48 protein-coding genes and 3 tRNA genes (2 of these 51 running past the window's edge) are annotated in these 57,671 nt (G+C 32.7%); 21 read left to right on the forward strand and 30 right to left on the reverse strand.

All coding sequences use genetic code 11. The features are described from left to right. The 5 genes from ACM55K_RS07315 to ACM55K_RS07335 all read left to right on the forward strand — a co-directional run. Positions 1-135 carry the 3' end of an aspartate aminotransferase family protein gene (locus ACM55K_RS07315; RefSeq protein ID WP_416849576.1) on the forward strand. It extends 1,167 nt beyond the left edge of the window, so 135 of the gene's 1,302 nt are visible here — the last part of the coding sequence; its start codon lies beyond the left edge, outside the window; the stop codon is at positions 133-135. Beyond that, complete coding sequence (locus ACM55K_RS07320) at positions 132-1,553, forward strand: aldehyde dehydrogenase family protein (protein ID WP_416849577.1); 1,422 nt, start codon at positions 132-134, stop codon at positions 1,551-1,553. Before ACM55K_RS07315 ends, ACM55K_RS07320 begins: the two co-directional genes overlap by 4 nt. A gap of 45 nt (positions 1,554-1,598) precedes the next feature. After that, positions 1,599-2,249, forward strand: a complete 651-nt coding sequence (locus ACM55K_RS07325) for a GNAT family N-acetyltransferase (RefSeq protein ID WP_416849579.1) — start codon at positions 1,599-1,601, stop codon at positions 2,247-2,249. 122 nt (positions 2,250-2,371) lie between these two features. After that, positions 2,372-3,724 carry an NAD-dependent succinate-semialdehyde dehydrogenase gene (locus tag ACM55K_RS07330; RefSeq protein WP_416849581.1) on the forward strand — a complete coding sequence of 451 codons (1,353 nt, stop codon included), beginning with the start codon at positions 2,372-2,374 and terminating at the stop codon, positions 3,722-3,724. Positions 3,725-3,780: 56 nt separating this feature from the next. Beyond that, complete coding sequence (locus tag ACM55K_RS07335) at positions 3,781-4,623, forward strand: TorF family putative porin (RefSeq protein ID WP_416849582.1); 843 nt, start codon at positions 3,781-3,783, stop codon at positions 4,621-4,623. Between the two features lie 90 nt (positions 4,624-4,713). On the opposite strand, the gene can is transcribed toward ACM55K_RS07335, so the two are convergent. The 3 genes from can to ACM55K_RS07350 all read right to left on the reverse strand — a co-directional run bounded on the left by can (position 4,714) and on the right by ACM55K_RS07350 (position 7,438). Continuing rightward, positions 4,714-5,349, reverse strand: coding sequence for a carbonate dehydratase (gene can, locus ACM55K_RS07340; RefSeq protein ID WP_416849583.1), 636 nt, complete (start codon positions 5,347-5,349; stop codon positions 4,714-4,716). Between the two features lie 62 nt (positions 5,350-5,411). Next, entirely contained in the window at positions 5,412-7,067 is a 1,656-nt protein-coding gene (locus ACM55K_RS07345) for a SulP family inorganic anion transporter (RefSeq protein ID WP_416849584.1), read from the reverse strand. 89 nt (positions 7,068-7,156) lie between these two features. Then, positions 7,157-7,438, reverse strand: a complete 282-nt coding sequence (locus ACM55K_RS07350; protein WP_416849585.1) for a hypothetical protein — start codon at positions 7,436-7,438, stop codon at positions 7,157-7,159. 755 nt (positions 7,439-8,193) lie between these two features. Between ACM55K_RS07350 and ACM55K_RS07355 the strand changes: the two genes are divergently transcribed. After that, a complete protein-coding gene (locus ACM55K_RS07355) occupies positions 8,194-9,243 on the forward strand; it encodes an outer membrane beta-barrel protein (RefSeq protein WP_416849586.1) in 1,050 nt (349 codons plus the stop codon). Positions 9,244-9,611: 368 nt separating this feature from the next. Here ACM55K_RS07355 and ACM55K_RS07360 read toward each other — a convergent pair whose 3' ends face one another. The 5 genes from ACM55K_RS07360 to ACM55K_RS07380 all read right to left on the reverse strand — a co-directional run bounded on the left by ACM55K_RS07360 (position 9,612) and on the right by ACM55K_RS07380 (position 15,137). Further along, the gene (locus ACM55K_RS07360) at positions 9,612-10,514 is read right to left on the reverse strand and encodes an N-acetylmuramoyl-L-alanine amidase (protein WP_416849587.1); all 903 of its coding nucleotides are present in this window, start codon (positions 10,512-10,514) and stop codon (positions 9,612-9,614) included. A gap of 39 nt (positions 10,515-10,553) precedes the next feature. Then, on the reverse strand, positions 10,554-11,027 hold the full coding sequence (locus ACM55K_RS07365) for a hypothetical protein (RefSeq protein ID WP_416849588.1): 474 nt from the start codon (positions 11,025-11,027) through the stop codon (positions 10,554-10,556). A 42-nt stretch (positions 11,028-11,069) separates the two neighbouring features. Further along, positions 11,070-12,383, reverse strand: coding sequence for a 30S ribosomal protein S12 methylthiotransferase RimO (gene rimO, locus ACM55K_RS07370; protein WP_416849589.1), 1,314 nt, complete (start codon positions 12,381-12,383; stop codon positions 11,070-11,072). Between the two features lie 215 nt (positions 12,384-12,598). Further along, a complete protein-coding gene (locus ACM55K_RS07375) occupies positions 12,599-14,101 on the reverse strand; it encodes an OmpP1/FadL family transporter (protein ID WP_416849590.1) in 1,503 nt (500 codons plus the stop codon). Between the two features lie 52 nt (positions 14,102-14,153). Further along, positions 14,154-15,137: a hypothetical protein gene (locus ACM55K_RS07380; RefSeq protein ID WP_416849591.1), complete on the reverse strand. Its 984-nt coding sequence runs from the start codon at positions 15,135-15,137 to the stop codon at positions 14,154-14,156. A 101-nt stretch (positions 15,138-15,238) separates the two neighbouring features. On the opposite strand from ACM55K_RS07380, the gene proS reads away from it, so the two are divergent. The 5 genes from proS to rpsT all read left to right on the forward strand — a co-directional run bounded on the left by proS (position 15,239) and on the right by rpsT (position 17,380). Then, on the forward strand, positions 15,239-16,717 hold the full coding sequence (proS, locus tag ACM55K_RS07385) for a proline--tRNA ligase (RefSeq protein ID WP_416849592.1): 1,479 nt from the start codon (positions 15,239-15,241) through the stop codon (positions 16,715-16,717). Between the two features lie 78 nt (positions 16,718-16,795). Then, positions 16,796-16,867: transfer RNA gene (locus ACM55K_RS07390), tRNA-Glu, on the forward strand. A 47-nt stretch (positions 16,868-16,914) separates the two neighbouring features. After that, a tRNA-Glu gene (locus tag ACM55K_RS07395) sits at positions 16,915-16,986 on the forward strand. A 38-nt stretch (positions 16,987-17,024) separates the two neighbouring features. Then, positions 17,025-17,096: transfer RNA gene (locus tag ACM55K_RS07400), tRNA-Glu, on the forward strand. A gap of 32 nt (positions 17,097-17,128) precedes the next feature. Continuing rightward, on the forward strand, positions 17,129-17,380 hold the full coding sequence (gene rpsT / locus ACM55K_RS07405; RefSeq protein WP_039109573.1) for a 30S ribosomal protein S20: 252 nt from the start codon (positions 17,129-17,131) through the stop codon (positions 17,378-17,380). A gap of 72 nt (positions 17,381-17,452) precedes the next feature. On the opposite strand, the gene ACM55K_RS07410 is transcribed toward rpsT, so the two are convergent. Both ACM55K_RS07410 and ACM55K_RS07415 read right to left on the reverse strand, forming a co-directional pair. Beyond that, on the reverse strand, positions 17,453-17,860 hold the full coding sequence (locus ACM55K_RS07410) for a response regulator (RefSeq protein ID WP_416849593.1): 408 nt from the start codon (positions 17,858-17,860) through the stop codon (positions 17,453-17,455). Continuing rightward, complete coding sequence (locus ACM55K_RS07415) at positions 17,860-19,575, reverse strand: PAS domain-containing sensor histidine kinase (protein WP_416849594.1); 1,716 nt, start codon at positions 19,573-19,575, stop codon at positions 17,860-17,862. The genes ACM55K_RS07410 and ACM55K_RS07415 overlap by 1 nt, the downstream gene beginning before the upstream one ends. Positions 19,576-19,745: 170 nt before the next feature. Between ACM55K_RS07415 and typA the strand changes: the two genes are divergently transcribed. Next, positions 19,746-21,542: a translational GTPase TypA gene (gene typA / locus ACM55K_RS07420; RefSeq protein ID WP_416849595.1), complete on the forward strand. Its 1,797-nt coding sequence runs from the start codon at positions 19,746-19,748 to the stop codon at positions 21,540-21,542. Positions 21,543-21,707: 165 nt separating this feature from the next. Here the strand turns inward: typA and ACM55K_RS07425 are convergent, their stop codons facing one another. The 6 genes from ACM55K_RS07425 to ACM55K_RS07450 form a co-directional block, all read right to left on the reverse strand. Further along, complete coding sequence (locus tag ACM55K_RS07425; RefSeq protein ID WP_416849596.1) at positions 21,708-26,060, reverse strand: T9SS type B sorting domain-containing protein; 4,353 nt, start codon at positions 26,058-26,060, stop codon at positions 21,708-21,710. A 24-nt stretch (positions 26,061-26,084) separates the two neighbouring features. After that, a complete protein-coding gene (locus tag ACM55K_RS07430) occupies positions 26,085-28,400 on the reverse strand; it encodes a choice-of-anchor L domain-containing protein (RefSeq protein WP_416849597.1) in 2,316 nt (771 codons plus the stop codon). A gap of 15 nt (positions 28,401-28,415) precedes the next feature. Continuing rightward, positions 28,416-29,252, reverse strand: coding sequence for an ABC transporter permease (locus tag ACM55K_RS07435; protein WP_416849598.1), 837 nt, complete (start codon positions 29,250-29,252; stop codon positions 28,416-28,418). Positions 29,253-29,256: 4 nt separating this feature from the next. After that, entirely contained in the window at positions 29,257-30,171 is a 915-nt protein-coding gene (locus tag ACM55K_RS07440; RefSeq protein ID WP_416849599.1) for an ABC transporter ATP-binding protein, read from the reverse strand. A 65-nt stretch (positions 30,172-30,236) separates the two neighbouring features. After that, positions 30,237-30,638 carry a response regulator gene (locus ACM55K_RS07445; protein ID WP_416849600.1) on the reverse strand — a complete coding sequence of 134 codons (402 nt, stop codon included), beginning with the start codon at positions 30,636-30,638 and terminating at the stop codon, positions 30,237-30,239. Then, positions 30,628-32,457, reverse strand: a complete 1,830-nt coding sequence (locus tag ACM55K_RS07450) for a sensor histidine kinase (RefSeq protein ID WP_416849601.1) — start codon at positions 32,455-32,457, stop codon at positions 30,628-30,630. Before ACM55K_RS07450 ends, ACM55K_RS07445 begins: the two co-directional genes overlap by 11 nt. Before the next feature lie 336 nt (positions 32,458-32,793). Between ACM55K_RS07450 and ACM55K_RS07455 the strand changes: the two genes are divergently transcribed. Both ACM55K_RS07455 and ACM55K_RS07460 read left to right on the forward strand, forming a co-directional pair. Further along, positions 32,794-33,858: a hypothetical protein gene (locus ACM55K_RS07455; RefSeq protein WP_416849602.1), complete on the forward strand. Its 1,065-nt coding sequence runs from the start codon at positions 32,794-32,796 to the stop codon at positions 33,856-33,858. A gap of 29 nt (positions 33,859-33,887) precedes the next feature. Beyond that, a complete protein-coding gene (locus ACM55K_RS07460; protein WP_416849603.1) occupies positions 33,888-34,772 on the forward strand; it encodes a hypothetical protein in 885 nt (294 codons plus the stop codon). Here ACM55K_RS07460 and ACM55K_RS07465 read toward each other — a convergent pair. After that, positions 34,755-38,489: a metallophosphoesterase gene (locus ACM55K_RS07465; RefSeq protein ID WP_416849605.1), complete on the reverse strand. Its 3,735-nt coding sequence runs from the start codon at positions 38,487-38,489 to the stop codon at positions 34,755-34,757. The genes ACM55K_RS07460 and ACM55K_RS07465 overlap by 18 nt on opposite strands. A 24-nt stretch (positions 38,490-38,513) precedes the next feature. Here ACM55K_RS07465 and ACM55K_RS07470 point away from each other — a divergent pair, with 24 nt between their 5' ends. Further along, positions 38,514-39,698: a Pycsar system effector family protein gene (locus ACM55K_RS07470; protein ID WP_416849606.1), complete on the forward strand. Its 1,185-nt coding sequence runs from the start codon at positions 38,514-38,516 to the stop codon at positions 39,696-39,698. Here ACM55K_RS07470 and ACM55K_RS07475 read toward each other — a convergent pair. From ACM55K_RS07475 to ACM55K_RS07515, 9 genes are all read right to left on the reverse strand, one after another. Further along, positions 39,695-42,064, reverse strand: coding sequence for a GAF domain-containing protein (locus ACM55K_RS07475; RefSeq protein ID WP_416849608.1), 2,370 nt, complete (start codon positions 42,062-42,064; stop codon positions 39,695-39,697). The two genes, ACM55K_RS07470 and ACM55K_RS07475, sit on opposite strands and share 4 nt — an antisense overlap. Positions 42,065-42,443: 379 nt before the next feature. Continuing rightward, on the reverse strand, positions 42,444-42,683 hold the full coding sequence (locus ACM55K_RS07480; RefSeq protein WP_416849609.1) for a hypothetical protein: 240 nt from the start codon (positions 42,681-42,683) through the stop codon (positions 42,444-42,446). A gap of 231 nt (positions 42,684-42,914) precedes the next feature. Continuing rightward, a complete protein-coding gene (locus ACM55K_RS07485) occupies positions 42,915-43,973 on the reverse strand; it encodes a nucleoid-associated protein (protein ID WP_416849610.1) in 1,059 nt (352 codons plus the stop codon). Between the two features lie 93 nt (positions 43,974-44,066). Beyond that, the gene (locus ACM55K_RS07490; RefSeq protein WP_416846440.1) at positions 44,067-44,606 is read right to left on the reverse strand and encodes an IS1096 element passenger TnpR family protein; all 540 of its coding nucleotides are present in this window, start codon (positions 44,604-44,606) and stop codon (positions 44,067-44,069) included. Between the two features lie 155 nt (positions 44,607-44,761). Beyond that, complete coding sequence (locus ACM55K_RS07495) at positions 44,762-45,367, reverse strand: HPP family protein (protein WP_416849611.1); 606 nt, start codon at positions 45,365-45,367, stop codon at positions 44,762-44,764. A gap of 6 nt (positions 45,368-45,373) precedes the next feature. After that, positions 45,374-46,654, reverse strand: coding sequence for a chloride channel protein (locus tag ACM55K_RS07500; RefSeq protein ID WP_416849612.1), 1,281 nt, complete (start codon positions 46,652-46,654; stop codon positions 45,374-45,376). A gap of 182 nt (positions 46,655-46,836) precedes the next feature. Then, positions 46,837-47,226 carry an SMU1112c/YaeR family gloxylase I-like metalloprotein gene (gloA2, locus tag ACM55K_RS07505; RefSeq protein WP_416849613.1) on the reverse strand — a complete coding sequence of 130 codons (390 nt, stop codon included), beginning with the start codon at positions 47,224-47,226 and terminating at the stop codon, positions 46,837-46,839. A 6-nt stretch (positions 47,227-47,232) separates the two neighbouring features. Further along, positions 47,233-47,499, reverse strand: coding sequence for a hypothetical protein (locus ACM55K_RS07510; protein ID WP_416849614.1), 267 nt, complete (start codon positions 47,497-47,499; stop codon positions 47,233-47,235). A gap of 9 nt (positions 47,500-47,508) precedes the next feature. Further along, positions 47,509-48,066 (reverse strand): sugar O-acetyltransferase, encoded by a 558-nt coding sequence (locus ACM55K_RS07515; protein ID WP_416849615.1) that lies wholly within the window; start codon positions 48,064-48,066, stop codon positions 47,509-47,511. A gap of 138 nt (positions 48,067-48,204) precedes the next feature. On the opposite strand from ACM55K_RS07515, the gene ACM55K_RS07520 reads away from it, so the two are divergent. The 6 genes from ACM55K_RS07520 (at position 48,205) to ACM55K_RS07545 (ending at position 54,061) form a co-directional block, all read left to right on the forward strand. Next, positions 48,205-50,364 carry a TonB-dependent receptor gene (locus ACM55K_RS07520; RefSeq protein ID WP_416849617.1) on the forward strand — a complete coding sequence of 720 codons (2,160 nt, stop codon included), beginning with the start codon at positions 48,205-48,207 and terminating at the stop codon, positions 50,362-50,364. 142 nt (positions 50,365-50,506) lie between these two features. Then, on the forward strand, positions 50,507-51,127 hold the full coding sequence (locus tag ACM55K_RS07525; RefSeq protein WP_416849618.1) for a hypothetical protein: 621 nt from the start codon (positions 50,507-50,509) through the stop codon (positions 51,125-51,127). Positions 51,128-51,158: 31 nt separating this feature from the next. Beyond that, complete coding sequence (locus ACM55K_RS07530; protein WP_416849619.1) at positions 51,159-52,514, forward strand: histidine kinase; 1,356 nt, start codon at positions 51,159-51,161, stop codon at positions 52,512-52,514. A gap of 52 nt (positions 52,515-52,566) precedes the next feature. Further along, positions 52,567-52,872, forward strand: coding sequence for a 2TM domain-containing protein (locus ACM55K_RS07535; RefSeq protein WP_416849620.1), 306 nt, complete (start codon positions 52,567-52,569; stop codon positions 52,870-52,872). A 17-nt stretch (positions 52,873-52,889) separates the two neighbouring features. Then, positions 52,890-53,243, forward strand: coding sequence for a 2TM domain-containing protein (locus ACM55K_RS07540; RefSeq protein ID WP_416849621.1), 354 nt, complete (start codon positions 52,890-52,892; stop codon positions 53,241-53,243). A 62-nt stretch (positions 53,244-53,305) separates the two neighbouring features. Further along, positions 53,306-54,061: a LytR/AlgR family response regulator transcription factor gene (locus ACM55K_RS07545; RefSeq protein ID WP_416849622.1), complete on the forward strand. Its 756-nt coding sequence runs from the start codon at positions 53,306-53,308 to the stop codon at positions 54,059-54,061. A 104-nt stretch (positions 54,062-54,165) separates the two neighbouring features. On the opposite strand, the gene ACM55K_RS07550 is transcribed toward ACM55K_RS07545, so the two are convergent. The 4 genes from ACM55K_RS07550 to ACM55K_RS07565 all read right to left on the reverse strand — a co-directional run. After that, positions 54,166-54,348: a CsbD family protein gene (locus ACM55K_RS07550; protein ID WP_416835302.1), complete on the reverse strand. Its 183-nt coding sequence runs from the start codon at positions 54,346-54,348 to the stop codon at positions 54,166-54,168. A gap of 241 nt (positions 54,349-54,589) precedes the next feature. Further along, positions 54,590-55,363 carry a CDP-alcohol phosphatidyltransferase family protein gene (locus ACM55K_RS07555; protein WP_416849623.1) on the reverse strand — a complete coding sequence of 258 codons (774 nt, stop codon included), beginning with the start codon at positions 55,361-55,363 and terminating at the stop codon, positions 54,590-54,592. Positions 55,364-55,419: 56 nt separating this feature from the next. Then, on the reverse strand, positions 55,420-56,442 hold the full coding sequence (locus tag ACM55K_RS07560) for a COX15/CtaA family protein (RefSeq protein ID WP_416849624.1): 1,023 nt from the start codon (positions 56,440-56,442) through the stop codon (positions 55,420-55,422). A gap of 51 nt (positions 56,443-56,493) precedes the next feature. Continuing rightward, on the reverse strand, positions 56,494-57,671 hold the 3' portion of the coding sequence (locus ACM55K_RS07565) for a CCA tRNA nucleotidyltransferase (protein ID WP_416849625.1). 256 nt of this gene lie beyond the right edge of the window; the window shows 1,178 of its 1,434 coding nt (coding positions 257-1,434); its start codon lies beyond the right edge, outside the window; the stop codon is at positions 56,494-56,496.

Below are 57,671 nucleotides of genomic sequence, written 5' to 3' on the forward strand. Positions count from 1 at the left end.
AAAGGATTGATTGTAATCACTTCTGGAACCTACGGAAATTGCATCCGAATTTTAAGTCCATTATTTATAGAAGATGAAATTTTAGAAAAAGGCTTATCTATTTTGAAACAAACAATAGAAGAAATACTATCATGAGAAAGCAATATATAAATGGAGCATGGTGCGAGGCAATTGATGGCGCAACTTGGGATTTACAAAGCCCGGCTACCGAAGAAATAATTGATAAAGTCCCTTTTGGAAACACTGCCGATTGTACGTTAGCTATTGCAGCCGCTGATGCTTCTTTCAAAGAATGGAAAAGTACAACACCTTATTTTAGAGCTGAAATATTAAAAAAAGCAGCTAATTATATTCGGACAAACGTAGAAGCTTTTGCAAAGGAAACTTCATTGGAAACTGGAAAACCAATGCTGGAATCAAGAGGAGAATGGCAGGTTTCTGCTAATCTTTTCGAATGGTTTGCTGAGGAAGGAAAAAGAAATTATGGTCGAGTAGTTCCTACGAACAGAGCCGATAAAAGAGCGATGGTTATTTATCAGCCGGTAGGAGTTGTGGGAGTGATTACAGCTTGGAATTTTCCGGCTTACAATCCGGCACGAGCTGTTGCAGCTGCTTTAGCCGCTGGTTGTTCTGTAGTCATGAGAGGTTCAGAATTTACGCCATTATCGAGTTTTAATTTGGCTACAGCCATACACGAAGCAGGAATTCCTAAAGGAGTTTTCAATTTAATCAACACAGAACCGGTTTCCACGGGAACTGAAATGATTAATAATCCTTTATTGAAAAAAATAAGTTTCACTGGAAGTACCCGAGTGGGGAAAATATTAATGGATGGAGCTTCAAAAACGTCAACTAAATTGTCTTTGGAACTAGGCGGAAATGCGCCAGTAATTATAGATAAAGATGTAGATGTTGCCGTAATTGCTCATCAAGCCTTGGTTGCAAAATTGAGAAATTGCGGTCAGGTTTGTGTTTCGCCACAACGGTTTTATGTTCATACAGACATTCTTGAGCAATTCATTGCTATTATAAAGGATGATATTTCAAAATTGAAAACAGGAATTAACGGCGGTGACATCGATTTTCTGGGTCCGCTTATCAATAAAAAACAGCAGGAACATTCCTTGGCTATGCTTGAAAAAGCGAAAAGCGAAGGAGCAATCATTCATATTGGCGGTGAACCTGCTGAAAAAGGTTTTTTTGTACATCCAGCTTTGATTGAAGCGCGACAAAGTCAATCTTTTATCAAAACGGAAATGTTTGGACCATTACTGATTGTGATTCCTTTTGAATCCAAAGAACAAGTTATCGAATGGGCAAATGATACCGAATACGGCTTGGCTTCCTATGCGTTTACCAATCATATAAAAACGGCTAATTTCTATGCCGAAAATCTTGAATTTGGAATGGTAGGAATTAATGAATGGGCTCCTCAAGGAACTGAATTGCCATTTTCAGGTTGGAAAAGCAGCGGAATAGGTCATGAATCCGGTTCTGAAGGATTAAAAGAATACATGGAATTGAAACTAATCAGTTACGGCAATATGTCATAAAATTTTTAAACTAATAACCAAAAAGGAACACCCAAAAACCAGCACATGAAAAAAGAAATTTTAGGTAAATACACGTTGCAAACGCCTTTGCCGGAACATGCCAAACAGCAAGCGGAATTACAGGAAATTGTTTTTCCTACTTTGTCTGCTGAAGAATTAATTACGGAAGAAAAATATAAAAGACATTTGGAGATTTTTCCAGAGGGACAATTTATTGTTTTGGACGGTGATAATGTAATCGCTTCTTGTACGACTTTGCTTCAAAATTACCACAAAGGACATCATACTTTTTTAGAGATTTCTGATGATTTATGGTTGGGAACTCACGACCCTAAAGCCGATTGGATTTATGGGTTGGATGTTTCTGTTCATCCTGATTACCAAGGAAAAGGAATTGGAAGAGAAATTTATAATGCGCGTCAGGATGTGGCCAAAGCATTAGGTTGCAAAGGACAAATGACGGCTGGGATGCCTATTGGTTATGACAAAGTAAAAGATCAAATGACTATTACGGAATATTGTGATAAATTGATAAAAGGTGAAATTATTGACCCAACTGTTACGGCTCAAACCAAATGCGGATTCATTCTGGTAGAACCATTATTTGATTATTTAGATGATCCTAGAAGCGGAAATTGTTCGGTTTTAATGTATTGGCCTTTGAATCCAAGCACTAAATTAAGCGAGAACCATTAAAAGAGTGTTCAGTTCGCAGTATTCAGTCGCAGTTAACAGCTAAACAAATTTCGATTTATTATTGAACTTAATAAGGGTACTATCTTAATGGTTCAAAAGTGAAAACTTAAAAAAAAAACAAAATGATATTCAAATCAATAAATCCATTTTCAAGAGAAATTATTGCGGAACACGAAGTGTTGACAAACGCACAATTGAATCAGAAATTGGAATTGTCAGAAAGTGCTTTTAAAAATTGGCGAAATACGTCTTTTCAGGAAAGAGCTGATAAAATGAAAAAACTAGCTAATATTCTGAGAGCAAAAAAGGATGAGTTAGGGTTATTAATTACTAATGAAATGGGTAAAATTTTGCCTGAAGGAATTAGTGAAGTCGAAAAATCAGCTGGAAATTGTGACTTCTATGCGGAGAATGCAGAGAAAATGTTGAAAGATAAAAAGTACGATACGCCTTTTACCAGCCTATCTGTCTATGACCCAATGGGTGCTGTTTTTGCTATTATGCCTTGGAATTATCCTTTTTGGCAAGTATTGCGTTATGCTGCACCGGCAATTATGGCGGGGAATGTGACGTTATTAAAACATGCTCCAAACGTTATTGGCTGTGCCAAAGCTATCGAAAATGCATTTCTGGAAGCCGGTTTTCCAGAAGGTGTTTTCCAACAAATAACCATTGATATTGCGCAAGTCGAAAGTGTAATTGCTTCGGATATTGTTCATGGAATAACGTTGACTGGTAGTGAAATGGCAGGTTCTTCTGTGGCTTCATTGGCTGGAAAGCATATCAAAAAATCAGTTATGGAGTTGGGAGGTTCAGATGCATTTATTGTTTTGAATGATGCCGATATTGAAAAAGCTGCTACTGTTGCTACCCAATCCAGAATGCTAAATGCAGGTCAGGCTTGCATTTGTGCCAAACGTTTTATCGTTACCGAAAAAGTAGCAGATGAATTTGCTGCCCTTTTTGCCCAAAAAGTAAATGCTTTACATCAAGGAAATCCGTTACAGGATGGAATTAATATGGGACCTTTGGCCCGATTGGATTTGGCCGAAAAACTAAGCCATCAATTAGAAAAATCATTGCAGCAAGGAGCCAAATTAGTACTGGGAGGAGAGCGTGAAAATTGCAATTTCCAACCGACATTAATTGATTTTGTGGATATCAATAATATTGCTTTTCAAGAGGAAATTTTTGGTCCATTGGCTACAATTATAAGAGCCAAAGATGAAAATGATGCCATCGGTATTGCGAATAACCACAGATACGGTTTAGCATCGGCAATTTGGACGGAAGATCGTGAAAACGCATACAGATTAGCTAGAAAAATTGAAGCTGGAAATGTTTTTATAAACTCATTGGTACGTTCTGATTCCAGAATTCCTTTTGGTGGAACAAAAAAATCGGGCTACGGAAGAGAATTATCTGAAATTGGCATCAAAGAATTTATGAATATGAAATCAGTAATTATCGAATAATTATAATTTAAGAATAGAAAATGGATTTTAAAATTAACGACCAAAACCAACCAAAAATGAAAAAAGCAGTATTAATTTTAGCATTAATGTTAACAAGCGGTTTGGCATTTGCACAAGATGCACCTGTTTCCGAACCAGAAGCTCCAGAGCCTAAATTTACAGCTGCAGTAGATGTTGTGTATCCTTATTTGTGGAGAGGAATAAAATATTATGGAGATAAAGTAGCTTTTCAGCCTTATATGACATATGCCTTAACGGATAAATTGTCTGTTGGAGTATGGGCAACAACAAATTTTTCTAATGCTGCCGATGCTTACAACGAGTTTGATTGGAATATTGCCTATCAAGTATCTCCTGTTGTGAAAGTAATGTTGAGTGATTACTATTGGCCAGCTACTAAAAATAATCAAGATTGGGAAAGAAGCAGCTATTTTGATTATTCAGAAGGTTCAGCACAGAGTTTAGATCTTTCTGTATTGTTAGATTTTTCTGAAAAAGGAGTACCATTAGACTTTCAATGGAACACGTTTATTGGTGGAGGTGATTATAAATATGATGAAAATGGAAATCCGACTACCAGAGCTTTTTCTAGTTATGCTGAAATAGGATATACGTATTCTTTAGAAAGTGCAGGTTTGGATATTAGACCTTTTGTAGGCGCTGTGGTTATTAATGGAGGGTATTATGGTGTTGATGCGAGTGGCAAGGCAGGATTTACTTTCTCGAATGTAGGAGTAAATGTTGCTAAAGAGTTAAAAATTACGGAGAAATTTAGTTTGCCGGTTTTTGTTAGATATACGAACAATGACTACGGAATTCAAGAATTTGATGCTAATGATAATTTGGCTAAAACGGTTAGAAATTTCTTTTCTGCGGGTGTGACTTTTAATATTAAATAATTTGTTTATCTGTCAAAAAACACTTCTTCTTTTGATAGCCTAGTTTAAGAATTATATAAAAAAAAATCGCCCTAAGGCGATTTTTTTATTTTAGAATCTCAATTGATATACTTCATCTAAATCCTTTTCTGAACTGATATTCACATTTAAATCAGTTACAAAACCTGAATTTAATCCATAGACCCAACCGTGTAGTGTTAAATCTTGTCCGTTTTTCCAAGCTGCTTGAACAATGGATGTTTTGGCTAAATCAAAAACTTGTTCTTTTACATTAACTTCAACGAAAGCATTGAAGCGTTCTGTTTCATCAGTAAATGAATTTAAGTATTGATCGTGTAATCGATAAACATCTTTTATGTGTCTGATCCAATTGTCAATAATACCAATGGAATCATTTCCCATCGCAGCCTTTACACCACCACAACCATAATGGCCACAAACAAGTACATGTTTTACTTTCAAAACATTCACCGCATAGTCTAAAACACTTAGCATATTCATATCTGAGTGTACGACCATATTGGCAATATTTCTATGGACAAATACTTCGCCAGGTTTAGCTCCAATTATTTCATTAGCAGGAACTCTACTGTCTGAACAGCCAATCCATAATAAGGGTGGAGTTTGGCCTTTAGCCAAATCTTGAAAATAATTTGGATCTTTAGCTAAAGAAGTTTCGACCCATTCTTTATTATTGTCTAATATTTTTTTATAAAAATCTTTCATTTTTTTTGTAATTAAAATTTAACGTTCTATCTATTTTTAAAATAAATATTTTTTTTCAATTGTTATTTTATTAAATCTTCTGAGGTGATTTCTCTTTTAACCATTTTTCTTTTCGCAACATCGTAATAATGTTCAAAAGTAACTTTGTTAGGGATTTCGTCGCTATTTTCTAATTGATACGCTTTTTTAAACCCCCTAAGTTTCACTTTAATATGATCCTCTTTTGCTCTGACAGTTTTAAATTCATGGATTAAATCCAAGATATCATGGGCTATATAAACAGTGTCTGTTGCATCTATAATTACTTTTGAGTTTTCCGGAATATCATTCAAAGTAGATTTAATTGCCGCTTTATTTAAAAAAGATACTTCTTGGGCTAAATCGATATGAATGACATCGCCATCTGCATATTCTTCTTTTCTAAAATGATACGCTCGTTTCAAGTTTCCTCTCAAAACAAATATAATACTGATGATAATTCCTAGCGCAACACCTTTTAATAAATCGGTAAATACAACTGCTAATAAAGTAGCAATGAAAGGGACAAACTGATATTTTCCTTTTTCCCAAAAATGCATAAATGTTGATGGTTTAGCCAATTTATATCCTACTAACAGTAATATAGCCGCTAATGTTGCCAAAGGAATTTTATTCAAAATAAATGGGATAGTTACAACACTTACCAATAAAAACACACCATGAATGATAGTTGACATTTTAGATTTGGCTCCCGAATTACTATTTGCAGACGTACGTACAATTACAGATGTTAATGGTAAACCACCTAAAAGAGCGCTCACCATATTACCAATCCCTTGAGCTTTAAGCTCCACATTGGTATCGGTATAACGTTTTTGAACATCCATTCTGTCTGCCGCTTCAATACTTAATAACGTTTCTATCGAAGCAACAATAGCAATGGTAAAGGCAACAACCCAAACTTTAGAATTTGTAATTCCAGAAAAATTAGGGGTCACAATTATTTGTTTGAATTCTTCTAAAGACGTTGGAACTGGTAACGAAACTAAATGTTCTTTGGCTATAGCCAATGAGCTTCCAGCTGAAATGAAAATTTCATTCAAAACTACACCAATAACTACGGCTACAAGTGCGCCAGGTACTAATTTTAATTTTTTCAAAAAAGGAACTTTATCCCAAGCGATCAATATTGCTAATGAAAGTATTGTAATAATGATGGAACCCAATTGAATGTAATTAATAACGGCCAGTAATGCAGAAAATGTATTGCTTCCTCCCAATTCTGAGAAGGCTTGATCCCCTTCAAAATCATTATCATAACCAAAAGCATGGGGTAGTTGTTTTAGAATAATAATAATTCCAATTCCGGCCAGCATTCCCTCAATCACATTGGTTGGGAAATAATTTGAAATAGTTCCTGCTTTGATAAATCCCAATGCTAATTGAATTAAACCGGCAATAAAAACTGCAGTTAGAAAAACGTCAAAAGCTCCTAAATCAGTAATAGCAGTAAGAACTATAGCAGTTAGTCCAGCGGCTGGACCAGAGACGCTTAAATTAGATGTACTTAAATAACCCACAACGATACCACCTATAATACCTGAAATTATTCCCGAAAATAGCGGTGCACCAGAAGCCATTGCAATACCTAAGCACAATGGAAGCGCCACCAAAAAAACCACTAAACCAGATGCAAAATCGGATTTAAGGTTAGCAAAAAGATTGATTTTTTTTGTCATAATACCTTACTGAAAATTGAATACAAAGAACTTGTTCACATTGTTATAATGCGAGAATTAGATTTTAAAATTTTAAAATCAACGTTGTATTAAACTTGGTCGGGTGGGGGGATAAATATAGAAGAAGCAATTATATCGTGCTTAGACAAATTCTCTGATAGAATAAGAGTTGAAGTTAATTCTGATAAATTGATTATTTCATAACCCATATCAAAATGGCAAATTGCTTTAATCTGTTTGTGTAATTGTTCTTCCTCAGAAAAACTATAGGTAATAGAAGTGTCAGCACTTTTCTGTATAGCACTAACAATTGTTGGTGTTAAAAGAAAAGCAATAAAAACAAACAATAATATTTGTGCGATCAGCTTCATAGCTGCAAAAATAGAATTTAACAAATGAAATCAATACTACTTTGTGAAATTTAAAATAAAATTAACATCTGTATAGCTAATAAAAGGAGAAAAAGGTTTTCATGATGGTATTTCTGTTGCAATTGAAATTTTGATTTACGGGTAATTAATTATTTGATAATCCATAAAATGAATTTCTGTAAAATTTTGGCTTTTGAATCTTTAGATGTTTTTTATTTCTTGCACATTGGATTGGATATTGGGAAAGTGTTTTTTATTTATAGTTTGGATTTTATAATGAAGAATTGGACAATAATAGTTGCTTTTTATTTTTTTAATATAAAAATAATGATTTGAGTCACATGGGTTAAAAACATAGGGTATAAAATAATTTAAAGTATAAACACATGTGAAAAATCATTTTTTATATGTTTTTTTAATGACGATATGTAAAAAAAATGGGGGTTTTGAGAATATTATTATTATGGATTTTTTAAAATATTACAATAATAATATGGAATGTCTATTATTCTCCAATGATTTTTTGTTATCAATAATTCTTCTCAAAAAGAGCTAAAAAAGTAATTATTAATTATTCATCTTAAAATAAAAGTTAATAAATTCGCCAAAAGAAAAAGGTGTTTTACTCATAAAAAAGAATAATTATGACTACTTTTTTTTATTTTGTATTAATAAAAAGAATTTGATTTGAATACTTTATAAGCATTAAACTAAAACAATAACCAACCAGATTAATAATTAAAACTAAATTAAACATGAAAAAAGCAGGACTAATTTTAGCATTAATGCTAACGACGAGTATGACATTTGCACAAGAAACACCAGCACCAGCAACTACTTTTGGAGGATCAGCAGATATGTATTACAAATATGATTTTGCTAATTTAGCGGGAAACGGTAAAACTAGTTTTACTAATTCTCATAACTCATTTGAGTTAGGGATGGCTTCTATTGAGGCATCTCATAAAATGGGAAAAGGATCTGTATTTGTTGATTTAGGCTTTGGAAATAGAGCAAAGGAATTTACATATAATGATAATGCAAGTTCATTTATGATTAAACAATTAAATTTCACTTATGAATTTTCAGATAAATTCAAAGTTACTGCAGGTAGCTTTGGTACTCATATAGGATATGAGTTATTGGATGCTGTGGATAATAAAAACTACAGTATGTCTTATGCTTTTACAAACGGACCGTTTTTTAATACAGGTGTAAAAGCGCAATATACCTCAGGTAAAGTTAGTTTTATGGCAGGGGTAACTAATCCAACGGATTTTAAAACGGCTATTGAAGCAGGTTCTACTCAAAAAACATTCATAGGACAAGTTGCTTATGTTGGAGATTCAGGAAGTGTTTATTTTAATGCAACTTCTGGAAGCGCAAATCCTGCAACTACTGTAAATAAAACGCAATTTGATATAGTAGCTTCTAAAAAGATTTCTGATAAATTTTCTCTAGGATTTAACGGAACGTACGCTTTAATAAATGATGATATGACTAGTGCAAATGATGAAAAATGGTTTGCTTTGATTGGATATGCTAGTTATGCTGCAAAAGACAATCTTAGTTTAGCATACAGATTAGAATATTTTGATGCAACGGATGCTGCTGTAACTCTTTCTGCTTTAGGCGGGTCTAGTATTGTAGGGAACACGCTTTCATTGAACTACAAAGTTGGTAATTTAACAATTATTCCTGAGGTTAGAATTGACCTTTCATCAGAAGATGTGTTTATGGATAGCGATGCACTTCCAACAAGTTCTAATGCATATCTTTTACTTGGAACAACTTATAGTTTCTAATTAATTAGAGAAAAATATTTTTTTTTTGCTGTCAAGATACTTTTTAAGTATTTTGGCAGCTTTTTTTATCTGAACTAGAACTGAATATTTTTACTGATGAATATCTTGGATGAGTGATGCTTTATCTTTGAAAATACAGTGTCTTTATAATGTCAACTAGAGTTTTTTTATCAAAATTTCAGACAGAATATAGTTGAAGGATTTGTTGTTGTTTAATAGTATTAATAAGGGTTTAGACTTTGTTAAATCTGACAATGATCAACTATCAATTTATTCACGCAAATTATTGAGGAATAGTATCAAACAAAAAAATCGGTTTTTGAAAGATTCAAAAACCGATTTACTATAATTTATTTGGAACTAATGAATTATTGTTTTTTATAAATAGAGTAGATGGTATTCTTAGTATTTTCATCTACTGTATCATCAACCTGAGATTGAATATAATGTAATTTGAATGCGATTACAGCCGCCGAAAGATTTTTAGTGTCATAACCTATAATTCGCAATCCTTGTTCTACATTAAAATCTAATGGAGCAGTTTCTGAAAATTCATCAGACCAAATTCCAAAACCCTTTTCTGCTAAGATTTTCCAAGGAAATAAAGCACTGGGATCTTTTTTTCTGGTTGGAGCAATATCAGAATGGCCAATGATATTTTGAGCAGGAATATTATAGTCTTTTTTTAATTTAGTCAAAAGCGCCAGTAAACTGTTTATTTGTAATTCAGTAAAAGGTTCTGTACCATTGTTGTCTAATTCAATTCCTATAGAGGATGAGTTGATATCAGTGTTTTTTCCCCATGAACCCGTCCCGGCGTGCCAGGCTCTTAAATAATCATTTAACATTTGAACTACTTTTCCATTATCTGAAATTACATAGTGGGAGCTTACCTGTGTTTCAGTTTTTGTAAATGTTTTTACGGTTTGCTGTAAGGAATCCTGAGCAGTATGATGAATAATTATGAAGTTAGGTTTTCGTAAATTAAAATTTACCGTACCTATCCATTCTGTATTAATGCCATTTTGTAAAGGAGTTGATCCCATTTTTGAAATGGAATCTTTAAAAATATGTAATTGTTTCGCGTATAAAGTATCAATGCTTATTGCAGTTTCGGCAACATATGGCAAAGGCTGTGGCTCTTTAGTTGAAATCTGATCTTTTAATGTTTTTAGTTTTGCGTCATATACTTTCTCACTGGCTTTGTATGGATTAGTGGAGCAAGATGTAATTACAACAGCTGAAATCAGGTAGTAAAAGGATTTTCTCATATTTTAAATTTCATTTTTATGTACCAAAATACGAGTTATCTATTTCTTTTTGGATTTTTTTGGGTTTTTACTTTCTTCTTTAAGAACCTTGTATTTTTCTTTTTGATCATCATTCAATAATTCCACGATTTTCCGTTCAGTATTTTCGTTCAGAATTTGAATATCTTTCATTTGATCGCTTTGATTAGTTTCTTGTTTTAGTATTACCCCTTGGCGTTTTATACTTTCAATGAAAATATTTGATATAGCAATTTCTTGAAGCGCATCAAGAGTAAGTGCTGGCTTTATTTTTTCCATTATTTTTCCAACGGTCTCTTCCACAGGAATTTCTTTTGGTTTTTCTTGACTTCTACCTTGGTCCATGCTGCTATTCATGCGGCCGCTTCCATAGCCATTTCCACCATAACCGCCGTAACCACCTCCGCCATACCCATTATTTCCATATTGTGCGGATATTGTGTTAATAGATAATAACATAAATACACCCACTACAAATGACTGAACTATTTTCATATAAAATGTTTTAAAAATGTTTTCAAAAACTATATTATAAATCTAAGCGGGCTCACCATACAAATCAAATTCTGTAGCCTCGATAATTTTTATCATTACAAACTCACCGGTTTTTACATAATGTTTTGAAGCATCAATTAAAACTTCGTTATCTACATCCGGACTGTCAAATTCAGTACGTCCTACAAAATGACCGCCTTCTTTTCTGTCGATGATACATTTAAATGTTTGACCTACTTTCTCTTGGTTTAAATCCCAAGAAATTTGAGATTGTAATTCCATAATTTCATTCGCACGCTCTTGTTTTACTGTATCTGGAACATCATCTTCCAATAAATAAGCATGGGTGTTTTCTTCATGAGAATAAGCAAAACAACCCATTCTGTCAAATTTCATTTCTTGAACAAAATCTTTCAATATGTTGAAATCTTCTTGTGTTTCTCCGGGATATCCTACTATCAAAGTGGTACGAATTGCCATTCCGGGAACTGCTTCACGGAAATCTTTCAATAATTTTGTTGTTTTTGCCTGAGTTGTTCCGCGACGCATCGATTTCAAAATTGAATCTGAAATGTGTTGCAACGGAATATCAATGTAATTACAAATTTTAGGTTCGCGTTTCATGATTTCCAGAACATCCATTGGGAAACCTGTTGGAAAAGCGTAATGCAAACGAATCCATTCGATTCCTTCTACTTTTACTAAAGCTTCTAATAATTCACCAAGATTTCTCTTTTTGTAAAGATCCAGACCATAGTAAGTCAAATCTTGGGCAATTAAAATCAATTCCTTCACGCCGTTTTTAGCTAAGCCTTCCGCTTCTTTTACCAGTTTTTCAATGGTTTGTGAAACGTTTTTTCCTCTCATCAATGGAATAGCACAAAAACTGCAAGGTCTGTCGCAACCTTCGGAAATTTTTAAATACGCATAATTTTTAGGCGTTGTAGTCAAACGTTCTCCTAATAATTCATGCTTATAATCGGCACCCAAAGCTTTTAGTAATTGCGGTAACTCAGTAGTTCCAAAAAACTGATCCACATTAGGAATTTCTTTTTCTAAATCAGGTCGGTAACGTTCAGATAAACATCCGGTAACGAATACTTTATCTACTAATCCTCTTTCTTTTTTATCGGCATATTGTAAAATCATGTTTACTGATTCTGCCTTTGCATTATCAATAAATCCACAAGTATTAATCACAATAATATTTCCTTCTTCGGCTTCCGGTGCTTCGTGTGTGACGTCTTTTCCGCTAGCGCGAAGCTGGCCCATTAACACTTCACTGTCATACACATTTTTCGAACACCCAAGAGTGATTACGTTGATTTTATTCTTTTTTAAAGACTTCGTTCTCATAACATTATAGTCCCGATAATTTGGGAATTTTGCAAAATTACAATTTTTTTATTCAAACTGAACTTATTTCAGTTTCTTTTCAATTTTTTTATAGAGCTATTCCTGCTGTACGTTGCAATCTCCCGAAAAATCGGGAGGATTTACACTGCCATCAGGGCTAAAAAAAATCCGTTCCATAATAACGAAACGGATTTTTAAGAGTATTTTTTTGTGAACTATAATTCAAACAATAAAGTTAAAGAAACATTATTATTGATAGCATTTATTTTAGCGCCATCTGTAAATCCTTGGTTAAAAAAACCTTGTTGAGAATTTCTTTCCGACGATGAATACGATAAATCTACTTTGGTTGAACCAAAATTATAGCCCAAACCTCCTGAATAACCAGTCAAATCACCAACAGTTGTTTTGTTTTTATAGGGACTTTGTTCGTAGCGGTATCCTGCTCTTAAACTTAATTTCTCAATTTTGTATTCAGCGCCCACTCTTACTTCATTGGTTTTATCCAAAACAGAATTCATATAGCTGTTTGTATCACTGAAATAAGGATCGTTTTCTGGTTTGAATTTCGTATTGCTGTAATCTTTCATGGCATAATCAATGCTTATTAATCCTGATTTACCAAAAACATACGCAAAGCTTCCTGTAAGTTTGCTTGGTGTTTGTAATTTGTAAGGTTCGTAATAATTTGTGACTTTAGGATTTACAACGTCATTCGTGTCAGGCAGATTTGTTGCGCTACTCACGGCAACCAATCGTTGTGAAAACTCATCGCTTAAGTGATACCAAGTTGATGATTCATAAGCCATTCCTAAGCGAACTTCATTAGTGACTTTTGCAATCGCACCCACTTGAAATGAAAATCCAGTTCCGTAAGTATACAATTCGTTGTTAAAACTTAAATTTGTTACGGTATAATCCGAAGTTAATGGAGCACTATTCTCTTCATAAAAACTAGAAGATTGTCTATAATCTGTAAAATGAGAATTTAAATTAACTCCTATATATAATTTGTCTTTGTAAGATGTAGCTGCATTAAAAGATAATTTCCCATTGTAGCCATTAGTGCTAATCACATTTTCATGATAATAATTTCCGCCTACAGGAACATTTGAAGTATATTGAGTGTTATTTGAATCGGTGCTTACAGGGTTAATAATATATCCTTGGTATCCTAAAAAAGCTTGTTGTGCCCCGTGATTTAAATTTTCATAGCTTGAGTCTTCCAGTACATCTAATCGAACTCCATCAGCATAACTTAAAAAATAGCCGTCAACTGAATTATTTGGATTGGTTCCTGCAGAAAACAAAGAGTTGTTGAAATTATTGATGTTGTCATAATTCACTCCTAATGAAAACTTTTTCCAATTGCTATTTGAATTTCGGTTATTAAAAACAAAAACACCTCCAGCTTGATTTAAATCAAATGAATTCTCTTTCTCGGTGGTTTCAGTGCCAAAATAGTTGGAATTATTTTTCGTATTGTAACTACTCAAGGTTACACCTATTTGGTTATTTAAAAAAACAGCCGAACCTGCAGGATTTATATTCAAAGAAGATAAATCTCCACCTAGCGCTCCAAAAGCGCCACCCATAGCCCTAAAACGTGCTGTTCCATTCAAATTGTCCTGAGCATATCGCATCGCATCTGTTATTTCTTGTGACTGTGCAACACTAAAAGTGAAGCCAGTTATTAGTAGGAATAAATATTTTTTCATTTTTATTTCAGGTAAGGTTTAGTTTTTTATTTAAATATTATAGATATAAAAGTTATCTTCTTCCACTTCCGCCAGATGATCTTCCGCCTCCGCCACCATTGCTGGAGCCACCTGAACTAGAGCCGCTTGAGCTTGGGTTATATGATCTGGAAGTTGAAGAATTGCTGTCGTTTCTTGAGCTTGGTGTGTAAGATCTTGAAGTGGTATTGTTGCTTTCGTTGCGATAAGTCGGTGTATTTGTACTAGTTCTTCGATTAGTATTACTGAAAGTATTGTTCTGATTTTGATTTCTTGTAAAAGTAGGATTTGTTCTAGTACTATTATAAGTAGAATTTCTATAGTTTGACCCTCTGTAACTATTAGTCTGGTTTTGAGAGTAATCTCCAGAATTTCGGTTGGTATAGTTTCTATTGCCGTTTACTGTGTTTGAATAGGATGAACCTCTTCTACTTGGATTATAAGAATAATTACTGTTGTGATAGCCCTGATTATAGCCATATCCATAATTACCATACCCGTAATTCGAATATCCAAATCCAAACCCAAAACCGTAATATGGGAAGTTCCAGCCAAAACCAGAGTAGCCAAAACCAGAATATCCATATCCATAATATGGATAACCATAGCCGTAATTTGCATAACCATAATTAGGATAGCCCATACCATAGCCTAAAGAAAAATCCCAGTAATTAGGCGATACATTTATTATGGTTTCACGGGAATTACTTCCCCATCCGCCATAGTTTTGGTTCGTGCCTTGGATGCTATCGTCATAAGAATTATAGTTATCCACATCGGTAAAAACCTCAGGCGATTGATTGTTGTTTTGTAATGAACCAAAATAATTTTTGTAGTAATTATTTGGAGTATTTTGATTCTCACTTTCAATGATTTTTCTGTTTGAATTTCCATAAATTCCATCCCCGTCATAGTAAGAGCTATTTTGATAAGAGCCACATGAGGTTAACAGAATGCTCAAAAAACCAACAATATAATAAATTGAGGCGTTTTTGAGGGAAAAAGTACTAGTTTTCATATCTATGGGGTTTTTTATTGTTGGACAATACAAAAATAGTTAGTTTTGCGGAACTATTTAGTTAAAATTATTAAAACAAAATTTGTGCCAAACTATTCAATATGAGTAAGAACTTAACTACAAGATCAGAAGATTATTCAAAATGGTATAACGAGTTGGTTGTAAAAGCCGATTTAGCCGAAAATTCAGGAGTTAGAGGCTGCATGGTTATCAAGCCTTACGGTTATGCAATATGGGAAAAAATGCAAGCGGAGTTGGATCGAATGTTTAAAGAAACAGGTCATCAAAACGCCTATTTTCCTTTATTTGTTCCAAAAAGCATGTTTGAAGCAGAAGAAAAAAATGCGGAAGGATTTGCAAAAGAATGTGCTATTGTAACGCATTATAGATTAAAAAATGATCCCGATAGGCCAGGAAAACTTATGGTAGACCCTAATGCAAAACTGGAAGAAGAATTAATTGTTCGTCCAACAAGTGAAGCTATTATTTGGTCAACCTACAAAGGATGGGTACAATCTTATAGAGATTTACCGTTGTTGATTAATCAATGGGCAAATGTGGTGCGATGGGAAATGAGAACAAGATTGTTTTTACGTACTGCAGAGTTTTTATGGCAAGAAGGGCACACTGCTCATGCTACGAAAGCTGAAGCTATTGAAGAATCTGAAAAAATGATGCATGTATATGCTGAATTTGCAGAGAATTTTATGGCAATTCCGGTAATTAAAGGTTTTAAAACTGAAACAGAACGTTTTGCCGGTGCTGAGGAAACCTATTGCATAGAAGCCTTAATGCAAGACGGAAAAGCATTGCAGGCAGGAACGTCTCACTTTTTAGGACAAAACTTCGCTAAAGCATTTGATGTTAAATTTGCTAATGCTGAAGGAAAGCAAGAACACGTTTGGGGAACTTCATGGGGAGTTTCTACTCGATTAATGGGGGCTTTGGTAATGACACATTCAGATGATAAAGGATTGGTTTTGCCTCCAAATTTAGCGCCTATTCAGGTGGTTATTGTTCCAATTCACAAAACAGATGAACAATTAGCAGAAATATCAACTGTGGTTGCTGATTTAGTTTCCCAATTCAAGAAACTAAAGATTGCGGTTAAATACGATGACAGGACTACGCAAAAACCAGGATTCAAATTCAATGAATATGAATTGAAAGGAGTTCCTATTAGAATTGCTGTTGGTCCTAAAGATTTAGAGAATGGCACTTTTGAAGTTGCACGAAGAGATACATTGACTAAAGAAGTTGTTTCCAAAGACGGAATTGTAACTTATATCAACGATTTATTAGCTCAAATTCAGATTGATTTGTTTGATAAAGCCTTAAATTATCGTGACACGCATATTACTGAAGTAAATAGTTTTGATGAATTTAAGCAAGTTTTAGAGACTAAAGGAGGCTTTGTATCAGCTCATTGGGATGGAACTGCAGCAACTGAAGAGAAGATAAAAGATTTAACCAAAGCTACGATTAGATGCATCCCTTTGGATAGGGTAGAAGAGGCGGGAAGCTGTGTTTTTACTGGGGGTGAGTCATTAGGAAGAGTATTGTTTGCGAAGGCATATTAAAAAAAAATAAATTTTTTTGCATCTACTATTGTACGTTTCAAAAATAGTTGTATTTTTGCATCCGCATTAGAGAAGCAGGGCCCGTTCGTCTATCGGTTAGGACGCATGGTTTTCATCCATGTAAGAGCGGTTCGATTCCGCTACGGGCTACTATTTTTTTTGCAAGTTAAAGTTTTCCTGAACTTAGAGGGAAAAATGGCCCGTTCGTCTATCGGTTAGGACGCATGGTTTTCATCCATGTAAGAGCGGTTCGATTCCGCTACGGGCTACAATTTCAATTTAGATTGATAAAAACTTAGGAGGATAAGGTCCGTTCGTCTAGGGGTTAGGACGCCAAGATTTCGTCTTGGTAACAGGGGTTCGATTCCCTTACGGACTACAAAAAATAGTAAAAGATAAAAAAGCAATAAAATGGCAAATCATAAATCAGCTCTAAAGAGAATTAGAAGTAACGAAAAGAGAAGAGTATTAAATAGATACCAACACAAAACTACTCGTAATGCAATTAAAGCATTAAGAATAGCTACTGATAAAGTAGATGCTACTTCTAAATTATCAAGTGTAATATCTATGATTGATAAATTAGCTAAGAAAAATATCATTCATGATAACAAAGCTTCTAATTTAAAGTCTAAATTAACGAAACATGTTGCTAAATTGTAATTAGTGCAATTTTCATAATAATTATAAAAAAAGCCCTCAATTCATTGAGGGCTTTTTTTATAATTATTATTTTTATATTTTATTTTTTAAGTATTCAAGCATTGATACGGTTATAGGCTTTGATAAAAAATCAATGACCATAGAGTATGATTTTGCTTTTTCTAAGTCTTCAGGGTCTATTGTAGAGGAAAGAACAATTACTTTTATAGTGTTGAATTCCGAATAGTCATCGGTATTGAAAATATCTAGAAACTCCCACCCTCCCATTACTGGCATATTTAAATCTAAAAAGATTAATTGAGGATGTTTTTTTAATTCGCTTTCAGGGTTAGTGCCTTTTAGTTTGTTAAAGAAATTAAGCGCTTCTTCTCCGTTTTGAGAAGTAATTATTTCATTTGAAAAGGATGCTTTAGTGATTACTTTTTTGCATAACATAAGTGTTATGGGGTCGTCATCAACGCATAAAATTTGATCCAACATTATTGTTTGTTTTTAAATGTTAATGTGAATGTAGTTCCTTTGTTTACTTCACTTTCAATGTTAATAGTTCCTCCCATAGTTTCAACCTGAGATTTTACAAGGTATAATCCCAGTCCTTTACTATCAGGATAATTATGAAATCTCTGGTAAAGTCCAAAAACTTTCTCTCTATTTCTTTCTAAATCTATGCCTATTCCATTGTCTGTGAATATTAGATAAACAGTGTCGTCAACTTCATTAGCGTTAATTGTTATTTTAAGCTTTCTATTTTCAGATTTGTATTTTATAGCATTTGTCAATAGATTTAACAATATGCTTTCTATATAGGCCTTGTTTGTATTTAAAACTGAAACTTTTTCGAAATTAAGTTTAATTATAGGTTTGTACAATTCAATTTGAAAACTGAGCTGATTAAAAACGTTTTCAAAGATTTCTTTTAAAAGTACAGCTTCTTTTTGAATTGAAGGATTGTCTTTGATAATAATAACTTTTACTAAGTCGTTAATTGTTTCATTTAATAAATGCGTTGATTTATTAAAACCGTTTAGGATTTCCTTTAATTCTTGATTCTCTATGGGGATATCTTCAATTAAGTTTAAAAGACCTGTCAGGTTAGATAAAGGAGCTCTAAGATTATGAGAAGTAATGTAAGAAAATTGCTTTAAGTCTTTATTGTTTTGTGTTAATTCTCGAATAAGCTGCTCTTTTTCTTTTTCTTGTTTCTTTTCTTCAGAAACGTCTCTTTGTATTGAAATCCAATGCGAAAGTTCATTTTCTGAATTATATATAGGAATCATAGAAAAGCGAACCCAATATTCTTCTTTATTTTTTTTATAACTAATGGTCTCAATTAAGCACTCTTCCTTATTTTTTAAAGCGCTAATTAATTTGTTGTACTCTTGTTTATCGGAATTTGGACCTTTAAAAAGATTTGGAGTTTTTCCAATAATTTCCTCAGAATTGTATCCTGACATAATGGTAAAAGCGGGGTTGACATAAATTATTTTTGGAATCCTGGCGTTGCTGGAATTGGCTTCGGTTATAATTATGGAATCTTTAGATTGTGTAATTACAGTTTCTAATAGTTTAAGTCTTTGTTCCTCTTCTTTTTGTTTTGTTATATCTTGTATTGCTCCAATCATTCTTATGGCTTTTCCGTCTAAGTCTTTAAGAAGGAATCCTCTGTCAAGAACGTATTTATAGGAGTTGTCCGCACATCTAAACCGATACTGGTCTTGCCATTTTTCTGTTTTTTGTTCTATGAATGAATATAATTTAATAGACATTTTAATACTGTCTTCAGGATGGATTTTATCAAACCACCATGTTGAGTTTTCGCCTACCTGATCTTCTTTATAGCCAAAAACACTTTCTATTCCTTTATTCCAAGATAAATTATCTTCTTGTATTTTCCAATCCCAAATAGTGTCACTTGTTGCTTTTGCTACAATGTCATATTTTTCGTTTGATTCTTTAATTTCGTCATTTGTATTCTTTAATTTTTCAAAAACAGCGATATTTCTATTGTCGTTTTTTGATAAAATAAATTTGTAAGTTATACCTGTAAAAGATATAAATAACAAATCTTTTATAAAGTTATAATGTTGGTAATTAGTATTGTGAGTGTAGTTTTGAAATAATTTATGGTAAATAATGGCCATAAATATGGAGATGAGGACGTAGGTTAAGGTTATTTGATTAGTTTTATTTTTCATTACTCAAATATAATTAAATAAAACTTAATTATTAAACATGATATCAAACTATTTTTAAGCTTTATTTACTTACTATTTCTGGCTCTAAATGGTTAACAATAGGTAAACTATTGTATTAATATTTTTTATATCAAAATAAAGTGTACCTTTGCACCCATTAAAAATCACAGATGGAATCTATTAGAAACATTGCAATTATTGCCCACGTCGATCACGGTAAAACAACTTTGGTTGATAAAATTATGTATCACTGTCAGTTATTTCGTGACAACGAAAACACAGGTGACTTAATCCTTGATAACAACGACTTAGAGCGTGAAAGAGGTATTACTATTACTTCTAAAAATGTTTCTGTAGTATACAAAGGAACAAAAATCAACATTATTGATACTCCTGGTCACGCCGATTTCGGTGGGGAAGTAGAACGTGTATTGAACATGGCTGATGGAGTTTGTCTACTAGTAGATGCATTTGAAGGCCCTATGCCTCAAACTCGTTTTGTATTACAAAAAGCACTAGACCTTGGTTTGAAACCATGCGTTGTTATTAATAAAGTTGATAAAGAAAACTGTACTCCTGAAGAAGTTCATGAGAAAGTTTTTGACCTAATGTTTGAATTAGGTGCGGAAGAGTGGCAGTTGGATTTTCCAACAGTTTACGGTTCAGCAAAAAATAACTGGATGTCTGACCATTGGGAAAACGTAACTGATAATGTGGAAGCATTATTAGATATGGTTATTGAAAATGTACCAGCTCCAAAAGTTTCTGAAGGAACTCCACAAATGTTGATTACTTCATTAGATTTCTCCGCTTTTACAGGTCGTATCGCTATCGGTCGTCTTGAAAGAGGTGTTTTGAAAGAAGGAATGCCAATTTCATTATGCAAAAGAGATGGTACTATTATGAAATCTAGAATTAAAGAACTTCATACTTTTGAAGGTCTTGGACGTAAAAAAGTACAAGAAGTTATTGCAGGAGATATTTGTGCAATTATTGGTGTTGAAGGATTTGAAATTGGAGATACTATCGCTGATTTTGAAAACCCGGAAGCGTTACAAACAATTGCTATTGATGAGCCAACAATGAGTATGTTGTTTACAATTAATGACTCTCCATTCTTTGGTAAAGAGGGTAAATTTGTAACTTCTCGCCATATTAGAGACCGTTTACATAAAGAATTAGAGAAAAACTTAGCAATGAAATTAGGTGAAACTGACTCAGCTGATAAGTTCATGGTTTTTGGTCGTGGTGTACTTCACTTGTCTGTTCTTATTGAAACAATGAGAAGAGAAGGATATGAATTACAAATCGGTCAACCACAAGTTATCATCAAAGAAATTGATGGTAAAAAATGTGAGCCAATTGAGGAATTAACAATCGACTTACCAGAAACACTTTCTGGAAGAGCGGTAGAGTTTGTTTCTTTCCGTAAAGGAGAAATGTTGAGTATGGAAACTAAAGGTGAGCGTATGATTATAAAATTTAATATTCCATCACGTGGAATTATTGGATTGCGTAACCAATTGCTTACTGCTACTGCTGGGGAGGCTATTATGGCACACCGTTTCATAGGATATGAGCCTTACAAAGGAGAAATTTCTGGACGTAACAAAGGTTCATTGATTTCTATGGAAAAAGGAAAAGCCATTCCTTATTCTATCGATAAATTGCAAGATCGTGGTAAGTTTTTTGTTGAACCAAATGCCGAAATTTACGAAGGTCAGGTAATTGGAGAAAACTCTCGTGGTGATGATATGTGTGTAAACGTAACTAAAGAGAAAAAACAATCTAACGTTCGTTCTTCTGGAAATGATGAAAAAGCTAGAATTATCCCTCCAATTATTTTCTCATTAGAGGAAGCTTTAGAGTACATCCAAAAAGATGAATATGTTGAGGTTACTCCAAAATCTATTCGTTTGAGAAAAATATATTTGACAGAAACAGATAGAAAAAGATTTAAATTCTAATTTTTATTTTTTTAAATATAAAAGCCATTCGTTTATTCGAATGGCTTTTTTTATGGTTTCGTTTTAGCTGTTTATCTATTTTTTTGATAGAGCTGTTAATAAATTTACAGATTAGAATATTACGGATTATGAATAGCAATAGCTTTAGAAAAGGTATTTTAAATCTTATCTTTTCAAACTAAAATGCCCTTTTACTTCTCTACCGTCTTCTAATTTTAAAGTATACCAATAATCATCTGTGGGTAAGAGGGAACCATTGAAAGTTCCGTCCCAACCTTGACTTGAGGTGTTTATTTGTTTGATGAGTTTTCCGTATCGGTCAAAAATATAGATTGTCGATTTTGAATTGAAATTAGCATTTACTCCTTTTATATTCCAAAAGTCATTATATCCATCATTGTTTGGGGTAAAGAATTTTGGAACGCCAATTATAGCTATTGATTGACTAACGGTTCCGCATCCATTTTTGTCATTAATGAATACTTCATGAATTCCGGCTGATAAATTATCGAAGAAATTAGATTCTTGAAAAGGTCCAAAAGATGCATCCAGACTGTATTCATATTGCCCTTGACCAGTTACATTTATTGTTATAGAATTTGAATCGGATAAATCAACAATGTCAATGCTAATGATTTTCGCAACATCCGAAGCGGTGACTTTTATCGTTCGTATTCTGCTGCAACCGGCAAGAGAGCTAACTTCCACTGTATAATCCCCTTCTTGATTTACATTCAATGTTGTAGCAGTTTCGTTTGTTAGAATAACTCCATCTTTTTTCCAAACATAAGTATAATTACTAGTTGGCGAGCCATCTTGAATTCCAGAATCTAGTTTTACAAAGAAAGTAGGAAGGTTAGAGCATACCAATTCATTTTCTTCAAAATCTTCATTTGTATCAATATTAGGTTTTGGATTTACTTTTAATGTAATTCGGGGACTTAAACCATAACAGGCATTATCAGCGGTACTTTCTACGCGAACCCAAATTTTTTGTTGATTTGGTGAATCTGTATTTCTATAGTTTGTACGATTTAAAATTTCATTGCTTTCTGATAAGGCCTCTGCTTCATTTTTGTAATATTTTATAGAATATGAAGAACTTGTGACAGGAAGAAGTGCTAGTATATCAGTTGTCACACTACTAAAATCAAAAGTTGCGATTCCATCAGTATCGTCATTGGCTATGCCTAAGTCATCACAATTTGAAAAAGTACGACTGAATGATGTTGGAATTTGGGTAGTAGATACTACTAAAGTAATTTGGACTACATTATAACATCCATTTGAGTTTTCTACTCTGCTCCAAATAGGCATACCACCTGCTGTTGTATTTGTAAAGGCTGAAGGATTTGAAATTAATTTTCCAGTATCCGCTGTTTCAGCTCCTGAAAGAGTGGTGTAATAGGTGAAAGTTTCGGAGGCAAAATTAGTAGAGATAACATTATTTTTAACAGTTAAATTAAAATCGGAAAAGCCATCAGTATCATCGTCACATTGTATTATCGTTATATTATTAACAACTGGTAAGGCATAAATTGTCAAAGTAGTTTCGGTAGAAATTAAGCCACAGGAATTGCCTGTTTTTTCGAGTTTTACTCTGTATTTATATCCATTCATTGCATTTGTTACGTTTTTTAAGGATAGGGTATTTGTTGTAACACCGCTGTAAACTGCATTATTTGAAATGGTGCTCCAAGTAGTTCCATCAGTTGAAAGTTGCCATTGGTATGTATTTCCGCCATTATCAAGCACCGTGATTGTTGTGTTTTGTAATTCACATGTTGGCTTTGCTTGTGGTTGTGTAGTGATTTCCATCGGAGCAGTAATGATATAATTTGGATTAGGTGTTGTGTAACCAATGCCGCTTATTACCAACCCATTTGCGTCAACTGTTGGTGGTGCAATACTTCCAAGAATTCCATCTCCATTGGCATCTAAAAAACCAGCTTCAATGACATCTTTACATAAATCTTTGTCACTGTCTAAATCGCGGTAATTTCGAATTCCGTCAGCATCTAAGTCATTTCCGGTTTCTGCTGAGTCTAAAATTCCGTCGTTATCGCTGTCTAAATCCAAATAATCAGGAACTCCATCAGCATCAGTGTCAATGGGAGTAAATCCAGGCTCAAAGGCATTGTCTAAACCATTATTATTTGTATCGGCATTTGATAAAGGCACCGAATTGTTTACCTGGGCTTCTATTATATCCAGAATTCCATCATTGTCGCTATCTGGATCTAATTGGTCGGGAATTCCATCTAAATCAGAGTCTTTTGGAAGACAGAGTGTAAAAAACTTTAAGGAGACTCTGTTTGGAGTAGTGTCAGATAGATTTTTGTGGGTGAAACTTATCGAATTGGCTAAATATGTTAAAAATTGAAAAGTACCAGTTCCAGCCGTTAATGGTAAAGTTCCATTTAATCTAAAGCGTATTTCAAATGATGAATATTGGGTTATTCCAGTTTCGTATATGCCATCATAATTCGTGTCTATCAATAATTGATTGTTAGGATTGAGGACTGTTATGGTTTTATTTATATCTGAATTTACGACATATTCAGCATCGGCATTTAATAAATCAGTTGAATTTGCAGTTGAAACATATTCAATTCCTGCGCTCATTGGACTGGCAAAGTTCATCGTATACGTTATACTATTTGTTTTTCCTGCCGGAATTTCAGTGATAAAACTACCATCGGTATTTCCTGTAAATGTTCCTGATGGTAATCCCGACCCAGTAGTTGTAATGGCTCCCGTAAATGAATTAGAATAACTACCAATAGCAATACTTCCTGCGGCGGAATTTGACATGTTTATATTTTGGCTTCCGTACGATTCTGTACAATTGGTAATTCCATCATTGTCGTTGTCTAAATCAATATTGTCGTTGGCTTTGTCATTGTCATAATTTGTTGCACAGCTACTAACGGGAATTTTATCTGAAAATATAAAGGTACCACAGTTTGAGTTAGTGCCTTTTACTTGATAGTAACCAGGTGCCGTAGGAGTATAGGAATTGGAATTAGAATTTGAAATGGCAACATCATTATAATACCATTCAAAAGCATCATAAGAAGTCAACGCACTAATACTTAAAACTACATCTGGGATGCAATTAGAGCTTGCTCCAATTTTTATATCAGAAATAATTTCAGGTTTCAGGTCAAAACCAGAATAATAACCGCCATAAGTCGCAGCTCCATTAGTTCCAAAGTAAGAAACATAAACTTGTTTAGTTGATTTCACGGCTATATTGCCAAATAAACCATTAACTGTATATCTTACAAAACCTGAATTTCCTGTAATAGCAACTGGTGTGGCTGTTATAGGAATGCCATTTATTTTGACCAAAGCACCTGTTTCAGTAACTATATTTAAACCTCCGTTAAATGTTACGTTTCCTATTGATTCAATAAGAGGGATATTATCCACACTATTGGGTGTGGCACAATTTAAAGGTGGCACAAAAAATAAGTTTTGATTTGCCGAAGAGGCCGATCCTCCAATACTTTGATAAGCAAATACCTTTTCGGAAGTGGTAACATATAAATTTCCATTACTGAATTGACTTCCGTCGATAGCCACATAATCACCTGCTTTGACTAGTGTAGCATAAGGAGTTGCGCTACCATTCAAATAAATTATAGTGTTGGGATTATGTGCAATCAGTAAAACACGCTCTAAATCATCAGTGCCAATGCCTTTTACAAAAATGTATTCCATTCCTGTTTTTTCATAAGAAACTATTTGGTCATATCCCACATCTCTTCCATTTGTACTAGTACTATTGCTTCCTCCAAACGAACCTGAATTGACAACCACTGGTTTGTCAGTTTCAACCAAAGCACCAATCATCTTGGAGCTGTTAGACGGAAAGTTATTACCACTATAGTTTTCCAAAGCTATTACATAGCTTTCATTCTTGTTTAATGTTACTACTATTGGAGCTGTATAAGTTGTTCCATTGGTGAATATTGTTCCTATTGGAATGTTTGAGATGGTTACTTTAGTATTATTCTCTGTAGATAAAATAGAGGTAAAATTTAATAAATTGGGGTCTATATTTGGATTTAGCATGGCGCCCAATCTAAACATTTTGCCGAGAGCACTGTTTCCCTTGGATACAAGGCCACCAGCGTGATTATATGAACCATTGTTGTTTAAGGAAGAATTTCCTCTTACGCTTGCATAAACTAAATTTTCGGCTTCTATTATATATCCTTTGTTTTTTACAATTCCAATATTGGTTTTTGGAGTGAATAATTGAGTTGTATTTCCTGTTCCGATAGTATATACATACGGTGCATTGTTACTTACGACACCTGTTATTATATTTCCTCCAATTTCAATAATTTTAAAATTTACATTATTCGTGTTTGGAGTTGAAATGTATAAATAGTGATCCGAAGCCATGCCATTTTGTGCGGTTATAGGTGGAATATAATGTGTTTTACTAAATTGGGCAAAACACCCTATCGATAAAAAAATAAAGAAAAGGAGTAATTTTTTTTTCATTCGCTAAAAATAGGAAATTAAGTTTTATCTTTTTAATGAAAAATGGCCTTTTATTATTCTTCCATCTTCAAAAGTTAAATTAAACCAATAATCATCTGCGGGCAAATCATATCCATTAAAATTTCCATTCCAACCAAAGCTAGTTGAACTAAGTTCTTTTAATAATTTACCGTAGCGATCAAAAATTGTTATTGTAGATTTAGGCAACAAATCAAGGTTTTTAATTTTCCAAAAATCATTATACCCATCTCCGTTTGGAGTGAAATAACGAGGATAGTCGAGCACATAAATTTTGAATGGATTTGATAGCCCACAACCATTTTTATCTCGAACATAAACTAAATAATCTCCCGAAGCAACTGCGTTGAAAAGTGGCTCGTCTTGAAAGAATGATCCTTCAATAGAAAATTCATAATTTCCTACTCCTGTATATTCAATCAAAACTGAATTTCCGTCTCCATCAAAGTCATTTATTTTCGCTCCGGTAATAGTTGCAATTCCAGATGCTGTTACATCAAAAGTCTTTGTTGCACTGCAACCATTTGGATTAGTAACTTTTACAGAATAATTGCCGGGAGAAGTAACATTAATTGTATTTGTAGTTTCTCCTGTATTCCATAAATAACTTGAAAATCCAGCATTAACAGCTAGGTTTATTGAACTGCCGTTGCATAATGCAGCCTTCTCTTCTTGAAAATTTGTTGGGTTAAAAGTACTAATTACAAGTGTTTCTGGAGTAATTGCGTAACAATCAGAACCATTTACAATTCGGGCATATATAATTTGTTGGTTTGCATCAGTATTATTAAAAATGTTTGGCAAAGGATTTTTTTGAGCAATAGCATCAGTAGTATTCAAATAATATTCAACAACTAATCCGGTTGGCAACCCATTCAGTACTTGCGGTGTTACTTGTGCATTTAAATCAAAATGATACAAACCATCTTGAACGGTATCTGCATCACAGGTTGTAATTGGATTTTGAGGAGTTATGCTATTATTTGAAATTTGGAGGCTAATTTTTGCGTAATTGGCACAACCATAGGTATTTGTAGTTCTTGCAAAGACAATTTGGTTTGTTGTTTTATTTTGATAATTTGTTGTATTCGTAATTGGATTGAGTTGTGCTTGAGCATCCGCTAAAGATTCATAATAGACAAGGTTACTTAAACCAGCAGTATTATTTTTTACTAACGCATCCACTCGGGTTAAATCAAAAATAGTAATTCCATCAGTATTAGCATCGCATTGGGAAAGAGTAGTGTCATTCAAAGCTATTTTTGGAGCATATTCTACTTTTATTTCATCACTGGTCATACAAGTTGCAGGAGTCAAAGTAATTTCAACTTTATACATGCCTGTATCTGTAACTGATAGAGATGGGCTAGTTTCTCCTATTATTTCAATTGAATCTTTAAACCATTTGTAGCTATAACTTGTCGGTAATTTAGTGTCAATAGTATAGCTTTCGCCAAAACAAATAGGGTTATTGGTTGTTAATAATCGATCCGGTCCTAAATCTATTTTTGGAGAAAAGCTACCTGCCTTTAGAAAAACTGCTGAGTCGTAATATTGAAAAGTGTCATCAGCAATTACTAATTTTATATGATAAGTTGTTCCGGCTATAACATTTGTTTGTGCATTCATCACCACAGTTTGGGCACTATAGTTAGTAGGACTAGTGGCAGAACTATAACCCCCAAAATAGTTTTCGTTTTTTGCAGGACATCCACCGAATACGCCAAATGACGGGATCAAAGGATGTATATTTAGTGATGAAACGGGAGTAGTAGTACCAGGAATTACGGCTAAATTTTGATAATTAGCAGGGCTGCCTTTTTCCTTTATTAAAAATGCAAATCCATCAGAAAAACGACATGGAAAATCATCCTGATATTCATTGGAAGCAAATAAATAATCAAAACTTATGAAATTAGTTAGAGGTGTAAAATCGAATTCTAAGATGGTAGCATTTATTGTTTTAAAACCTAATTCCTTATCTAAATCGGCATCTCCTAACCAAGAAGTATCTCCTCCTCCTTGATTTCGTATAAATGGCCCTATAGAATTTTGGCTGCTCCACGTACTTAAAAGTACGCCTTCGGTAAAAGGAAAACTGCCTCCTTGATTATTGAAATATCCATAACTGTTTTTCCCCGCAGTAAATGTATCTCCAGTCGCAATTGGGTTCGAAATATTGGCACAAGAGCTATTTACTAAAATATTTTCAACAAGTTGTTGTGCTGTATAAGAATCATTTACTGAAATAGATTGCCCCGTTACACTACTTGAAGTGCAACAAATGAAGATATAAAATAAGATTGTTTTTACACATTTCATAGCTCTGTAAAGATACTACAAATCTCTATTTTTTAATAAGCGATAGGATAAGAATGTAAAAATGAAAGTCCAACATAAAACGATTAGAATAGATGAAAAATGTACACTGTAATCTTTACTGTTGTCCATTCCAATCTGGTTTCCAATAGACTTAATAATTGATAATCGGGAGAATGGTTCCACGATTAAATTAGACATGGATTCCAAAGGCAAAAATTGTGTAATATAAGATGCTTTATTGCTGTCGGGAAATATTTTAAAAGTTAAGATTCCTTTGGCAATTCCTTCAATAATATTCCAAACTAAAAGAAATCCAAGTGCAAATGCCGAACGTTTTACCAATATTCCTAAAAATAAACAGAAAGAGAAAAATCCGATTAATTTTATGAAATAAGCCAAAATATATTCTAAATCAGAGAAAACGATGCCAATTTCAGTATAAGAAGAAAAGCTGTAGCCGAGAATTAATGACATCATAAACAAAAAAAGAGTTGATACCGCAGCAAATAAAACGATTGTCAGGAATTTAGACAGAATAAATTCTTTTTTACTCATTCCGTCTATCAAATTTTGTTTTAAAGTTCCGTAGCTATATTCATTTGCCATCATTGAAACAATAACAATCGCCAGAAATAACTTTAAAATTGCCGCAATATAGGTGTTGAAATGCCAAATGAAAGGAAAATTAAAAATGCCCATTTCAGCAAGATGAAGCTTAAAAATTCCAAGATCAAATTTGATTGAAGCTATTAAAGCAATAAAGGTTAGGAGAATAAAATAAGTCAGGGTCAAAACGCGACTAGCTTTATTTTTCCATATTTTTTGTAATTCTATTGAGAGAAGTCGTTTCATTGTTTTAGTTTTTGATAGTTGGTTTTGCGTTATTTGTTAATTCTAAAAATTGCTCTTCCAAACTATTTTTGCGTTTAACCAAATGACTTAATACAATGTTTTTTTCAAAAAGAAATAGATTCAACTCCTTTGCATCCCAATCATGTTTTAAATAAACCAAAACTTTTCCTCCTTCATTTACAACACTTTTTACAGCAGGATGTGTTTTTAATACCAATACCAAATTTTCGATATCATCAGCTTCCAGCTCAAAGAATCCTTCATTGGTAGACATACCACCAACTAAACCAGAATATAAAATTTCACCTTTTCTTAAAACCAGTGCATGTGTACATACTTTTTCTACTTCGTCCAATAAATGGGAGGCGAGTAAAATAGTAGTTCCTTTTGAAGCTATTTGTTTGATAATATCACGGATTTGATGGATTCCTTGGGGGTCTAAACCGTTAGTAGGTTCATCAAGAATTAAAATTTCCGGATCATTTAGTAGGGCGGAAGCTATGGCCAATCGCTGTTTCATCCCAAGAGAAAACGTACTGAATTTACTATTTTGTCGGTCTGTTAAACCCACTAATTCCAGCTTTTCGTTTACTTTGGCATAGTTAATTCCTTTGATTTTGCAAACCAATTCTAAGTTCTCTTTTGCCGTCATGTACGGATAGAAATTAGGTCTTTCGATGATAGCTCCCACTTTTTTTAATGCTTCATGAGTTTGCATTGAACCACCAAACCAGCTGTATTCACCTGAGGTCTTATTTACCACATTCAAAACAATTCCTAAAGTTGTCGATTTTCCGCTACCGTTAGGACCAAGAATCCCGTAAACATTACCTTTATATATTTCGAAGGAAACGTCTTTCAAGGCTTGTAAACTGCCATAACGTTTGTTGAGATTTTTGATAGAGAGTATAATTTCCAAAGTGCTTGTTTTTTAAGTTTTATATAGGACGAACAAGGTTAGGATTTGTTACTATTAAACTGTATTTAGTTTGTTTTGCCAATTAATATGCATAGCGCATTTAATTTTTGAGCAGTAATAGGTTTCATAATATAATCTTTTACTACGCTGTATTTTTTTGCCATTTCAATATCAATGGGGTCAATTGAAGAAGTGATAATAAAAATTGAAATTTCTTTTTTTATTGGCAACAGAACAAATTCATCCAGGAATTGCCAGCCATCCATGACAGGCATATTCAAATCAAGTAAAATTGCATCTGGTAGATTTTTATTTTCAATACAATTTTGTTTTAATTTATCTATAGCAAATTGAGCATTATAAAAAGGTTGCACGTCCTCACAAAACTTGTTTTTTGAGATAAGAATACTTATTAATTTAACTGACATCTTATCGTCATCAATAATATAAGTTAATTTATTTTTCATTTAGATATACTTTAAAAATGGAACCCAAACCTACTTCACTTTCTACTTCAATTTTTCCATCCATGGCCTCCAGTTGGTTTTTGGTTATAAATAATCCAATTCCTTTAGCATCTTCATTGCCATGAAAGGTTTTGTACATGCCAAAAATTTTATGTCCGTTTTTCTTTAAATTTAATCCTAAGCCATTATCCTTGAAGGTTATGACGGTAAAATCTTCATTCACTTCATAACCGATTTCTAGAATAGCATTACGTTCAAGAGATCTGTATTTTATCGCATTTGTAAATAAATTAAGTAAAATACTATCTAAATATGCGGGAATTGCATTTACCATTAATTCATCGGGGATAGTATGAGTTATCGTGATCTTACTTTCTTTAATAGCTAGACTTAATGCCTTTTTTGTTTTTTCAATTTCATTCTTTAAATTAATCTTAGTTTTTTCAATATTTGTTTTCTGTTGAATCGTTATAATTTCATTTAAATATTCAATTGTTTCTGATAATTTTTCGGTTCCTTCTTTAAATAAATCAAAATAAGAAAGTTTTTCAGTAATATCTTCTGTATTTTCAATTACATCTACAACCATCGCTAAATTGCTGCTGTGAGAACGAATATTATGGGAGACAATGTGAGCAAAGTTATAAAGCTTATTGTTTTGTTGGCTCGTAACTTCTAATAGATGCTTAAGTTCAATCTCTTTTTCAATTCTGAGTGTAACATCTCGACCGACGCCAACAAAATTTATGAAATTATTTTGATTATCAAAAACGGTAGTAATATTCAATTCAAACCAGTATTTTTCTTTTTTCTTATTGTAATTCAGAATAGTAATTTTGATACTTTCTTTAGCCCTGATTGCTTCCCGCATTGTGGCCGTAGCTTGTAAATCAGTTTCAGGGCCTTTTGATAAATATCCGGGTTTTTGGCCTATAACCTCATTCATATCTAATCCTGTAAGATCTAAATAAGCCTGATTTACCCATATTACCTCTCCCTTTGGATTAGCAATTACAATAGTGTCAGTAGTTTCTGAAGCAGCAAGAGAAAGTAGTTTCATTTTTTCTTCAGTATTTTTCCTTTCGCTAATATCCCTAATGAAACAGACTAAATATGTAATCTGATTGACCTGAAATGTTTTTCCGGAAGCGATTTCTACAGGTATTGACTCGCCAGATTTAGATTTTATATAGGTTTCATTTACACCATAATCATCCCTTGTTAAATTATATGCTAGAAAAATTCGGACTTGTTTTCTGTATTCTAAAGGAAATAATTCTGAATTATGTAAACCCAATAAATCGGAACATTTGTAACCAGTAAGTGATGTAGTTCTTGGATTACAATCTGTTATAATTCCATTAGAAGTATCAATGATAATAATAGCATCATTAGCACTCGAGAAAATGGAAGAAAATTTTTCAACATTTAATTCAAGTTCGTTGACTAAATTATGCTCTTTTGTAATATCTTGAAAAGTACCAATTAATTTATAAGGTTTTTCGTTTTTGTAAACTATTTGTCCTATACTTTCAATATGTTTTATATTACCTTTAGCTGTAGTAATTTGAAAGTTATCATTGAAAGGTATTCCGTCATTAATGGCTCTTTCAATTAAATATTGGATTCGAATTCTATTCTCACCTTCAAGATAAAAAAAAATCCCCTTTTCTATACTTGGAATAAAATAATCAGGAACTTCGTGGATGTCTCTAGTAACAGCATTCCAATAAACTAGACTGGTTTCTAAATTAATTTCCCAAATCCCAATCTTTGCTGATTGTGCAGTTTTAAAATAGAGTTCAAGTTTATTTGTCATGAGAGGTATTCGTTTAATCTAATAGGAATTAATCAAATGTAAAGTAAATATGCTTGTATGGTTTTTTTTTAACATAATATGAGATGCTATTTTAACTTTTTAGATTGTTTTTTTAATATGTTTAAATTTAGGGGATTATATTTTAGCTTTAAAAAAATCTATTTGAATTTTTTTTTCAATAATTAATTATGTTAACGTGTTAGTTTTGTATAGAATTGGCTTTTGAAATTCCTTGAAAGGAATCAAAATCATGATTTAACAGAAGTTGAATAAGTACGTGTTTTTTGATGTTTTTGAGTTCTAATTTGTTGTAATTTTGCATTAAATATTTTTCGAATGAGCGAGCCGATAATGCTTTTTAAGAAACCGTCTTATCCTATAAATAATTCGCTTTTGGATTACTTGGAACGATTTGATAGAATCTCCAAAGTGCCTATTTTTTATGATGATTTGTTGCGTTTTTCCGGTTCCATAAATGTGTATGATAAAAACGATCAAGATACGTTATGGATTCGGGTGTATTATAATGAATTTGAACGAAAAGAGATTGATTTGACTTTGATGAAAATCTATTCTCTGTTACATTCTGATGGTAATTTGGGAATTATTAAATTTCTGAATGTGGATTCAATCGATTATTGCACTTTTGGAAATTCGAAACCGTTCCGAATCAAAGTCAGAAACATCTTGAATGATAATTATACACATTTTTACATCAAGAAAGCAGATGCTTCTCGTGTTTACGGGCTGGAACTGGAACATATTCTGTCACCTGATAAAATAAATTTTTTAGTATACAAAGACACTTTAATCGAAGAGCATATTATGGGAATTGCCGGAGATGTGTTCATTAAAACGCTTTTGGCTGATTGTACCGAAACCGAAAAATCACAAATAGCAAAAGAATTTGTCAAGTTCAATGAACGCTGTATGATTCGCTTGTTAGGAGATATGCGTTCTTATAATTATGTAATTATTCCTATTCACGATTTTGATCAGGTGGTTTATAGAATCCGTGCGATTGATTTTGACCAACAATGCTTCGAAGGAAATTTTAAAGTGTATCGTCCCCAGTTTTTTAAAGAAAATTATCCAATGGTAAAATTGGTTAAAGAAAAATTGCAACATAGTTCTATAGAACAGTATAAAGATGAAGAGCGGGCGGTTCTTGCCAAAAGAATACATTCTGCCGAAAATCGTATCAAAAGATTATTGCAAATCATGGGTTCCGACACAATATCGACCGATGAACATTTGAATCAATTGAAATTAGAACTGTATAGTTATACCAATGATTTAAATTTTAAAAAAGCAAAATCTATGGGGAATGTAATGAGTGCGGCTTTTGAATTTATTACCAGAAACTTTAAAAACACAAATTTATTCAATACTGGATTTTAGCCTTTTTATAAATTTATATTTTCACTACAATGAGTTCTAAAAACTATATTTCTGTCTTATTTTCTTTTGTTTTTTTATCTTGTCAACAAGATTCGAATTCATTAGAAACCCTATATTCTTTACCTAATAAATTAAAAGAAGTTTCTGGAATTACTTATTCGTCAGAAACAAATTTACTTTGGACACTGGAAGACAGCGGTAATGCAAATGCGATTTATGGTTTGAATTTTCAAAATGGTGAAATTGAAAAAACCATACGCATCGAAAATACAGAAAATATTGATTGGGAAGACATTACTAAAGATAAAAATGGGAATCTGTATATTGGAGATTTTGGGAATAATGACAACGAAAGAAAGGATTTGTGTATTTATAAAATAGACAAAAAATCATTAAACAGTGAAAGTGTCGTTCCAGCTTATAAAGTCTCATTTGCTTATCCCGAACAAAAAGATTTTCCGCCAAAAAAATCAGCAATGTTCTATGATGTTGAAGGTTTTTTTGAGTTTAAAAATAATTTCTATCTGTTCACAAAAAATCGAAGCAAAGGATTTGATGGCACTGCTTTTTTATATAAAATTCCGAATACTCCGGGATTTCATCAAGCGGTTTTAATGGGACAATTTATAACTTGCGACGACTATAATCACTGTGCGATTACCAGTGCGACGATAAGTCCGGATGAATCCAAAGTCGCTATTTTAACGCATGATAAAATTTTCTTATTCGAAAATTTTAAAGAGGACAATTTTTTGAATGGAACAAAAACGATACTCAAATTAAATCATTTTTCTCAAAAAGAAGCAGTTTGCTTTAACGATAATGATTATTTATTCATTGCCGATGAAAGAACCAAAAGTATTGGTGGAAATGTTTATAACGTCAGTGTCAAAAAGCTAAAATCCAAATCCTAAACCAAAAGTAATTCGGGCTTCTTCATCAGCACTTTTAAAATAGGCGATTCTGGCCGTTAATGCATTCAGGCTGTTGATCCACAATCCACCTCCAAATGATTGATGCCATTTATCTGAATTTTCGCCTTTTAGCCACACTCTGCCATAATCAAAACCAGTAAAAATTCCGTAAGACATTGGTAAAATACTCCTTTTTATTTTTCCTAAATTCCAGCGGATATCGCTACTTTGATAAAAAGATTGGTTCCCTAGAAAACGTTCATTTCTAAAACCTCTCAAATCATAATCACCACCTAAAGTAGCGCCCTGATAAAAATCGAAATTATTATTCAACAGTACTTTAGCTTTCAGAATGGTCGCCAAAACTATTTTGCCGTTAGCATCAATTTTATGGTTGAAATTTAGTTTGCTTTCTACTGCCGGGAAATTTCTTTTGGTGTCATTTAAGTTCATTTTCCAACTTCCAGCTACTGAGAATCCCATTCCCATGGTAGGAAATGAAGGAATGTCGTAATTATCAAAACTGTATTTTAGTGTTGCTCCTGCAAATTTTTGGCTGTTAAAAACGTCTTGATTTACGATTCCGGGGATATTTATAAAACGATCATTTGTTTCTTCTACACTGATCCTTTCAAAGGAGGTTTGAAATATGATTGCACTGCCGTATTTCCCTGTTTTCTTAATGGACGGCATAACCATTAATGTTCTAAGACGTACCCGATTGTAATCCATTCCAAAAGTCTCGTCATTATTTAAAGATTCATTTCCGTAGCCAAAATAATTAATCGTAAAGTTGGGACTTGTAAATTGGGCTTCCAAATCTAAATCCCATTTGCCAACTGATTTTGGAAAATGAGCATTATAAATGAGTTCATATCCATCGGTGGCGAAAAAGTAATTGGCTTTTAAGATGTGTTTTTGCGTATACGGGTTTTGATTGAATTTATTAACGGTGTAGTTAGTTACAAACCCTAATTTTATACCATTATCAGGATTATAACCAATACTCGGTAATCCTGATAAAGCATTGTATTTTGGTTTTTTATAATCATAAAGATTGGTTTTATAATCATCCGTCAAAACGACTTTAGTTTTAGAATCTAAAGCATAGGTATTCACCTTCGATTTGAAATCATTAATTTTTACCTTTTTTCCATTTTCAACAGTATAAGAATCGTTGTCTTTTCCTCCAATTAATCGAATGTTTATTGCAGAATTTGACGTGCCTTTTACTTCAAAAACATCGTCATCATCTAATCCGTAAACCCAAATATTCTTAGTTTTTCCAGCGATAAAGTCTTTAGTGTAAAGTAATTTTTCCTCATCATTTTTCATTCGATACACTTCAATTTCAAGTTTGTTTTTCGCCTTGTGTTGAATTATAAATTTGTCTTTTTTGTCAGTGCCCACAATTAAAACTGTTTTCTGCAGCACGTTGTAATATTCCGAAGCATAGTGCTGCAATTGCGTTTTTCTGACTTTCAAATTCTGTTTAATACTTTCGATCGTTCCATCCTGAACGGCTGCAGGTAAATTATTAAAAGCAGCATCTATATCAGTATCCAAAAGGTTATTCTGAATGTATTTTGCCTGTTTTAACCATTCGTTTTCATCTGTGGTTTTAAGGAAAGCAAGGTCTAATGGATACGGTTCACGGTTGAGCCATTTCACATTTTTAATTTTCTCTTTAAAAGTTTGCATGTGGCGTAATTGTGGATTATTCATCAAAAGAGTGATTAATGCACCATCATATTTCGTAAAAGCTTGGTCTCTATCACGTGGAATGGGTCTGTAAATTGTTTTTTTACCTTCTTTATATTCGCCCCAACGCCATTGATCCTCATGCCTGTCCCAATCGCCTATAAGCATATCAAACAATCGCGCTTTGATATAAGCACTTTCATCTATTGTGTAGTTGTAATCTTTGTGAAGATTTTTTAATAAATCAGCAGTGCTGATAATTGCAGTTGGTTTTCCAAAGCTTTTCACATCTATTTGACTGTCATTAGGGCGTTCTTCCACCATATACAATTCATCCCCAAAATTGGCATTAAAATCCTTTAAAGCTTTGTGTTTTGGAATATAATACAATACCGGATTGGTATGTGAAACGCCAATTTTTTCAGCTAAATTGCCAACAGCAAAAGGAGTGTAAGGGTGAGAGGTAGTATAAAAATCAGATAAAAGATCATCAGCATACGTATCCTCAAATTCGTTTTGGATAAATTGGTCTTTAAAAGCTACCGATTGTAAAAAGCGTCCGGTACTTTTTTTCATGGCACGTATTACATATTCTTTGCCATTTTTATCAAAAAGTTGCAATGATTTTGATTGATGACCACCTCCGGCACGTTTCGGGTTTAGGCCTCCAAAAAGGGTGTCAATTGTAGCCGTTTTTACTTCTATTAGCAAACTGTAATATTTTCGATAATGGTTTCCAAAAAAGAATTTATAAAATAATGATTTTTTGGTTTTTTTTGGTGAATAGATGGATGCTGTGGTGGTTTTACTAAATGATGTTGGGAAATTTTGAGTGCTATAATCTTCTTTGTTATCTAATATGGATTGTTGAAAAATCAGTTTTTCTTTATTATTTTCCTTACCATAAAAGGAAGCTTTTGCTGCTCCATCAGCATAAATAGATAATGAGGCATACCCATTTCCACCATAAGAGAAATCATTGGAAAAAACAGCTTTAGCCGCTTCTGATTTTGAACCGGCTCCACTGATAATTTGCTTGATGTTGTCTTTATTAATGTATTGTAAATTATGATCATGGCCTGAAACAACAATAACATTATCCTGACTTTGAAGCAGTGTTTTTATACGTTTTATGAAAAGTGTATAGCTTTTATTCTGAATATCTTGCGGACTTATTCCAGATGTTTTTCGGGTTAGATTGATGAGGGAGCCTATGACCGGAAGCGGAATTTTTTGTTCCAATGGAAAAAGCTGTTTCTCCAATGAAAACTGGCCACCGTGCGTTCCATTGCTCATCAACGGATGATGAAGCGCCAGAACTACTGTTTTTTCTTGATTTTTATTCAAAATATTCTCTAGTTCAGCAAAAAAATCTTCCCGTGTTTTGATATCACAATCATCATTTATAGTGGGACTTTGATCCCAATCTTCCAAAAACCATTGGCTGTCAATAGTTATTAGAGTTAAGTTTTTATTTATTTCCAAATCGTCAATGGCACAGCTTTTTCTTGGTAAAAATGATTTTTTGTCATTCAGATAATCAGTTACAAACTTGGCCTGGCGTTGTAATCCTTTAATTCCATTGTACCAATCATGATTTCCAGGAATGAAAATAGTTTGGCCTTTGAATTTTTTAGATAATTTTAGTTGGTTTGTTAACTTATTTTCGGCAATAATTCGTTCATTTGGATTGTCAGTATTGGGTAATCCTTTTGGATAAATATTATCTCCAAGAAATAAAAGAGTCGAGTTTTTAGTTGCTTTTTCTAATTGATTTTCCAAGAGCTCAATGGTTTCTTGTGCGTTTTTTTCATTGGCATTTCCTGCGTCACCAATTAAATAGAAAGTATGCACAATTTTTGAACTGTCTATTGCGTTTTGTGATATCGGATTTTTGATATTTTTACCAAACTGAGCATGATGCGTAGCGCAAGATTGAAGAACCAAAAACAAAAGAATAAAACCTAAGTTTATTTTATTCCTATTTTTAAATCGATTATCCAAAAACAATTCCATAATTTAGTAGTATAATTATTTCTTATGAACCTTATAGAACAAGCCGAAGATTTTGTTGTAAAATTACTCAAAGATAAACTTTCTAATTCATATACTTACCATAATATTAATCATACACGTGAGATGGTTGCAGCAGTTTTGGTACTTGCTGAAGGAATGAATGTTAATGCTACTGACAAAGAAATTTTGCTTGTAGCAGCCTGGTTTCATGATACAGGATACATTAATGGTTGTACTAATCACGAGAATTGCAGCAGTGCTATAGTAACACAGTTTTTGAAAGAAAAAGGAAAATCAGAAGAATATATTGCAGAAATCACCAGCTTAATTAAAGCCACTTCAAAGGAATATGTGCCTCAAACACTTCTTGAAAAAATAATAAAAGACGCCGATTATTATCATCTTTTTAGTGATGATTATTTGTCCAGTTGCGAAGTTTTGAGGAAAGAATGGGAAAATACAGAGGATAAGTTATATTCAGATAAAGATTGGGCCGCTGAAAACTGGGATTTTTTGGTGAATAAGCATCGGTTTTATACTGATTTTGCATTGGAAAATTGGCAACCTTTAAAGGAGAAAAATATAAAAAGGATTCAGAAAAAAATCAATGTAACTGATGATAAAAAGGACAAAAAATTGAAAAAAGAAGATAAAAAGAAAGAAAAAGAGGAAAAGCCGGAGCGTGGTATTGATACTGTTTTCAGAGTTACTCTTGGTAATCATACCCGTTTGAGTGGTATTGCAGATAGTAAGGCTAATATTCTACTTTCTGTAAACGCGATTATTATTTCAATTGCACTTTCTACGATTATTCCAAAATTAGATAGTCCAAAAAATGCCCATTTGGTGATTCCAACCTTTATTATGGTAATTTCCAGCGTAATCACAATCATTTTTGCCATACTTTCTACAAGGCCAAAAGTAACAAAAGGCGTTTTTACTAAACAAGACATTGAAAATAAAAAAGTGAATCTGCTTTTCTTTGGTAATTTCTACAAAATGCCTTTGCAAGACTATGAATGGGCTATGAACGAAATGATGAAAGACAGAGAGTACATTTATAATTCGATGATTAAAGATTTATATTTCTTAGGAATAGTTTTAGAGAAAAAATACAGATTATTGAGAATTGCCTATAATCTTTTTATGATAGGAATAGTTGTCTCAGTTATTGCTTTCATCATTGCTTTCAAAATGGTTGGAGTTTAGTTTAGTTCATCCAATAAATCCTGATAGGAATAGTTTTTAGAATCGGGTTCTTTATTTTTATTAATTACTTTTACTCTAATGGCTCTCAGTCCCGAAACGCCTTGTAATTCCTCAACTTCAAATTCCTCGACAGCGGGTTCTAAAATATTTTTGAATTGTAAAAATTTTATGTAATTCAAATATTCGGTTTGCTCGGTATTGTGAGAATAGACAATCGTAATTTTTTCTTTTTCGGTTATTCTTTCTTTGGTACCTTTAATGTTGGCTTTGTCGATACGTTTTTTTACAACTTCATAACGGGCATTATAAGTTCCATCTACATCAAAACGTTTTTCATCCATTCTAAATCGGATTGAGATAGGGGAGCTGAATACTAAAATTAATGAAGTCACATCAAGTTCGTAAGGCAAAGAAGATTTAAGTTGATGGTGTTCCAGTTCCATTTCGCACAAAGTTTGCAATTGCCACAATCTTAAATTATGGAGGTATATGCTGTCGAAATCTTTGTTTGGAGTAATTGAAGCACCTATATAAAGATTGTGTTCCACGCCATCAGTTTTGAAACGTTCATAATAATGCGGAAAAATATTTTGTGCTTCAACTTGTTTTTTATCAAGAATTGAGGCCAATTTTTTATTGACAATAGACATGGCGTTATCAAATTTCTTTCTCGAATGGTAAAACATTCCTGTTTTTTCATCCAAACTCTCAAAATAATTTTGCTCTAGAGTTTCTCCTATTTCAGTTGTTTTTGTATTCCTTAAAATTGGATGAATCTCTTTTTCAATATACAGTTGAATTTGTTGTTCTGTATCCGCTTTTAGAGGAAATTCCAATTGTTCGTAAAATGATTGCAATTCAAATTTTCGTTGTTCCAATAAAACCAGGCTGCTATTTGAATTTTGATTTTCAAAGATTAGAATAAGAGCCTCCAGTTGATTTTTTAAATCTTCTTTTACAGTCTCATTTCTGTGCTCAGAAGAGCCTTTGATATCTATTTGCCCGTATAAAGGATATACTTCTTTGAATACAATTTCTTTAAAAATGTAGTCTTTATTTGGATTATTAGTTTGAAAATATTTGAGGGCTTCTCTTCTGAATTTCCAATAGACGCTTGGGTGAATTGCTGTGTATTCCCTCTGAATGATAGCTTCTATATGGTGTTGCATATCATTGTTGTAGCGCTCCAATGTATCTACTAAATAAGGTAAAATCAAATTTAGGTTGTTTGCATTAATGCTGTTAAGTTCTCTTGGTTTTGCCGAAACTAATTCTATAATACCTAAAAGTTTACCATTCTTTATTACAGGTGCAAGAATACAGCTATGAATATTTAGTCCTAAAAAATGTTTTCCCAATTTTTCATTTCCTGGTGTTGAGGCAAATTTTGCAACGTTTGAAATTACAAAAGGCTTATTTTGTTCTAAAAGATTTTCCAAAGAGCATCCAAAAAGGAGATTTTTACAATCGGCTTCTTGCATATCGTGAAGAATAAAACTACCTATTTTTTTATCATCGTAAGGAGGTTTTACAAATTTTTCATCCTCTTCGTTATAAATGATAAAACCAACTTTCAAATCGGATATTTTGAAAATAGAACGAAAAATAGTTTCAAAATTTTGATTGCCGTCAGTATGATTTTTTTCTGATTTCAAAAGGTTACTTTTCAAGTTTGAAACCGCACTTTCTATAGATGCATCAAATAAGGATACTATACCAAAGCCTTTTAGAATCCAGCTTTCAGACGGAAATTTATCTTTCCACAAATCGATATTATCATAATTGTCCATCAATAAATCGATATCTTCCGGAGTCAAAGTTGTAGCCTTATCAGTAGGGATAATTTCCATAAAATCGGCATTATATAGAATTCTATAATGTTTCATGATGCCATTTGTATCCGGAATATCGTAAAACAAAGGTTTGTTGAAATCAAAATGCTGATTATAGAAGGTATTCAAAATCAAAATGCAATTCAGTATGTAGAATTGATTGCCATCAAAATCCCGGATTGCCATATCAAAAGTTGTCCCGGCATTATGCAGTATTTTTTTGAATCTTTCGGTATAATTAAAAGTGAAATTTTGAAAGGGAATCGTAACCGCTTTAATTTCGTTATGTGTTAGGGCTGTAGGGAATAGATCGGCTAATAAATATTTTATCAGTGTTTCATTATTATGGATCAAATTAAAATCCTCTATTCCAGTTCTGAATTCTGGGAAAGGTTCTATTTCTTTCAATAATGCTTTTGCATAATTTGAGCGATAGTCCACATTGGTTGCAGCAATTTCATCCAAAGTTTCAATGAGTTTGTGAAACGAAATCAAGGTCTTGAATGGGCTTTCTTTGAACAAATGATAATCCATCTGATAGTTTATTTAGAATACAAAATTACTAATAAACGAAATTGGATAGACTAATTTTAGATTCTTTTTTTAAGTAGTAGGATCCGAATTTAATAAGGTGATTTTTTTGCACTAAATTCTAGTATCCATTAAATAGATTTACTACAATTGTGAAATAGAAATACTGTTGTACTTTAATAATTTTTTTTGATTATTTCTTTGTCTCAATATCATTATTGACTTTATTAATAGAAGGATTAGCATCTTTTCAAGGTTTTAGTAGGTTACTAATAGGTGGGGAATTTAATTCTTAAAAATTTTTATTTAATCAAATTGACTTTAAAAAAAAGCTAATAATTCAGAGCTTGAAATAAAATATTTATGTTAAATGGAAATGGGTTTAAATAGTATGAACCCTTTTTTTATAAAACCCAATCAATGTTTCGTTTATTTCTTTTAGTTCTGGAGTGAGAAATGTTTTCTTACCATTTTCATCGTTAGTTAGTTCAAGATGACAAACAGTACATTTAAATTCTTTGAAATGATTTGTAACATTTCTGGTTGTAATAATTTTATGCCCAAACAATGAACACAAAATATTTTTCTTCAGAAATTTTTCTTTGATTTCAATTGTGTTCATAATTTGAGTATTAAGATTTGGGAATTCAAACGTAGTAAGTAATCGTTTAAATAGCAAATAAAATCGATAAAATACACTTTATGTTAATAAAAATATAAAATTACTTACAAATAAAATAAATAATAACTTTTTTTGTCTTGTAAAGTCAAAAAAAAAATCCCCAATCACTTTCGCAATTGGGAATTGAATATTTAAGTATAAAAACTGTAAACTGTGACTGAACAGTGTAAACTAGCTCTTTTCTTCTTTATTGAAATAAACTAAATAATAATACATTTGTTTTTCTTCATCCCAACCTTTTTCTACAAATTTCTCTGCACTTTCAGGATTGATGAAATCCATTTTTATTTGGATATGTGTATCTAAATTAATTACATTTTTGATTGATTTTCTAGCGTCAGAAACTGCAGCATTGGCAATAGGGAAAGAAGTTACATCTTCAATGCTATATTTTTCTCCTTTGTCTATTTTATAATTTTTGAATTCTGGAATCAAATCAGGGTTGTCTAAAACTTCATTTAAGAAATTAGTTTCTTCAAACTGATCATTTTTGGCAAAATAATTCACGGAACGATTCATGAACATCACTTCTTCTTTTTTGTCTTCGGCAGGAAAAACAACGTCTTTGGCAAAGTTCTGACAGAATTTTAAATATTTTTTAGTAATGAAATTTTCATCCTCAAAAGCATCTACTGAAAGAAAATGTTCCAACCAATATCTGGCATCGTAACGGTTGCTGTCCACTGTTAGGATTTTATAGCCTTCTTCTTTTTTATAATTAAAGATTAAGCAGCCTTTGTCTAATTTGTTTAAACTTACACCTTGTTGTAAAATCATTTCTAAGTGTGTTTCTTTTTCCTCAAATTGTAAAAAGTCAGCTTGTATCTCACTTTTGAATATTCCTATGGCGTCTACCACATTATTATCAATACTAACGTTTGTTAAATACGTAACATATACTTCTCCATTCTTGATGTGCGGATGATTGGATTGCTCAAATAAATGCTTTGTGATTTTTTTTGAAGCTTCATGAATAGTACTTGGATTTTCAAAAATTTCCGTTGCAAATTTGAACATGTCGTTATAATCCAAATCAATTTCATGTGCAAATTGAAAATAGTTTTCTTCTTTTTCTCTAAAGGGTTTAAAGAAAAATTCTTTCATCAAGGGTACAATTTCATCATTTAAATTAAACGGCTGCTCTGATAAAAAAAGGGCTTCGTTTCTACTTTTATTACCAACTCTATGAATTGATAAGTTCTCGATATGGGTGTTATATAAGTTGATCATATATTGTATTTTATATTTTAGATGAGAGAGCCAAGATAAATGACAATTTTTAAGTCTTTCATCTTGGCTCTTGATGCTTATTCGTTTAGTTATTTAATTCCAATTCTCCTCAAACCCATAGTCTTCAAAACTATCATCTCCTTCAAACATGTCTAAATCATCTTCGTCCAGTCCATCTTCAAATTCATCATTATAGTCATCGGCATTATCTGATTCAAAGTTTTTTTCCATAGCTTCATCAGGCATTTCACCGTGAGAAAAAATCGTTTCTGGATATAGATTTCCAAGAACCTGGTCTTCTACTGCAGCTAATTCTACAAGGAAAGTCCACATGTTGATGAAATCATATACATAGATAATTTTGGTGTTTTGTTTATCTAAAATATCCGATAGCTGATAATCGCTCATTACTTTTTGTTCCCCTGGAATATCTCCGGTATCAAAAAGCGAAATTTCGTCTTCCTGATTCCATGTTTCATCACAAGTATAAAATGAGGCTACTTCCATTCCGTCAAAACCAAAGGAATTAAAGATAGCATTGTGTAAATCTTCTAAAGTATCGTCTTCAAGTATTGCAATGTCTCTAAAAACATCATCTTCTGCGTCTAGAATTACTCTAAATTTATAAACCATAATCTTTGTTTTTGTTGAAAGGTCAAAGGTAAAATTTAATTTTAGATTTTAGATTTCAGATTTCAGATTTGTTGATAAGATTTTTGCGTATGATTCTGTAAGTAGAGTATGTGATTGATTGTCTTTTTTTCTAAAATAGTGACGTGTTTTAGAAATTAAGATAAGCTGTTTCTAAATTTATTGGCAATTCGTTTTCTAATGATATGATACTTTTTATGATTTGGATAACTTCTGTTCGCAGTCATATTATTGAAAATTAGAGCTACAACCAAAAGAATAAGGACGCCACTTAGAACTGGATACAATACATACCAATAGCCAAGACTTGTAATTTTAGGAGAACCAATTATTGCAATCAATGCAGTTGCGCCTCCAGGAGGATGCAATGTTTTGGTTGCTTGCATTAAAACAATTGAGAAAGAGACAGCAAGAGGAGCACTTATCCATAAAATATCGGGCGCAAATTTAGCTACTGTGACTCCTACAATTGCCGATACAAGATGGCCACCAACAAGATTCCGGGGTTGGGATAATGGACTTTGGATAGCGCCATAAACCAAAACACTGGAAGCACCAAAAGATCCAATCAAAAAAACTACATCTGAATGTAGTAGTGTTTTGGATTGTAAATAAGCCATTAGACCTATACCGATAAATGATCCTAAAAAAGCCCAAAAATGTTCTTTAAAATCAATTAAAGTTTCTTTGTAAAGAATGTATTTAGTTTTTCGATAATTCCTTTTTATTTTTTCAATTGGCATAAACTATTATTTTGATAAACTAGCAGAATAGGAGTACACAGTGAATGGAAAAATCATTTTTGCTGTGTATTTTGAAATCAGACAAACAACCAAAATGGGAAGAAATAAAGTATAATCATTGGTTAATCCACAGACTAAGAAAATCGCGGTAAAAGGCGCATGAATACTGGCGCTTAAAACCGCAGCCATTCCAATAACCATAAAGTTTACAGGAATTATATTGGCATTCAGATAAGTGTTTAAAAGCAAAGCAACGAGTAATCCTAAAAAGGCACCAATGAAAAGGCTTGGCGCAAAGACACCTCCATCACCCCCCGAAGCTAGCGTTGCCGAAGTTACTATTGGTTTTAAAAGGATGATTCCAATAAATGTCAGTACCAATGAAAATGAAAATGTCGTGTCATTTGAATGAACAAATATTCCCTTGATAGCATGATAACCTTCTCCATAAAGTTGGGGAAAAAAGAATAAGGAAATACTCAGGATTAGAGAGCCTATCAGAATCTTATAATAATGAATTTTAATTTTTGAAAATTGAGATTTAAAGAATAATACACAACGAGTGAGATAAACGGAATTGATACCAGCTAAAATTCCTAAAAGTATAAAATATGGAATTGCTCTTAAATGCCAAGTTGTAATAGTTACGGCAAATAAAGGTTTTTCATCCAATAAAAAAACAAGTCCAAAAGCTATTGCCACTGCAATCAAATTACTGATTAAAAATGCTCGGGTCACTTTTCTGGAAATGACTTCAATTGCAAAAAGAATTCCGGCAATAGGACTACTGAACAATGCGGTAACTCCTGCCGCAACCCCTGCACATATTAATTCGGTTTTGTATTGTCTGAATACGTTTTGTTTTCTTTGGGCTACAGAACCAATCGTAGCCGAAGCAACAACGGTAGAAACTTCAATCCCAGTGGATCCTCCAAAAACAACAGTCAATAATCCGTTGATGAAATGGGATGGAATTTTATAATTGGGTAAGTTCTTGGATTTGGAATTCGTGCTTTCAAAAATTTCTTTAATCCCTTTATTTTCTTTTTTTCTAAAAAGATATTCTCGAAGGAAATAAATGACAGATAACCCAAAAATCGGAAAAACAATAATGAATATAGGGTTTAACGAAGCTTGATAAAAAAATATTTCCTCGTAATATTCGGTTATTTTTTTTAATGAAATTCCTAAAAATGCCGAAAGAAAACCAATTAGAACAGAAACAATAACTAATTTTTGAAATTTAATTAATTGGTACTTTTTTTTAATTCGGGCAGTATTGTTCATCTAAAATTGTTTTACAAACTTTAATCCCAAATAAAATAAAAATGATTTATTTGAAAAATAAAGTTTTTGAGCGTATTACAAATTTAAAGAAAGAATCTTAGACTGGGGTTCGAAAATCAATATAATTGCTATTTTTTATGATTCCTTTGTGAATTGTGCTTTTTTGATAGGTTAAAACGGTCTTATTTTTCATAAAATTCAATCGGAAGATTATCTGGATCAGCAATGAAAGTAAAACGTTTATTTGTTGTTGGATCCAATCGTATCGCTTCAGATGCAATATTTTTTGAAGATAAAAAATCAATTGTTTGACCCATGTCATTTACTTCAAATGCTAAATGGCGCAATCCAGTTGCTTCAGGTCCTGATTTACGCTGCGGTGGATTTATAAAGGAGAAAAGTTCAATGATGTAAACGCCATTTAGAGCCAAATCAAGTTTGTAGGATTCTCTTTCCTCACGGTAAATTTCCCGAATAATTGTTAAGCCCAAAATATCGGTATAGAACGTTTTAGATTTTTGATAATCGGAGCAAATAATAGCTATATGGTGTACTTTGTTGATGGAAATCATAGTTGTTTACGTTTGTTTTAAATAAGTCATTTCAGGAAGATTCGCATTTGGATCTTGTGCTAAAGCATCTGAATGAAGTTTGTGGATTAAGGTTTTTGTTTTGTCAAGATTATCAATCCTAAAGAGGAATTGTACTTCATTTTGATCGTCTTCATTTTGCCAAAGGTATTCTAAATACATTCCTTGGGATGCATGAAACGCTTTGTCTTTTTCCAAAATAGTTTTGATGGTTTCCAGAGGGACATTTTTGAGTTTTGCTAGAAGGTGTGGCATAATTAGAGTTTATTCGTTAAGTTTCCGAATTACTTTTGCTGGATTTCCAACAGCCAATGAATTATCAGGGATGTCTTTTGTGACAACAGAACCGGCACCAATAACACAGCCATTTCCTATAGTTATTCCTGGGCAAATAACAGAATTTCCTCCAATCCAACAATCGTTTCCAATCGTTATCGGTAATGCATTTTCATGTGTCTTTCTCAGTTCAGCGTCAAGTGGATGTGATGCGGTATATAGTTGAACGCCTGGAGCAAATAGTACATTAGAACCAATGGTCACTTTGGCACAATCTAAAACAACACAATTCACATTGAAATAGACATTTTCTCCGCAACTGATATTGTAGCCATAATCACAAAAAAAGGGAGGTTCAATATAAAGATTGGCTCCTGCATTAGGAATTAGCTCTTTTAGTATTTCTCGTGCTTTTTTCGTTACTCTATACTCGGTAACATTTAATCTGTGAAGAAGATTTTTTGATTTTCGCCTGTCTTTTACTAAAACAGTATCACCAGCCAAATAATATTCTCCATTTATCATTTTCTCTTTTTCTGTTTTCATAAAATGGAATATAGTTTAGGTAAATATAAAAGAAATTGCTCAGGATTACAACTCATCCTATAATTTCAACAGTTCAGTTAATTATTATTTTATGATTTTAATTACCGAAATATATTTGCTTCATCAAAATCAAATATTATGAAGTTTATTTATACTCTTACCATTTTACTGTTCTCTATAACGCTATTTTCACAAACAACTCTTTCGGGGAAAGTGGTTGATGAAAAAGGAAATCCAATAGCTGGAGCCAATATTTTTATTGAAGGAACTTATGATGGTACTTCCAGTAATGAAACGGGTGATTTTACTTTTGCGACTACTACAACTGGTAATCAAACTTTGGTGGTGAGTTTCTTAGTGTATGAAACTACAAAAATGGAGATTGATGTTTCAAACTTTAAAAATAAAATCATAAAATTAAGAGACAATGTCAATGCACTGGATGCTGTAATAATTACCGCAGGAAATTTAGAAGCAGGTGACAAAGCCAGAGTCTCGGTGTTGAAACCGCTTGATATTGTTACAACTGCAGGTTCGGCAGGGAATATTATTGCGGCTTTACAAACGTTGCCCGGAACGCAAAATGTAGGTGAGGACGGACGATTATTTGTGCGTGGCGGCGAAGCCAATGAAACACAAACTTTTGTAGATGGTATTCGCGTAGCGCAACCGTATGGCGCTTCTGCTCAAAATTTACCTACACGCGGTCGATTTTCGCCCTTTCTGTTTAATGGAATATCATTTTCCACAGGTGGTTATTCAGCAGAATATGGGGAAGCTTTATCCAGTGTTTTGTTATTGAATACACAAGATGAACCCGACCAAAACAAAACCGAAATTTCATTAATGACTGTTGGTTTAGGAGTTGGGAATACTCAAAAATGGAAAAAAAGTTCTTTGAGTGTGAATACCGCTTATATCAATTTGGCGCCATATCAAGTAGCAATCAAGCAAAATGTAGATTGGAATAGCCCGTATCAATCTTTATCTGGAGAAACGGTATACCGCTATAATTTCAATAACGGGATTTTGAAATTATACGCTGCTTTTGATTCTTCTAAATTCGACATCAATCAGGAAAATATCAATTCGGAACAAAAGATCAGAGTTGATTTAAACAATACTAATTTTTATTTTAATTCTTCCTATAAAGGCGGTTTTGGAAACAATTGGCAAATTACTTCAGGTTTGAGTTATGGTTACAGTAAAAATAAAATAAAACTGGATTCTGATGCTGTTGCAAATGATGAAAATGCAGCTCATTTGAAATTAAAATTAACACAACGTTTTTCTGAAAGAGTGAAATTGTCTTTTGGAGCGGATTATTTTATTACCAAATTCAATGAGGATTTCAAGGAGAATTTAGGAGCTACAAATACGAATGGGTATAATTCAAATATCGGAGCCGTTTACACCGAAGCAGATGTTTTTTTCTCCAAAAAGTTTGCTGCAAAAGCAGGATTGAGAGCTTCATATAATGATTTACTAAATGAAACTGCAATTTCTCCCAGAGTTTCGTTGGCTTACAAAATGGCTAAAAACAGTCAGTTTTCATTAGCTTTTGGAGACTTTTCACAAACGCCAAATGTGGACTACATCAAATATTCTAAGTTCCATCAGTTTGAAAGTGAGAAAGCGTCCCATTATATTTTGAACTATCAGTACAATAAAAATGGAAAAACCTTCAGAGCGGAAGCGTATTACAAAGATTACAGTAATTTAGTAAAATACGACACGCCATCGATACAATACAATTCGGTGTTTAATAACAATGGTTCCGGTTATGCCAAAGGATTAGATTTGTTTTGGAGAGACGGGAAATCAATTAAAAACTTAGAATATTGGGTTTCGTATTCATACATCGATACAGAGCGAGATTATAAAAATTTTAGTGCTCAAGTCACTCCAAATTTTGTTGCCGATCATAGTTTATCGATTGTTACTAAATATTGGATAAACGATTGGAAATCACAAATTGGTTTTACTAATACATATAGTTCAGGACGGCCTTATAACAACCCAAATGAAACGAAATTCATGAACGGAAAAACAAAATCGTATAACAGTTTGAGTTTCAACTGGGCTTATTTATTGACTTCGCAAAAGATTTTGTATTTCTCCGTTTCTAATATTTTAGGAAGCCAAAATGTTTATGGTTATGAGTATGCAAAAAATCCAAATACAGCCGGAGTTTATAACAGGGCAGCAATTACACCAACTGCAGATCGGTTTTTCTTTCTGGGATTCTTTTGGACTATAAGCAATGATAAAAAAGAGAATCAGTTGAAGAATTTGTAAAAGGTATTTCTAGAAAAGTTGCAATGCAATGTCTTTACAATTCATCCATCAAAATCAACAGTTCAGTAAGTATAAATTTCAAAAAAGAGACAACCAATGTAAATTTGGTAAACAATTAATCAACCACTAAAAATTAAATATCATGACAAAAGTTATCACCGCAATCGCATTATTTGTATGTAGTTTATTATCCGCTCAAGGACAATTTGAGCAAGGAATGGGAAAAGCATTTGGACTTTGGAAAGAAGGTAAAAATACGGAAGCTTCGGATTTATTCGAAAGAATTGCTGGAGCAGAAAAAACAAGTTGGTTGCCTAATTATTATGTTGCATTAGTAAATACAACCACTGCTTTTGGAACGCAGGATAAAGACAAAATGAATTTATTGCTAACAAAAGCTCAAAATGCATTAGATACTGAAATGGGCAAAAATCCAAATAATGCAGAATTATTAGTGATGCAAGCCATGATTAACACTGCTTGGATTGTTTTTGACCCAATGACAAACGGAATGAAATTATCTGGAAAAACAATGGAATTATATGCCAAAGCAGAATCAATTGCGCCTGAAAACCCAAGAGTAGTTTTTGGTAAAGCAGAGTTTCAAATAGGAGGAGCAAAATGGACAGGAATTGACACTAAACCTTTGTGTGGTCAAATTGAAAAATCAATCGGACTTTTTACTACTTTTAAACCGGAAACTCCTTTCTCTCCAAAATGGGGATTGGATAGAGCGACAGAAGCGTTGAAAAACTGTAAATAAGATTTACTAGATAAAAAAATTAAGCTAAGAAATGGAAAATCAAAGGATACATACCTACACTGAATTTAAAAAAGGAACAATTGTTTCTCTTAAAATTGCTTTGATTTTTACTTTTATATTTTCTTTAATCCAAGGTCGCTTTGATTTAGAAACAATACTGACCACGTTTTGGGTAAGTTCATTGTATTCTTTTGGAATTGGTTTTGGGAATGGTGTAATCAACTCCCTTCTAAATAAGAAATGGGATTGGCTGGAACACACTAATTTGAGAGTGTATTTTGGAATAATAGCTACAGTGTTGTATACGGTTCCCGTTGTTTTAATAATTGATTATATCACTTTCGTGGTTTTTCAAAAAATGAATCCTTCTGAGTTTTTTAATGACAGAATGATCTGGGTTCATTTATTTTATATCATACTTTCTTTAGGCGTTTCGACCTTCATGCATGCACGAAGTTTCATGGCTAATTGGAAACAAGCATCAAGAAAAGAAGTAACGGAACAAAAAATAATTGCAGGTACCGCTTCGGCAAAGTTCGAAAGTTTAAAAAATCAAATTGATCCCCATTTTCTTTTTAATAGTTTGAATGTTTTAAGTTCTTTAATTGAAGAAAATCCAGATAATGCCCAACGATTTACGACTTCATTGTCAAAAATTTATCGGTATGTATTGGAACAAAAAGACAAAGAGTTAGTTTCGGTTGAAGAAGAATTGGCTTTCGCCAAAACCTATATGAACCTGCTAAAAATGCGTTTTGAAAATAGCCTGTTTTATGAATTGCCAACAACAACTAGTAATCCTCAAGCAAAAGTGGTGCCGCTTTCTTTGCAGCTTTTATTAGAAAATACGGTAAAACACAATGTGGTTAGTGAACAAAGGCCGTTACACATTCGCATCACTATAGAAGGAGATTACCTTGCTATTCAAAATGATTATCAAAAGAAGGAAGTTTTACAAGATCGCCAGGGTGTAGGATTGCAAAATATAATCGATCGCTATGGAATTATTACCAATAGAAAAGTATTGATTGAGCAAAATGAAAAAACCTTTACAGTCAAAATACCTATTTTAACCAAACAAATTTCAGTTATGGAAACGAATAGTAATTACAGTGAAAATAGCGCGTATTACAGAGCTAAAAAACGGGTTGAAGAACTCAAAGGATTTTATGGAAACCTAATTTCATACTGTTGTGTGATTCCAATATTAATTTTTATTAATCTTACTTATTCGCCGCAATTTCAATGGTTTTGGTTTTCTGCAGGAGGCTGGGGTTTTGGATTAATCATGCACGCTTTAAAGGTTTTTGGATATAGCACCAATTGGGAAGAAAGAAAAATACAGGAGATTTTGCAAAAAGAAGACAACAAACAAGCTTGGAAATAGTATCCTGTAATCAATGGATACTTTAAACCTTAAATTTTAAATAAAAAACATCATGGAAAATAACAATCAAAACGAGGAACGTTATTACAAAGCAAAAAAAAGAGTAGAGGAAATTAAAGGTTTTTATGGGAATTTAGTAGCCTATATTGTTGTTAATATTGGTCTTGTAGTGATTAATTTACTTACTTCTCCCGGACATTTGTGGTTTTATTGGCCGATGTTGGGTTGGGGAATTGGGGTTGTTTTTCATGGTATGAAAGTTTTTAATTATATGCCATTTATAGGAAAAGACTGGGAAGAGAAAAAGATTAAGGAGTTTATGGATAAGGAAAAAGAGAACAAGGAAACTTGGAGCTAATTTAATTTTGAAAAAAAATGGGAAGATTTAGAAGAAGTATGTTAAATGATTATAATGCTGATACGTATAATTCTGACGAACGCTATAACTTAGCTTACAAAAGAGTAAAAAGAATCAAAGGGTTTTATGTTCATTTGTTGGTTTATATAGGCGTAAATACATTCATTATTATTGGAAATAGTAATGAAAGTATACCCAGTAATCATCTTTTTTGGAGTTGGGAAACTTTTTCAACAGCATTATTTTGGGGAATTGGATTGACAGCGCATGGATTATCTGTTTTTGGAAGGAATCTATTTTTTGGACCAAACTGGGAAGAGAAAAAAATTAAAGAATTAATGGAAAAAGATAAAAGCGAGAAATGGGAGTGAAAAGGAGTATTCAGCCCCAGTTTTCAGTTGAACAAATAACCAAATAAACGATTCAATAGTAAATGATAACAATAATTATCGAAGACGAAAAACCAGCTGCAAGATTGCTACAACGAAAACTTGAAAAGCTACATATTCAAGTAGGAGTGATGCTGCATTCAGTGGAAGAATCTATTGATTGGTTTTCTAAAAATAAGCATCCGGATTTGATTTTTTTAGACATTCAATTATCGGATGGATTGTCTTTTGAAATCTTTGAAAAAGTAGCTATCAAAAGTGCCATAATTTTCACGACGGCTTATGATGAATATGCGTTGCGCGCTTTCAAATTAAACAGTATTGATTATCTTTTGAAACCCATCGATGAGGACGATTTGGAAGTGGCAGTTTCTAAATTTAAAACGCGCTTGCCAAAACAAGAAACGGTACAATTAGATTTTGAGCAAATCAAAAAAATGTTGACCAATCCATTTGAAAAAAATTACAAAAAACGCTTTACGGTAAAAATTGGCCAACATTTGAAAGTTGTCTCTGTTGATGAAATTGAATGTTTTTTCAGTGAAAATAAAGGAACATACCTTCATACTTTTGACAATAGAAATTATTTAATAGAAAGTACTTTGGAAGTTTTGGAACAAGAATTAGATCCAAAAGATTTTTTCCGAGTGAATAGAAAATTTATAATTCCGCTAAAAGCAATCAAAGAAATTGTCCTTTATAGTAACTCTCGTTTGAAGTTAATTTTGCCTTCTTTTAAAGAAGATGAGGTAATTGTAAGTAGAGAGAAAGTATCCGAATTTAAAACCTGGATTGGGTAATTAAAGTAATAAAAATACTGTTTCAAAATTTCAAACAAAATCCATAAAAGGAAAATATTCAGCGAAGCTTTTGAAACAGTTTTAGTGATTTTTAGATCTTGAGATTATTCAAATAAGGATCTGATTTCTTTTTCAGTTTTGCCTAATTTTTGTTGCAATTTCCCCCAAGTTTCATCTTCTTTTCCTTCTTCAAACAACACATCGTCATCTGTCAATTCCGCAAACTTTTGTTTGAGTTTTCCTTTTAATTCATTCCAGTTTCCTTTAATCTCTTTTGAATTTGGCATAATGTATAGTTTTAAATTGATATTGTTTCTTTTACAAATTTGGTGATTGAAAAGGGTAAAACTGTTATGTAATTAAGAGGATTTGTTGTTTAATTTTTGGTAAATTGTTCTGGAGATTGAATGCGATTTTAAATAATTTAACGGTGAAATTTATTTAAATAAAAAAAAGTAAGTAGTTGCATTTAAGTTATTGGTGTTGAATAAAATGTATTTTAAGGATAGATTCTGTCTATAGTGGTTTTTAGACCTTAAAAAATGTTTTTCGGATTCCAATTAATACGAAAATAAACAAAGTGTAAAAGATGAAAAATGGAGCGATATATTCGATTAAATTCAAAGGTAACATAACAGCAATAATCAGCAATTGAAATCCTAATCCATAAATTGAAAGCGCCGTCATAAACCAATGTGGGAATGTTTTTACCTTGTACGCCTCTTTGTCAAGTGTGTGAATTATTTTGTCAAAAGTACCGTAGACAATAGTGTAAATCCGGAACAAGATATCAACTGATTTTTGGCTTTCTCCAGGCAAAGCTCTAGGTGATTTGTATTCGAAAATTTTACTGGTTGAATCTCCTCCAACGGATTTGTTTCTTAAAATTACATAGTAATAATTGTATAAAGTTCCTTGTAATTGAATACAAATAAAGGCTAAAAAAGTAAGCCAAATGGGCGTTTTTGAAACATAATAAATGGTCATCAAAAGCAAGAAGTTTAAGATGATATCAAAGACACTGTCGAGGTATCTCCCCGTGTAAGAAGGGGTGTTTTTTATCCTTGCCAGTTCTCCATCGGCAGCATCAATTCCTGATTTCAAAATGATGAAAAAACCGGCTAAAAAGTAATGATTTTGTAAAATACAGTAAATTGCAACAAGACCTGTAAGCCCAAAAAGGAGCGTAACATGAATGGGAGTGAATCGGGTATTTTTTAATTGATTGGCTAAAAATTTGCCGAATGGTCTTCCGTAATCGGATAAATCTAAAAATTTATCTTGAGCAGCAAGTTTAGACATTTAAGTTTATGAACAAAGAAATGCGACAATATAGTCAGGTATAAATTGTGAAAAAATTATTTTGATAATCGATGTAAAGTGAAAGTCATTGCCGTCAATAAGAAAAATGCACTAACTTGATGTAAGAGTCCTAACCACAAAGGAACGCCATACAATAACGTTAAAACACCTAATCCAAACTGGACAAAAACCAATAACAAAAGCAATTTTATGCCTTTAGTTTGTGGTTTGTCTAAAGTAAAATTAATGCTTTTAAAGTACAATAAAACAATCATGCCAACTACAAAATAAGCTAATGTTCTATGTACGAATTGAACCCCGCTTTTTCCTTCTGTGAAACTCAAAAACAGGTTTTTTTGTTCCAGAAAAACACTGTCATGGATAAACTGTCCATCACTCATTAAAGGCCAGTGATTGTGAATTAAACCAGCATTTAAACCCGCAACAAACCCACCATATATAATTTGCAATAATAAAAAAGCTAGAGCCACACGGGCAATGGTTCGTAATGATTTTTCAATTTCTTTCTTTTCAGGATATAATAAATCCAAAGCAACCCAAAGTGTATAGGCAAATGTGATAAACGCAAAAGTTAAATGCAATGCAAGTCTAAAATGACTTACATCCGGATTATTTACAAGACCACTTTTTACCATAAACCAACCCAAAAATCCTTGAAAAGCGCCCATTCCCAGAAGAATGCCACATTTTTTTAAGGTTTCGCGGTCTATTTTTTTCTTAATTAAAAAATAAACAAACGGGATGATAAAAACAAAACCAAGAATTCGTCCGATGAAACGGTGAAACCATTCCCAGAAATAAATGAATTTATAATCAGAGAGGGTAAAATCGTTATGAATATTGATTTTCTGATATTCAGGAAATTGCTTGTATCGCTCAAAAGCTTCCTGCCATTTTGCTTCCGAAAGTGGAGGTAAAGTATCGGTAACTAAATGCCAGTCGGTCATGGAAAGTCCTGAATTGGTCAAACGTGTAATTCCGCCTACAACAACCATTAAAAATATTAACAGACATCCTGATAACAACCAAATAATAACCGGCTTATTCTCCTTTTTCATCTTTTGTAACTAATTTTTGCAAAGCTATTTTAAAAAAAATTAATTCTTAATTCAACAAGCGTTAATCTTCAGTCCTATTTTTTCGGCTCTTTTTAACATAAAACTATAAGCAGCTTGATATTCATTCGGAATTTCTCCTTCTAATATGGCTTCTTTGATGGCTTCTTTGAGCATACCAATTTCTTTGGATGGTTTTAAATTGAAGATTTCCATAATTTCTTCTCCCGTTATTGGAGGTTGAAAATTCCGAACATTGTCTCGTTCCTCTACTTCCACAATTTTCTTCCGAACAATTTCAAAATTATTATGGTATTTCTTGAATTTGGTGGGGTTTTTGGTGGTAATATCTGCTTCACACAGCGTCATTAGATTTTCTACATCTTCACCGGCGTCAAAAACCAAACGGCGTACCGCAGAATCAGTAACGGTATCTTGTGATAAAACAATCGGTCGCGAACTCATCATGACCATTTTTTGCACAAACTTCATTTTTTGGTTCAAAGGCATATGCAAACGTTCAAAGATTTTCTTTGCCATTTTTCCACCAAGAAATTCATGTCCATGAAATGTCCAACCTTGTTTTTTATTGAAACGCTTGGTTGGTGCTTTTCCAATGTCATGCAATAAAGCAGCCCAACGCAACCATACATCATCTGTATTTGGACAAATGTTATCAACCACTTCTAATGTATGATAGAAGTTGTTTTTGTGTGTGTGACCTTCAATTTCTTCGACTTGATTTAATGCAGTCAATTCCGGTAGAATGATGTCCAAAAGTCCAGTTTTGAACAATAGCAAAAATCCAATAGAAGGTTTGTCAGTCGAAAGGATTTTATTCAATTCATCGACAATACGTTCACCGGATATTATTTTAATGCGTTCTGCATTTTTTGTAATAGAGTTTAAAGAGTCTTCTTCGATTTCAAAACCCAATTGGTTTGCAAAACGAATGCCTCTCAACATTCTCAAAGGATCATCAGAAAAGGTGATATCCGGATCCAAGGGTGTTTTGATTATTTTGTTTTTTAAATCTTCCAGTCCATTAAATGGGTCGGATAATTCGCCAAAATTTGAAGTATTTAATGATAAAGCCAAAGCGTTTATCGTAAAATCACGACGATTTTGATCGTCTTCAAGTGTTCCGTTTTCTACAACTGGATTGCGACTATCTTGATTATAGGATTCCTTTCGGGCACCTACAAATTCAATCTCGGTATCTTCAAAACGCA

Source organism: Flavobacterium arabinosi, from assembly GCF_048158725.1.
Lineage (GTDB): Bacteria > Bacteroidota > Bacteroidia > Flavobacteriales > Flavobacteriaceae > Flavobacterium > Flavobacterium arabinosi.

What these genes read in the sequence shown, in the direction of transcription:
- ACM55K_RS07320 (WP_416849577.1), top strand. Translation starts at nt 132, where the DNA reads ATGAGAAAGCAATATATAAATGGAGCATGGTGCGAGGCAATTGATGGC.
- ACM55K_RS07325 (WP_416849579.1), top strand. Translation starts at nt 1,599, where the DNA reads ATGAAAAAAGAAATTTTAGGTAAATACACGTTGCAAACGCCTTTGCCG.
- ACM55K_RS07330 (WP_416849581.1), top strand. Translation starts at nt 2,372, where the DNA reads ATGATATTCAAATCAATAAATCCATTTTCAAGAGAAATTATTGCGGAA.
- ACM55K_RS07335 (WP_416849582.1), top strand. Translation starts at nt 3,781, where the DNA reads ATGAAAAAAGCAGTATTAATTTTAGCATTAATGTTAACAAGCGGTTTG.
- can (WP_416849583.1), bottom strand. Translation starts at nt 5,349, where the DNA reads ATGAAAGATTTTTATAAAAAAATATTAGACAATAATAAAGAATGGGTC.
- ACM55K_RS07345 (WP_416849584.1), bottom strand. Translation starts at nt 7,067, where the DNA reads ATGACAAAAAAAATCAATCTTTTTGCTAACCTTAAATCCGATTTTGCA.
- ACM55K_RS07350 (WP_416849585.1), bottom strand. Translation starts at nt 7,438, where the DNA reads ATGAAGCTGATCGCACAAATATTATTGTTTGTTTTTATTGCTTTTCTT.
- ACM55K_RS07355 (WP_416849586.1), top strand. Translation starts at nt 8,194, where the DNA reads ATGAAAAAAGCAGGACTAATTTTAGCATTAATGCTAACGACGAGTATG.
- ACM55K_RS07360 (WP_416849587.1), bottom strand. Translation starts at nt 10,514, where the DNA reads ATGAGAAAATCCTTTTACTACCTGATTTCAGCTGTTGTAATTACATCT.
- ACM55K_RS07365 (WP_416849588.1), bottom strand. Translation starts at nt 11,027, where the DNA reads ATGAAAATAGTTCAGTCATTTGTAGTGGGTGTATTTATGTTATTATCT.
- rimO (WP_416849589.1), bottom strand. Translation starts at nt 12,383, where the DNA reads ATGAGAACGAAGTCTTTAAAAAAGAATAAAATCAACGTAATCACTCTT.
- ACM55K_RS07375 (WP_416849590.1), bottom strand. Translation starts at nt 14,101, where the DNA reads ATGAAAAAATATTTATTCCTACTAATAACTGGCTTCACTTTTAGTGTT.
- ACM55K_RS07380 (WP_416849591.1), bottom strand. Translation starts at nt 15,137, where the DNA reads ATGAAAACTAGTACTTTTTCCCTCAAAAACGCCTCAATTTATTATATT.
- proS (WP_416849592.1), top strand. Translation starts at nt 15,239, where the DNA reads ATGAGTAAGAACTTAACTACAAGATCAGAAGATTATTCAAAATGGTAT.
- rpsT (WP_039109573.1), top strand. Translation starts at nt 17,129, where the DNA reads ATGGCAAATCATAAATCAGCTCTAAAGAGAATTAGAAGTAACGAAAAG.
- ACM55K_RS07410 (WP_416849593.1), bottom strand. Translation starts at nt 17,860, where the DNA reads ATGTTGGATCAAATTTTATGCGTTGATGACGACCCCATAACACTTATG.
- ACM55K_RS07415 (WP_416849594.1), bottom strand. Translation starts at nt 19,575, where the DNA reads ATGAAAAATAAAACTAATCAAATAACCTTAACCTACGTCCTCATCTCC.
- typA (WP_416849595.1), top strand. Translation starts at nt 19,746, where the DNA reads ATGGAATCTATTAGAAACATTGCAATTATTGCCCACGTCGATCACGGT.
- ACM55K_RS07425 (WP_416849596.1), bottom strand. Translation starts at nt 26,060, where the DNA reads ATGAAAAAAAAATTACTCCTTTTCTTTATTTTTTTATCGATAGGGTGT.
- ACM55K_RS07430 (WP_416849597.1), bottom strand. Translation starts at nt 28,400, where the DNA reads ATGAAATGTGTAAAAACAATCTTATTTTATATCTTCATTTGTTGCACT.
- ACM55K_RS07435 (WP_416849598.1), bottom strand. Translation starts at nt 29,252, where the DNA reads ATGAAACGACTTCTCTCAATAGAATTACAAAAAATATGGAAAAATAAA.
- ACM55K_RS07445 (WP_416849600.1), bottom strand. Translation starts at nt 30,638, where the DNA reads ATGAAAAATAAATTAACTTATATTATTGATGACGATAAGATGTCAGTT.
- ACM55K_RS07450 (WP_416849601.1), bottom strand. Translation starts at nt 32,457, where the DNA reads ATGACAAATAAACTTGAACTCTATTTTAAAACTGCACAATCAGCAAAG.
- ACM55K_RS07455 (WP_416849602.1), top strand. Translation starts at nt 32,794, where the DNA reads ATGAGCGAGCCGATAATGCTTTTTAAGAAACCGTCTTATCCTATAAAT.
- ACM55K_RS07460 (WP_416849603.1), top strand. Translation starts at nt 33,888, where the DNA reads ATGAGTTCTAAAAACTATATTTCTGTCTTATTTTCTTTTGTTTTTTTA.
- ACM55K_RS07465 (WP_416849605.1), bottom strand. Translation starts at nt 38,489, where the DNA reads ATGGAATTGTTTTTGGATAATCGATTTAAAAATAGGAATAAAATAAAC.
- ACM55K_RS07470 (WP_416849606.1), top strand. Translation starts at nt 38,514, where the DNA reads ATGAACCTTATAGAACAAGCCGAAGATTTTGTTGTAAAATTACTCAAA.
- ACM55K_RS07475 (WP_416849608.1), bottom strand. Translation starts at nt 42,064, where the DNA reads ATGGATTATCATTTGTTCAAAGAAAGCCCATTCAAGACCTTGATTTCG.
- ACM55K_RS07480 (WP_416849609.1), bottom strand. Translation starts at nt 42,683, where the DNA reads ATGAACACAATTGAAATCAAAGAAAAATTTCTGAAGAAAAATATTTTG.
- ACM55K_RS07485 (WP_416849610.1), bottom strand. Translation starts at nt 43,973, where the DNA reads ATGATCAACTTATATAACACCCATATCGAGAACTTATCAATTCATAGA.
- ACM55K_RS07490 (WP_416846440.1), bottom strand. Translation starts at nt 44,606, where the DNA reads ATGGTTTATAAATTTAGAGTAATTCTAGACGCAGAAGATGATGTTTTT.
- ACM55K_RS07495 (WP_416849611.1), bottom strand. Translation starts at nt 45,367, where the DNA reads ATGCCAATTGAAAAAATAAAAAGGAATTATCGAAAAACTAAATACATT.
- ACM55K_RS07500 (WP_416849612.1), bottom strand. Translation starts at nt 46,654, where the DNA reads ATGAACAATACTGCCCGAATTAAAAAAAAGTACCAATTAATTAAATTT.
- gloA2 (WP_416849613.1), bottom strand. Translation starts at nt 47,226, where the DNA reads ATGATTTCCATCAACAAAGTACACCATATAGCTATTATTTGCTCCGAT.
- ACM55K_RS07510 (WP_416849614.1), bottom strand. Translation starts at nt 47,499, where the DNA reads ATGCCACACCTTCTAGCAAAACTCAAAAATGTCCCTCTGGAAACCATC.
- ACM55K_RS07515 (WP_416849615.1), bottom strand. Translation starts at nt 48,066, where the DNA reads ATGAAAACAGAAAAAGAGAAAATGATAAATGGAGAATATTATTTGGCT.
- ACM55K_RS07520 (WP_416849617.1), top strand. Translation starts at nt 48,205, where the DNA reads ATGAAGTTTATTTATACTCTTACCATTTTACTGTTCTCTATAACGCTA.
- ACM55K_RS07525 (WP_416849618.1), top strand. Translation starts at nt 50,507, where the DNA reads ATGACAAAAGTTATCACCGCAATCGCATTATTTGTATGTAGTTTATTA.
- ACM55K_RS07530 (WP_416849619.1), top strand. Translation starts at nt 51,159, where the DNA reads ATGGAAAATCAAAGGATACATACCTACACTGAATTTAAAAAAGGAACA.
- ACM55K_RS07535 (WP_416849620.1), top strand. Translation starts at nt 52,567, where the DNA reads ATGGAAAATAACAATCAAAACGAGGAACGTTATTACAAAGCAAAAAAA.
- ACM55K_RS07540 (WP_416849621.1), top strand. Translation starts at nt 52,890, where the DNA reads ATGGGAAGATTTAGAAGAAGTATGTTAAATGATTATAATGCTGATACG.
- ACM55K_RS07545 (WP_416849622.1), top strand. Translation starts at nt 53,306, where the DNA reads ATGATAACAATAATTATCGAAGACGAAAAACCAGCTGCAAGATTGCTA.
- ACM55K_RS07550 (WP_416835302.1), bottom strand. Translation starts at nt 54,348, where the DNA reads ATGCCAAATTCAAAAGAGATTAAAGGAAACTGGAATGAATTAAAAGGA.
- ACM55K_RS07555 (WP_416849623.1), bottom strand. Translation starts at nt 55,363, where the DNA reads ATGTCTAAACTTGCTGCTCAAGATAAATTTTTAGATTTATCCGATTAC.
- ACM55K_RS07560 (WP_416849624.1), bottom strand. Translation starts at nt 56,442, where the DNA reads ATGAAAAAGGAGAATAAGCCGGTTATTATTTGGTTGTTATCAGGATGT.